Annotated in this window: 50 protein-coding genes and 6 pseudogenes (1 of these 56 running past the window's edge); 31 read left to right on the top strand and 25 right to left on the bottom strand. The window is 71.0% G+C overall.

Annotated elements, in window-relative coordinates:
* Window positions 1–361, bottom strand: the 5' end (the start) of a protein-coding gene (locus ABZ478_RS20815) for a zinc-dependent alcohol dehydrogenase family protein (RefSeq protein ID WP_359551486.1). The gene continues 656 nt to the left of window position 1, outside the view; only the first 361 of its 1017 coding nucleotides appear in the window; it begins with the start codon at window positions 359–361; the stop codon falls past the left edge of the window.
* Between the two features lie 215 nt (window positions 362–576).
* On the opposite strand from ABZ478_RS20815, the gene ABZ478_RS20820 reads away from it, so the two are divergent.
* Together ABZ478_RS20820 and ABZ478_RS20825 are read left to right on the top strand one after the other, a co-directional pair.
* Window positions 577–1461 carry a helix-turn-helix transcriptional regulator gene (locus ABZ478_RS20820; RefSeq protein ID WP_359551489.1) on the top strand — a complete coding sequence of 295 codons (885 nt, stop codon included), beginning with the start codon at window positions 577–579 and terminating at the stop codon, window positions 1459–1461.
* 185 nt (window positions 1462–1646) lie between these two features.
* On the top strand, window positions 1647–2600 hold the full coding sequence (locus ABZ478_RS20825; RefSeq protein WP_359551492.1) for a Ku protein: 954 nt from the start codon (window positions 1647–1649) through the stop codon (window positions 2598–2600).
* A gap of 41 nt (window positions 2601–2641) precedes the next feature.
* Here the strand turns inward: ABZ478_RS20825 and ABZ478_RS20830 are convergent, their stop codons facing one another.
* Window positions 2642–3193, bottom strand: a complete 552-nt coding sequence (locus tag ABZ478_RS20830; RefSeq protein ID WP_359551494.1) for a TetR/AcrR family transcriptional regulator — start codon at window positions 3191–3193, stop codon at window positions 2642–2644.
* A complete protein-coding gene (locus ABZ478_RS20835) occupies window positions 3186–3602 on the bottom strand; it encodes a DUF4260 family protein (protein ID WP_359551496.1) in 417 nt (138 codons plus the stop codon). The genes ABZ478_RS20830 and ABZ478_RS20835 overlap by 8 nt, the downstream gene beginning before the upstream one ends.
* A gap of 167 nt (window positions 3603–3769) precedes the next feature.
* Between ABZ478_RS20835 and ABZ478_RS20840 the strand changes: the two genes are divergently transcribed.
* From ABZ478_RS20840 to ABZ478_RS20870, 7 genes and pseudogenes are all read left to right on the top strand, one after another.
* A complete protein-coding gene (locus ABZ478_RS20840) occupies window positions 3770–4939 on the top strand; it encodes a sensor histidine kinase (protein WP_359551498.1) in 1170 nt (389 codons plus the stop codon).
* Complete coding sequence (locus ABZ478_RS20845) at window positions 4936–5595, top strand: response regulator transcription factor (RefSeq protein WP_359551501.1); 660 nt, start codon at window positions 4936–4938, stop codon at window positions 5593–5595. The genes ABZ478_RS20840 and ABZ478_RS20845 overlap by 4 nt, the downstream gene beginning before the upstream one ends.
* 167 nt (window positions 5596–5762) lie before the next feature.
* Window positions 5763–6404 (top strand): GPP34 family phosphoprotein, encoded by a 642-nt coding sequence (locus tag ABZ478_RS20850; RefSeq protein ID WP_359551502.1) that lies wholly within the window; start codon window positions 5763–5765, stop codon window positions 6402–6404.
* A gap of 19 nt (window positions 6405–6423) precedes the next feature.
* Entirely contained in the window at window positions 6424–8019 is a 1596-nt protein-coding gene (locus tag ABZ478_RS20855) for a carboxylesterase family protein (RefSeq protein WP_359551505.1), read from the top strand.
* A gap of 263 nt (window positions 8020–8282) precedes the next feature.
* The gene (locus tag ABZ478_RS20860) at window positions 8283–8864 is read left to right on the top strand and encodes a DUF488 domain-containing protein (RefSeq protein ID WP_359551507.1); all 582 of its coding nucleotides are present in this window, start codon (window positions 8283–8285) and stop codon (window positions 8862–8864) included.
* 72 nt (window positions 8865–8936) lie between these two features.
* Window positions 8937–9224: pseudogene (locus ABZ478_RS20865) on the top strand (CBS domain-containing protein); the annotation flags it as partial.
* A gap of 256 nt (window positions 9225–9480) precedes the next feature.
* Window positions 9481–10488 (top strand): YihY/virulence factor BrkB family protein, encoded by a 1008-nt coding sequence (locus ABZ478_RS20870; RefSeq protein WP_359551510.1) that lies wholly within the window; start codon window positions 9481–9483, stop codon window positions 10486–10488.
* A 100-nt stretch (window positions 10489–10588) separates the two neighbouring features.
* On the opposite strand, the gene ABZ478_RS20875 is transcribed toward ABZ478_RS20870, so the two are convergent.
* Window positions 10589–13774, bottom strand: a complete 3186-nt coding sequence (locus ABZ478_RS20875) for a TIM-barrel domain-containing protein (protein WP_359551513.1) — start codon at window positions 13772–13774, stop codon at window positions 10589–10591.
* A gap of 495 nt (window positions 13775–14269) precedes the next feature.
* On the opposite strand from ABZ478_RS20875, the gene ABZ478_RS20880 reads away from it, so the two are divergent.
* The 5 genes from ABZ478_RS20880 (at window position 14270) to ABZ478_RS20900 (ending at window position 20251) form a co-directional block, all read left to right on the top strand.
* Window positions 14270–14560 (top strand): hypothetical protein, encoded by a 291-nt coding sequence (locus ABZ478_RS20880; protein ID WP_359551515.1) that lies wholly within the window; start codon window positions 14270–14272, stop codon window positions 14558–14560.
* Between the two features lie 175 nt (window positions 14561–14735).
* On the top strand, window positions 14736–15476 hold the full coding sequence (locus tag ABZ478_RS20885; protein WP_359551517.1) for a VOC family protein: 741 nt from the start codon (window positions 14736–14738) through the stop codon (window positions 15474–15476).
* A gap of 252 nt (window positions 15477–15728) precedes the next feature.
* The gene (locus tag ABZ478_RS20890) at window positions 15729–16556 is read left to right on the top strand and encodes an FAD binding domain-containing protein (protein ID WP_359551520.1); all 828 of its coding nucleotides are present in this window, start codon (window positions 15729–15731) and stop codon (window positions 16554–16556) included.
* Entirely contained in the window at window positions 16553–19270 is a 2718-nt protein-coding gene (locus ABZ478_RS20895; RefSeq protein ID WP_359551522.1) for a molybdopterin cofactor-binding domain-containing protein, read from the top strand. Before ABZ478_RS20890 ends, ABZ478_RS20895 begins: the two co-directional genes overlap by 4 nt.
* 6 nt (window positions 19271–19276) lie before the next feature.
* Window positions 19277–20251: an antibiotic biosynthesis monooxygenase gene (locus ABZ478_RS20900; RefSeq protein WP_359551523.1), complete on the top strand. Its 975-nt coding sequence runs from the start codon at window positions 19277–19279 to the stop codon at window positions 20249–20251.
* Window positions 20252–20317: 66 nt separating this feature from the next.
* On the opposite strand, the gene ABZ478_RS20905 is transcribed toward ABZ478_RS20900, so the two are convergent.
* The 5 genes and pseudogenes from ABZ478_RS20905 to ABZ478_RS20925 all read right to left on the bottom strand — a co-directional run.
* The gene (locus ABZ478_RS20905; RefSeq protein ID WP_359551526.1) at window positions 20318–20776 is read right to left on the bottom strand and encodes a hypothetical protein; all 459 of its coding nucleotides are present in this window, start codon (window positions 20774–20776) and stop codon (window positions 20318–20320) included.
* Window positions 20777–21100: 324 nt separating this feature from the next.
* Window positions 21101–21502 carry a VOC family protein gene (locus ABZ478_RS20910; protein ID WP_359551528.1) on the bottom strand — a complete coding sequence of 134 codons (402 nt, stop codon included), beginning with the start codon at window positions 21500–21502 and terminating at the stop codon, window positions 21101–21103.
* 44 nt (window positions 21503–21546) lie between these two features.
* Window positions 21547–22152, bottom strand: coding sequence for a TIGR00730 family Rossman fold protein (locus tag ABZ478_RS20915; protein ID WP_359551531.1), 606 nt, complete (start codon window positions 22150–22152; stop codon window positions 21547–21549).
* Between the two features lie 178 nt (window positions 22153–22330).
* Window positions 22331–23363, bottom strand: a pseudogene (locus ABZ478_RS20920) (AMP-binding protein); the annotation flags it as partial.
* An 88-nt stretch (window positions 23364–23451) separates the two neighbouring features.
* Window positions 23452–23628 (bottom strand): annotated as a pseudogene (locus ABZ478_RS20925) (transposase); the annotation flags it as partial.
* 9 nt (window positions 23629–23637) lie between these two features.
* Between ABZ478_RS20925 and ABZ478_RS20930 the strand changes: the two are divergent.
* Window positions 23638–24210: a hypothetical protein gene (locus ABZ478_RS20930; RefSeq protein ID WP_359551534.1), complete on the top strand. Its 573-nt coding sequence runs from the start codon at window positions 23638–23640 to the stop codon at window positions 24208–24210.
* A 32-nt stretch (window positions 24211–24242) separates the two neighbouring features.
* Window positions 24243–24959, top strand: a complete 717-nt coding sequence (locus ABZ478_RS20935; RefSeq protein WP_359551536.1) for a hypothetical protein — start codon at window positions 24243–24245, stop codon at window positions 24957–24959.
* Window positions 24960–25076: 117 nt separating this feature from the next.
* Here ABZ478_RS20935 and ABZ478_RS20940 read toward each other — a convergent pair whose 3' ends face one another.
* Window positions 25077–25481, bottom strand: coding sequence for a type II toxin-antitoxin system PemK/MazF family toxin (locus tag ABZ478_RS20940; protein ID WP_359551539.1), 405 nt, complete (start codon window positions 25479–25481; stop codon window positions 25077–25079).
* A gap of 166 nt (window positions 25482–25647) precedes the next feature.
* Between ABZ478_RS20940 and ABZ478_RS20945 the strand changes: the two are divergent.
* Window positions 25648–26301, top strand: a pseudogene (locus ABZ478_RS20945) (IS701 family transposase); the annotation flags it as partial.
* Between the two features lie 5 nt (window positions 26302–26306).
* Here ABZ478_RS20945 and ABZ478_RS20950 read toward each other — a convergent pair.
* Window positions 26307–26459, bottom strand: a pseudogene (locus ABZ478_RS20950) (IS701 family transposase); the annotation flags it as partial.
* A gap of 401 nt (window positions 26460–26860) precedes the next feature.
* A complete protein-coding gene (locus ABZ478_RS20955) occupies window positions 26861–29707 on the bottom strand; it encodes a SpoIIE family protein phosphatase (RefSeq protein WP_359551542.1) in 2847 nt (948 codons plus the stop codon).
* Between the two features lie 458 nt (window positions 29708–30165).
* On the opposite strand from ABZ478_RS20955, the gene ABZ478_RS20960 reads away from it, so the two are divergent.
* The 6 genes from ABZ478_RS20960 (at window position 30166) to ABZ478_RS20985 (ending at window position 35481) form a co-directional block, all read left to right on the top strand.
* Window positions 30166–30369 carry a hypothetical protein gene (locus tag ABZ478_RS20960; protein ID WP_359551680.1) on the top strand — a complete coding sequence of 68 codons (204 nt, stop codon included), beginning with the start codon at window positions 30166–30168 and terminating at the stop codon, window positions 30367–30369.
* Between the two features lie 121 nt (window positions 30370–30490).
* The gene (locus ABZ478_RS20965; RefSeq protein WP_359551545.1) at window positions 30491–30631 is read left to right on the top strand and encodes a hypothetical protein; all 141 of its coding nucleotides are present in this window, start codon (window positions 30491–30493) and stop codon (window positions 30629–30631) included.
* Between the two features lie 155 nt (window positions 30632–30786).
* Complete coding sequence (dctA, locus tag ABZ478_RS20970; protein WP_359551546.1) at window positions 30787–32187, top strand: C4-dicarboxylate transporter DctA; 1401 nt, start codon at window positions 30787–30789, stop codon at window positions 32185–32187.
* On the top strand, window positions 32187–33359 hold the full coding sequence (locus ABZ478_RS20975; protein WP_359551548.1) for a glycerate kinase: 1173 nt from the start codon (window positions 32187–32189) through the stop codon (window positions 33357–33359). Before dctA ends, ABZ478_RS20975 begins: the two co-directional genes overlap by 1 nt.
* A gap of 24 nt (window positions 33360–33383) precedes the next feature.
* Complete coding sequence (locus tag ABZ478_RS20980) at window positions 33384–34283, top strand: LysR family transcriptional regulator (protein ID WP_359551551.1); 900 nt, start codon at window positions 33384–33386, stop codon at window positions 34281–34283.
* A 112-nt stretch (window positions 34284–34395) separates the two neighbouring features.
* Window positions 34396–35481, top strand: coding sequence for a tartrate dehydrogenase (locus tag ABZ478_RS20985; RefSeq protein ID WP_359551554.1), 1086 nt, complete (start codon window positions 34396–34398; stop codon window positions 35479–35481).
* Here ABZ478_RS20985 and ABZ478_RS20990 read toward each other — a convergent pair.
* The 3 genes from ABZ478_RS20990 to ABZ478_RS21000 form a co-directional block, all read right to left on the bottom strand.
* A complete protein-coding gene (locus ABZ478_RS20990) occupies window positions 35459–35863 on the bottom strand; it encodes a metalloregulator ArsR/SmtB family transcription factor (protein ID WP_359551557.1) in 405 nt (134 codons plus the stop codon). The genes ABZ478_RS20985 and ABZ478_RS20990 overlap by 23 nt on opposite strands.
* A gap of 194 nt (window positions 35864–36057) precedes the next feature.
* A complete protein-coding gene (locus ABZ478_RS20995; RefSeq protein ID WP_359551560.1) occupies window positions 36058–36432 on the bottom strand; it encodes a hypothetical protein in 375 nt (124 codons plus the stop codon).
* Between the two features lie 204 nt (window positions 36433–36636).
* Complete coding sequence (locus ABZ478_RS21000) at window positions 36637–37113, bottom strand: hypothetical protein (protein ID WP_359551562.1); 477 nt, start codon at window positions 37111–37113, stop codon at window positions 36637–36639.
* A gap of 470 nt (window positions 37114–37583) precedes the next feature.
* Between ABZ478_RS21000 and ABZ478_RS21005 the strand changes: the two genes are divergently transcribed.
* A complete protein-coding gene (locus tag ABZ478_RS21005; RefSeq protein ID WP_359551564.1) occupies window positions 37584–38363 on the top strand; it encodes an oxidoreductase in 780 nt (259 codons plus the stop codon).
* Between the two features lie 135 nt (window positions 38364–38498).
* On the opposite strand, the gene ABZ478_RS21010 is transcribed toward ABZ478_RS21005, so the two are convergent.
* Together ABZ478_RS21010 and ABZ478_RS21015 are read right to left on the bottom strand one after the other, a co-directional pair.
* Window positions 38499–38990, bottom strand: a complete 492-nt coding sequence (locus ABZ478_RS21010) for a hemerythrin domain-containing protein (protein WP_358933850.1) — start codon at window positions 38988–38990, stop codon at window positions 38499–38501.
* 113 nt (window positions 38991–39103) lie between these two features.
* Window positions 39104–39742 (bottom strand): hypothetical protein, encoded by a 639-nt coding sequence (locus ABZ478_RS21015; protein ID WP_359551568.1) that lies wholly within the window; start codon window positions 39740–39742, stop codon window positions 39104–39106.
* A gap of 141 nt (window positions 39743–39883) precedes the next feature.
* On the opposite strand from ABZ478_RS21015, the gene ABZ478_RS21020 reads away from it, so the two are divergent.
* A complete protein-coding gene (locus tag ABZ478_RS21020; protein ID WP_359551571.1) occupies window positions 39884–41467 on the top strand; it encodes an FMN-binding glutamate synthase family protein in 1584 nt (527 codons plus the stop codon).
* Between the two features lie 16 nt (window positions 41468–41483).
* A complete protein-coding gene (locus ABZ478_RS21025) occupies window positions 41484–43247 on the top strand; it encodes a thiamine pyrophosphate-dependent enzyme (RefSeq protein WP_359551573.1) in 1764 nt (587 codons plus the stop codon).
* A gap of 178 nt (window positions 43248–43425) precedes the next feature.
* Here ABZ478_RS21025 and ABZ478_RS21030 read toward each other — a convergent pair whose 3' ends face one another.
* The 4 genes from ABZ478_RS21030 to ABZ478_RS21045 form a co-directional block, all read right to left on the bottom strand.
* Window positions 43426–43767 (bottom strand): DUF3224 domain-containing protein, encoded by a 342-nt coding sequence (locus ABZ478_RS21030; RefSeq protein WP_359551683.1) that lies wholly within the window; start codon window positions 43765–43767, stop codon window positions 43426–43428.
* A gap of 48 nt (window positions 43768–43815) precedes the next feature.
* The gene (locus ABZ478_RS21035) at window positions 43816–44766 is read right to left on the bottom strand and encodes an NAD(P)-binding domain-containing protein (protein WP_359551576.1); all 951 of its coding nucleotides are present in this window, start codon (window positions 44764–44766) and stop codon (window positions 43816–43818) included.
* 66 nt (window positions 44767–44832) lie between these two features.
* Complete coding sequence (locus ABZ478_RS21040; protein ID WP_359551577.1) at window positions 44833–46089, bottom strand: amidohydrolase; 1257 nt, start codon at window positions 46087–46089, stop codon at window positions 44833–44835.
* Window positions 46090–46634: 545 nt separating this feature from the next.
* Entirely contained in the window at window positions 46635–46760 is a 126-nt protein-coding gene (locus ABZ478_RS21045; protein ID WP_359551578.1) for a hypothetical protein, read from the bottom strand.
* Between the two features lie 574 nt (window positions 46761–47334).
* On the opposite strand from ABZ478_RS21045, the pseudogene ABZ478_RS21050 reads away from it, so the two are divergent.
* Window positions 47335–48205 (top strand): annotated as a pseudogene (locus ABZ478_RS21050) (class II glutamine amidotransferase).
* A gap of 238 nt (window positions 48206–48443) precedes the next feature.
* Here the strand turns inward: ABZ478_RS21050 and ABZ478_RS21055 are convergent.
* The 3 genes from ABZ478_RS21055 to ABZ478_RS21065 all read right to left on the bottom strand — a co-directional run bounded on the left by ABZ478_RS21055 (window position 48444) and on the right by ABZ478_RS21065 (window position 50983).
* A complete protein-coding gene (locus ABZ478_RS21055; RefSeq protein ID WP_359551579.1) occupies window positions 48444–49013 on the bottom strand; it encodes a heme-binding protein in 570 nt (189 codons plus the stop codon).
* A gap of 189 nt (window positions 49014–49202) precedes the next feature.
* Window positions 49203–49823 (bottom strand): response regulator transcription factor, encoded by a 621-nt coding sequence (locus ABZ478_RS21060; RefSeq protein ID WP_359551580.1) that lies wholly within the window; start codon window positions 49821–49823, stop codon window positions 49203–49205.
* Entirely contained in the window at window positions 49820–50983 is a 1164-nt protein-coding gene (locus ABZ478_RS21065; protein WP_359551583.1) for a sensor histidine kinase, read from the bottom strand. The genes ABZ478_RS21060 and ABZ478_RS21065 overlap by 4 nt, the downstream gene beginning before the upstream one ends.
* 426 nt (window positions 50984–51409) lie before the next feature.
* On the opposite strand from ABZ478_RS21065, the gene ABZ478_RS21070 reads away from it, so the two are divergent.
* Together ABZ478_RS21070 and ABZ478_RS21075 are read left to right on the top strand one after the other, a co-directional pair.
* Window positions 51410–52207 (top strand): VOC family protein, encoded by a 798-nt coding sequence (locus tag ABZ478_RS21070; RefSeq protein WP_359551586.1) that lies wholly within the window; start codon window positions 51410–51412, stop codon window positions 52205–52207.
* 116 nt (window positions 52208–52323) lie between these two features.
* Window positions 52324–52776 carry a DUF1801 domain-containing protein gene (locus ABZ478_RS21075; RefSeq protein WP_359551588.1) on the top strand — a complete coding sequence of 151 codons (453 nt, stop codon included), beginning with the start codon at window positions 52324–52326 and terminating at the stop codon, window positions 52774–52776.
* Between the two features lie 162 nt (window positions 52777–52938).
* Here the strand turns inward: ABZ478_RS21075 and ABZ478_RS21080 are convergent, their stop codons facing one another.
* Entirely contained in the window at window positions 52939–53517 is a 579-nt protein-coding gene (locus tag ABZ478_RS21080; protein WP_359551590.1) for an N-acetyltransferase, read from the bottom strand.
* 112 nt (window positions 53518–53629) lie between these two features.
* Between ABZ478_RS21080 and ABZ478_RS21085 the strand changes: the two genes are divergently transcribed.
* Window positions 53630–54751: a PP2C family protein-serine/threonine phosphatase gene (locus tag ABZ478_RS21085; RefSeq protein ID WP_359551592.1), complete on the top strand. Its 1122-nt coding sequence runs from the start codon at window positions 53630–53632 to the stop codon at window positions 54749–54751.
* A 185-nt stretch (window positions 54752–54936) separates the two neighbouring features.
* A complete protein-coding gene (locus ABZ478_RS21090) occupies window positions 54937–56100 on the top strand; it encodes an acyltransferase family protein (protein ID WP_359551594.1) in 1164 nt (387 codons plus the stop codon).
* Window positions 56101–56343: the final 243 nt, after the last annotated feature.

Below are 56343 nucleotides of genomic sequence, written 5' to 3' on the forward strand. Positions count from 1 at the left end.
TGGGGATGCGAACGTGGTCGGCCTGGCAGGTCGACATGAACTCCCGGTGCAGGCAGTTCGACTGGAAACCGTTCCGGCAGTTCGCGCAGGTGTTGTCCGAGGTGGCAAACGAGCCGATCACGAACTGACCCGGCCTGACCGAGGTGACCTCGGAGCCGACCTCCTCGACGAAGCCGACGTACTCGTGGCCCATCGGATGCGGCTCATCGGTCGGCTCCACGCCACGGTAGGGCCACAGGTCCGAGCCGCACACGCAGGTCACGGCGGTGCGGATGATCGCGTCGGTCGGATTGAGGATCTTGGGGTCGTCCAGGGTCTCGAAACGGATGTCGCCGGGGGCGTAGATCATTGCGCCGCGCATGAGAAGGGTTCCTTTGCGTTCCGGGGCGACATACCGAGGGGAAGCGGCCGTCGCCGAGTGCAGAGCCGGTGGCACCCGTCCTGACCGGCTCGCGGTCGGGCGACAAGCACCACGTCTTCCAGGTAACCCGCTCCTGCCGCGGGGAGCGAGGCACGGTCGAGGGGTGTACCGCCAGTACATCCCTTCCGCCGCGGGCGGGACGTACCGTCGAGAGCGTGGACAACCGAGCAGAGGTCCGCGAGTTCCTGACCTCGCGGCGAGCCAAGATCACCCCCGAGCGGGCGGGCCTGCCCTCCGGCAGCCGGCGCCGGGTGCCCGGCCTGCGCAGGAGCGAGGTCGCCGCACTGGCCGACATGAGCGTGGAGTACTACTCCAAACTCGAACGCGGCAACCTCGCCGGCGCCTCCCCGGCCGTCCTCGAAGCCCTCGCCCGCGCCCTGGACCTCGATGACGCGGAACGCGCCCACCTGCTCAACCTCGCCCACGCGGCAGACGGCTCCGACGCCCTCACCCGCCCCCGGCGGCGTACCCACCAGTGGAAGGCACACCGCAGCCTGCAATGGGTCCTGGACGCCATCACCGCCGGCCCGGCCTTCGTCCGCAACGGACGCATGGACCTCCTTGCCACGAACCGGCTCGCCCGCGCGTTCTACGACGACGTCTACGCCACGCCCCACAACCAGGCCAACCTGGCCCGCTTCAACTTCCTCGACCCCGCCTCCCGCCGCTTCTACCCCGACTGGGACCAGGCCGCCGACGTCGCGGTGTCGATCCTGCGCACCGAAGCCGGCCGCAACCCCCACGACAAGGGCCTGCACGACCTCGTCGGCGAGCTCTCCACCCGAAGCGACGACTTCCGCACCCGCTGGGGTGCCCACAACGTCCGCCACCATGGCACCGGCACCAAACGCTTCCGGCACCACGCCGTCGGCGACCTCACACTCGCCTACGAAGGGCTGGAGATGGCAGCCGAACCCGGTCTCACGCTCACCGTCTACACCGCCGAACCCGCCTCTCCCTCCGAAGAGGGACTGCGCCTCCTCGCGTCCTGGGCCGCCACCCGGGATGCCGACGCCACGGAACCCTCCACGACGAACTGAGCGAGTCGCGGCAGGCCGCATACGGCTGCCGACCGGTGGCTGACGAGGCGCGCTGCCAGGAGACTGTCCATGGGAGGTCCGCCTCACGCCCGACGCGCTCGCGAGAGTGCACAGGCTGACCGGCCCGTCTCAGGTTCGTGGCCGGTCGGCCACTGGTTGGCTCGGGGCTACTGCGGAGGTGTGGCATGCCCCGAACCATCTGGTCCGGTGCCATCTCGTTCGGTCTGGTCACCGTGCCGATCAACGTGGTCAGCGCGACGGAGGACCACTCGATCCGGTTCCACCAGTTCCACACGACGGACATGGGGCGGGTCCGCTACCGCAAGATCTGCGAGCTCGAGGACCGGGAGGTCTCCCAGGACGAGATCGGCAAGGGCTACGAGCTGACCAAGACGCAGGTCATCCCCATCACCGAAGAGGATCTGCGCAATCTGCCCCTGCCGACGGCGAAGGCGATCGAGATCGACGCCTTCGTGCCGCTCGCCTCCATCGACCCGATCCGGATCGGCGAGGGCTACTACCTTCAACCGGCCGGCAAGGTCGCGGCCAAGCCGTACAAGCTGCTCGTCCAGGCGCTCGGCCGTTCGTCGAAGGTGGCGGTCGCGAAGTACGCGTGGTCCGGGCGTGAGCGGCTCGGCCTGCTCCGGGTGAAGGGCGACGTCCTGGTACTCCACGCCATGCGCTGGCCCGACGAGATCCGCTCCCCGAAGGAGCTGCTGCCGCCACCGGTGGAGGTGTCGGACGAGGAGATCGAGGGTGCGCTCGCGCTGATGGAGACCATGACCCGTGAGGACCTCGAGGGGGAGGAGTTCCAGGATCGCTACACCGAGGCCATGGCGCAGATCATCGAGGCGAAACGGGAGGAGAAGCCGCTGCCCGAGGCGCCGGAGCCGGAAGCCCCGGCCCAGGTGCTCGATCTGATGGCGGCGCTGAGCGAGTCGGTGCAGAAGGCGAAGGCCTCCCGCGGCGAGGACGCCGGCCCCGCCGAGGTGCACAGGCTGCCGAAGCCGAAGAAGGCACCGGCCGCCAAGAAGCAGTCGGCCGGGAAACAGTCGGCCGAGAAGCAGCCGGCCAAGAAGGCCGCGGCCAAGAAGGCGGCCACGAAGAAGACGGCCTCCCGACGGCCGCGAAGCGCGTAGACGGGTGTTCTCGGCCGGGGGATGTTCCCGGCCCCGCGATCTCAGGGGCGCAGTGCTTTCAGACCCCGCTTCCACGCCGTGTCCAGGTCGGCTTCGGGAGGAAAGCGGCCGTGGATCTCCAGGGTCACCATGCCGTGGGCGAACGCCCAGATGGCTCGGGCCAGGCCGAGGTCGTCGCCGCACGCGCGGAGCAGGGGCAGGGCGGCTCGGCCCTCCAGGCCTGCGGGAAGTTCGGTGCGGGGCAGGGGGTGTTCGGTGGCGAGGCAGTACAGGTGTGGGTGGGCGAGGGCGTAGTCGCGATAGGCGTCGGCGAGCGCCGCCAGGGAGCCGGGAGCACGGGCCTCGGCGGCCTCCAGTGCCTCGGCCGTCTCGGTGAGGAGCTGCGCGATCAGCTCCACCTCGACGGCGTGCTTGTCGGGGAAGTGTTTGTAGAGGGACGGCGCCTTGATGCCGAGGCGGTCGGCGAGGGCGCGCATGGTGAGCAGGGCGGGGCCGGACTCCTCCAGGAGCTCCCGGGCGACCGCCGCGATCTGCCGGGCCCTCGGGGTGAGCCGTCGGATCGTCGGCCCGTCTGCCGTCGTTCGGTCAGCCACGCTGGAAGCCCTCCTCGGTGCGGAGCCCGTAGCCGAAGGCGCGATCGAAGGAGATGTGCGCGATCCAGCCGCAGAGGGCGGCGAAGGCGGGCGGCCAGTCGATCGGCAGGGCCGTGTAGGCGGCCATCAGCGCGAGTGGGATCAGGACGCGGTGCATGGCGTTGTAGTACGGCACCGCGCGCGGGGCCAGCTGCCCCCTGGCCATGCGGGGGGCGTCACCCAGGGCGACCAGGAACGTCAGGTCCGGCACCACCAGGAAGAGCAGGGCGAGGCCGCCGGCGAGCGGGCCGTGGTTCATGCCCTCCACGACAGCGAAGGCCGACCAGAACAGGGCACTTGCCAGCCAGGCGGAGCGGCGCGGAAGGGTGAGTGTGGAGCGCGGCGCGGAAGGGGTGGCCGTCGCGGTCATGGCTGCTGCCTCCTGCGTCGTACGGTGCCGGTGGTCCTTACGGCTAACGCCGTTAGCCGCGATGTGACCGTATGGCTAACGGCGTTAGCCCGCAAGGGGTGCCGCGACGCGGAAGCGGGAATCGCCGGATTCGCGGGCCGGCCCGCGCGGCTGGCTATCGTCGGGATGTGGACAGCGGGACCGGGCGGCCGGACGAAGCGTCGATGCGGGAGTGGCGGGGTGAGTTGACGCCCCGTGCGGCCCGGGCGCTGTGGTGGGGGCCGGCCGCTCTGGTGCTGGCCGTCGTCGGTACATCGGTGCTCGTGGCCGGTGCGGACCACGCCCGCCGCCTGCCTGCCGCGGCGGCCCTCGTCCTCGTGCAGGCCTGCGCCCTGAGATGGCAGGTCCGCGCCCCGGCCCGCGTGCTGGCCGTGAACGCGGCGTCCGGGCTCGCGGTGTGGGCACTGCTGCCGGCGGTGTCCCTGACGGGGGCGCTGCTGGCGGCGCAGGTGACCTTGTGCCTGCTGTCGGCCACCCGGCCGCGGCGGGTGTCGGTGGGGGCGCTGGCGGCGATGTGCGTGCCCGCGCCGCTGGCTTTCGGGGCGGGTGGAGCCACCGGCCTGGCGGTCTATCTGCTGACGGTGGTCCTGGCGTGGATGACGGGGCAGTGGCGCAGGGCGCAGCGGGCTCGGACGCGGGCGGAGACGCGCCGGGCCGTGGTGGAGGAGCGCGCCCGGATCGCACGGGAGGTGCACGATGTGGTGGCACACACCCTGTCGGTGATGGTCGTTCAGGCGGGCGCCGCCGACGACGTGTTCGCCGAACGGCCCGACCAGGCCCGTCAGGCGCTCCAAGCCATCGAGACGAGCGCCCGCTCGGCCCTCGGCGAACTGCGCCTGCTGCTGCGTGCGTTCCGGCCCGAAGCGGGGGAGGACGAGCCCGGAGCGCAGCGGGAACAGCGGCCCTCGCTCGCGCGCCTGGACGAGCTGGCCGGCACCGTGCGTGCCACGGGGATGACCGTGCACGTGCACCGCGAGGGCGCCGTTGACGGGCTGCCGGCCGCGGTGGACCTGGCGGCGTACCGGATCGTCCAGGAGGCCTTGACCAACACGCTGCGCCACGCGGCCGGCGCCGACGAGGTGAGGGTGCGCGTGACGGCCGCGGGAGCGTGTGTGGAGGTCACGGTGGTGGACAACGGCCGTGCGCGGTGGACAGGTTCCGCGTCGGCCGGGGCCGGACGCGGTCTGGTGGGGATGGAGGAGCGGGCGCGGCTCGTGGGCGGTACGTTGCGTACCGGTCCGTCGCCCGGGGGCGGGTTCGAGGTGGCGGCGCGGCTGCCGGTGGGGGAGGTGTCATGACGGTGCGCGTGGTGGTGGCCGACGACCAGGTTCTGGTCCGAACCGGATTCCGCATGATCATCGACGCCCGGGACGACCTCGAGGTGGCCGGTGAGGCGTCCGACGGGCAGGAGGCGGTGCGGCTGACACGGGAACTGTCACCGGACGTCGTGCTCATGGACGTGCGTATGCCCGTCGTGGACGGCATCGAGGCGACCCGGCAGATCGCGGAGTGCGGCAGCCGGGCGCGGGTGCTGGTGCTGACGACCTGGGACGTGGACGCGAACGTGGTCGCCGCTCTGCGGGCGGGGGCGAGCGGCTTCCTGCTGAAGGACATGCGTCCCGCCGAGCTCGTCGACGCGATCCGCCTGACCGCGCGCGGCGACGCGCTGCTGGCGCCGGCCGTACTGAGCCGTGTCCTGGACCGCTACCTGCGCACCACACCCGACCCGGCGCCGCCGCCCTCCCTGCGCGATCTGTCCGGCCGCGAGCGGGAGGTGCTCACCCTGATCGGGCAGGCGCTGTCGAACGCGGAGATCGCCGCTCGGCTGGGCCTGTCGGAGGCGACCGTCAAGAACCATGTCACCGCGGTGCTGCGCAAACTGGGCCTGCGCGACCGCGTCCAGGCCGTCGTCGCCGCCTACGACCACGGTTTGGTGCGACCGCGCCGCCCCTGACCGCCGCTGTCCGTCCCTCTCACGACGCTCGTCTCCTCATGGCGATTCTCCTCCTCCGAGGGTCTCCTCCTCAGGGAGGAGACCGGGCCGCGATCCTCCCGCGGTCCCAGCGCCGGACCGCTCCCATGGCCGATCCGCGGGGGCGCGGCCGGCCGTAGCGTCGAGGTGTGATCGACGACCTGCCCTCCCTGATGTATCTGCTCGCCCACGACGATGCGGCCCAGGCCCCCTACGACCGGCCCCGGACACAGTTGCTGGTCCGTGCCGCCGCCCTGATCGACCTGGCCTCGCGCGGCCGGCTGGGGGAGGAGGGCGGCAGGGTCACCGTGTCCGGGACCGAGCCGACCGGCGACCCCGTCCTGGACGGCGTGCTGCGCGAGGCCGCCGCCGGTGCCCACGGCTGGAGGCACCTCATGCGCAGCGACCGCAAGCGGACCCTGACGGAGGTGGAGAACCGGCTCGCCGGCGCGGGACTCCTCACCGTGAAGGAGCCGCGCACCCCGTTCGGCACCCGACGGCTGACCGTGACGGATCGCGCGGCGCCCGCCGCGCTGCGCGCCCGTGTGTCCGCGACTCTGCACGGGACCGGACCCGTAGGGGAGATCCCCGTCGCCGACGCCGCGCTGCTGGCGCTCGCCGCGGCGGGCGGCGTCCGCGCGGTCGTCTCCCGGCAGGACCACAAGACCTGCCGGGCCCGTATCGACGCCTGCACGGGGCGGCTTGCGGCTCTCGCCCCCGGCCTCGAGAAAGCGGTACGCGCACTGCCGACCACCATGATCGCCGCACAGGGCGGCATGGGCGGGAGCTGACCTGCCCGGAGGGGAGACGATGAGCATGCACCGCGTCCTGACGAGACTGGGCTGCGCCCTGACCGCCGTCCTCGCGACGGCCTGGTCCCCCGCGGCACCACCGACGCAGTCCGCCCGGCCCGCCGCCACCACGACGGAGCGGCCCCAGCCCTCCGCCACGACGGTCCGCACCCACGACGGCCTGGTGCGGGGCGCCGCCCACGACGGTTACCGCACCTTCGAAGGCATCCCCTACGCGGCACCCCCGGTCGGCAGGCTGCGCTGGGCACTGCCGCATCGCGCGGCTCACTGGCCCGGGACAAGGGACGCGACCCGGCCCGCGAGCGCCTGCCCGCAGCAGGCCGGCGAGGTGCCCGGCGGCAGCACCGACGAGGACTGCCTCCACCTGAACGTCACCACGCCCGACGGCGCCGGACCGGCGCGCCCCCGGCCGGTGATCGTGTGGCTGCACGGCGGCGGCTTCACCACCGGAGCGGGCAGCTCCTACGACGCCCACCGCATGGCCACCCGCGGCGACGTCGTGGTCGTCACCGTCGACTACCGCCTCGGGGCGCTCGGTTTCCTCGCGCACGACGGGCTGCCGGGCTCCGGCACCTTCGGCCTGGCCGACCAGCAGGCGGCGCTGCGCTGGGTCCGCGCCGAGATCGGCGCCTTCGGCGGCGACGCGGACAACGTGACACTGGCCGGTGAATCGGCGGGCGGGTACAGCGTCTGCGCCCAGCTCGCATCGCCCGCCGCCGCGGGCCTCTTCGACCGGGCGATCATCGGCAGCGGCCCGTGCACCGGCCGCCCGGACCGGCCCTTCGCGCCCTCCTCCGTCCCCCTGTCCACAGCGCGCGCCACGGGCGCGGACTTCGCGGCCGCGGCCGGCTGCGGCTCCGCCCGCGACGTGATGGCCTGCCTACGGCGCCTCGACGTCTCCCGACTCCTCGCAGCCCAGGACACCGATCAACAACCGGCTCACACAACCCCGTTGCTGCCCAGCGACCCGGCGGCGGCGATCGCCGCCGGCCGCTTCCGCCACGTCCCCGTCCTGATCGGCGACAACCACGACGAGGGCAACGGCTGGGCCGCCGGAATCATCCAGGCCGGCAATCCCGTCACTCCCGGCACCTGGCCGGACGTCCTGGCCGCCTTCTTCCCCGGACCGGGGCAGGCGAAGGCGATCGCCCACGAGTACCCGGTGCACCGCACCGACGGCGGCCCGGTGTTCGGGGCGGTCATCGGCGACGCGGACTTCGCCTGCCCGACCGCGCGCGCCGGGAGCCTCCTGGCCGCCCATGTTCCCGTCTGGAGCTACGAGTTCGCCGACGAGCACGCTCCGCCGCTCACCCCGGGCACGCCGCCGTTCCCGCTCGGCGCACCGCACGCGAGCGAACTGCCCTACCTGTTCGACCTGGGCGGCCGCCCCCGCGACCTGACCCCGGCACAGCACCGGCTGGCCGACACCATGATCGACTACTGGACCCGCTTCGCCCGCACCGCCGACCCGAACGGCCCGTCCTCACCGCCCTGGCCCCGGCAGGCGGTGCTGTCCCTGGCACCGGACCACATCGTCCCGACCCGCACGGTGCGCTCCCGCCACCACTGCGCGTTCTGGAACGACCTCGGGTGACCATGGAGAAGACCGCCGTCGGACGACGACGCCCCGGCGTCCGGAACGGACAGCCGGGGCTCGCGGCGCCCCATCGCGCTCGGCCGGTCCACGTGGCGCCGGTCAGGCGATGTGGACACGGACCGTCCCACGGGTACGGCCACCGGCCCGGTCCCGGGTACTCGGCGAACCGAGTCGCGCGGGCTCGCGCGACCGCAGCCGAAGCGGGCCGAAGCGGGCCGAAGCGGGCCGAAGCGGGCCGAAGCGGGTGAACGGCATGAGCGATGAGTGACGAACAGGCGCACCCCGGCGGCGGGCCTCCTGGGCCCGGGCCCGAGCTGATCACGTTCGGCCACGGCACGGCCGACCGGACCGCGCTGACCGATCTCCTCCAGCGAGCCGGTGTCACTGCCGTGGTGGACGTCAGAACCGCCCCCGGCAGCCGCCGCGATCCGGACATGTCACGGCAGCGCATGGCCGAGTGGCTGCCCGAGGCGCACATCGCCTACCGGTGGGAGCAGCGGCTGGGCGGATGGCGCAGGCCCGCACCCGACTCGCCCGACACCATCTGGCGCAATGACTCGTTCCGTGGCTACGCCGCCCACACCCGCAGCCCCGGCTTCGTCACCGCGATGGACGATCTGCTGCGGCAGGCGGGCGAGTCACGGACCGCGGTGATGTGCAGCGAGGCGGTCTGGTGGCGCTGCCACCGGCGACTGATCGCCGACTTCGCCGTGCTGGCCCGCGGCGCGCACGTCCTCCACCTGATGCACGACGCACGCCTCACCACGCACACCCCCACCCAGGGGGTGCGCCTCCGGGACGACGGTCTCCTCGTCTACGACGACGGCCCGCCGGCGGCCTGAGCGACACCCCCTGACGCGGACGGACCCGCCGGTGCCATCGCCCGGGCGCGGCGGACGCCGACGCCGCCCGAGCTGCGCGGTCTCGTCAGCGACCGCGACCTCGTGGTCCGCGCCCTCGCGGAGGGCGGCGACCAGGAAGAAAGGACAGTCGCGTCCGCCTGCAGTGACGATGTGATCACGGTGGCCCCTGAAGAGGACCTCGATCACGCGGTGGAGCTCATGCGCGAGCACTCCGTCCGCCGCCTCCCGGTCATGGAACAGGGCCACCCCGTCGGCATCGTCTCGCTCGGCGACCTGGCGATCGAAAGCGATGCCGAGTCGGCACTCGGCGACATCAGCGCGGCCAAGCCGAATCAGTAGGCCGCACCGGCGGAAGTCGGCGGGCCGCACCGGCACTGCGGCGGCCCGGCGTGCCCGTGCACGCGCGCTCCCGCGCGCTGCGCGGGCACGCGGTCGCCGGGCGGCGGAACACGGCCGGGCGCCGGACCGCCGCCCCGCGAGCTCCGTGCCCCGCACGAGAGCCGGGCGCGGACGGTGTGGGATCCCGTGGGCGGGGGCACAGGGATGCTGCGGCGTCCCGCGAGGTACGGGACCCGCCCGAGGTGTGGGAGGGCACATGGACGTGCTGGCCCGGCTGGACCGATATCAGCGACGGCATCGGCGGGCGGGCATGCCGCTCGCGGTCGTGTACAAGTTCTTCGACGACCAGGCCACGTACCTCGCCGCGCTGCTGACGTACTACGGCTTCGTCTCCCTGTTCCCGCTGCTGCTGCTCCTCGTCGCGATCCTCAGCGGTGCCCTGCACGGCAATCCGGGGCTGCAGCACTCCGTACTCCACTCCGCGCTCGGTGAGTTTCCCGTGATCGGCGACCAGCTCGGGCAGAACGTGCACTCGTTCCACGGCAGCGGCGCCGCGGTCGCGGTGGGCGTGATCGGCAGCGTCTACGGCGCTTTGGGGGTGGCGCAGGCGGTCCAGCACGCCCTGAACAAGATCTTCGCCGTGCCGAGACACGCACGCCCCGACCCCCTGCGCTCACGGGTGAAGGGCCTGGGCTTTCTGCTGCTGCTCGCGGCCGGCCTCGGCCTGACGACGGCGCTGTCCGCCGCGGAATCCGCCGCGGGCATCTTCGGAGCGAGCCTGGCAGTCGGTGTCCGGGTCGTCGTCGGCGTCGCGGGTATCGCGGTCAACGCGGCGCTTCTGCTGCTGAGCTACCGCATCATGACCCGGTGCCGGCCCCCGCTGCGCCTGATGTACGGCCCCGCACTGGGAGCCGCGTGCGCCTGGCAGGTGCTTCAGTGGGGCGGTTCCTACTACGTCGGCCACGTGCTTCGGGGCGCCACGGCGACCTACGGGATGTTCGGCATCGTGCTCGGTCTGCTCGCCTGGGTCTATCTCGCCGCCGTGGTCTACCTGGCCACGGCCGAGATCATCGCCGTGCGCTTCATGCGGCTGTGGCCGCGCAGCCTGGCCACGCCCTTCACCGACCACGTCCACCTCGCCAAGGGCGACCTGCGCGCCTATCGCTCCTACGCGACCGCCGAGTCCTTCAAGGGCTTCGAGAAGGTCTCCGTCACCTTCGGCAAGCCCCCGCCGCCTGCCGTCGGCGACAAGGGGCACCCTTGACCCCCACACGCGGTACGGCCGCCCCGGAGCGCGAGTCGCGGCGCTCCGCGGGCGGCCGCGGGCCCGGCCGGCCGCGCCGTCCTACCGGCAGGTGGCCGTCCTACTGGTAGGTGACAGTGACGGGGCGGTGCACGCCGCGCCGCGGGAGCGTGATGGTCAGCTTCCCGGTCCCCGCGTCCCAGCGGTACGCGTCGGGGGAGAGCTTCGCCCCGTCGGCGGCCACCTCGGCGGGTGCCTCGGCCCCCAGGAGCGTCAGTGTCCACCGGCGCTTGCCGACGTGGCCCGGATACGACCCCTTCACCGGGCTGATCGACACGGTGTGGCGCGATCCGGTCTGCCGGTAGCGGATCGTCGTCGTCGCGCTCTTCGGCGCGGTGGCGCCGTCGTCCTCGTAGAGGCTGTACGAGCCCGAGGCGCCGGTGGCGATGGTCAGCGTGACGTCGGTCAGGGCGCTGTGCTCGTTGTGCGTGACGTCGTGCGTGCGCGTGGGCAGGATGCCGCCAGCCTTGACGAACACCGGCATCGAATCCAGATCGGTGGTGACGTCGTGGGTGGTCCCGCCGGAGTACGTCTTTCCGGTGAAGTAGTCGGTCCACCGGCCGGGCGGGAACCACACCGGCGTGGTGGCGGAGTCACCCGGCGTGGTCACCGGGGCGACCAGCATGTCGGAGCCGTAGAAGTACTCGCTGTCCGCGACGGCGTACGCCTGCGGCTCGTCCGGGTACTCGACATAGGTGGGGCGGACGATCGGCACGCCGGTGCGGTGCGCCTCCTCGGCGAGTGAGTAGGTGTAAGGCACCAGATTTTCGCGGAGGTTGAGGAACTTGTCGGCTGACCTGCGTGCTGCCGTCCCGTACTGCCAGGGCAGCCTGTCGCTGTGATTGCTGTGCAGGCGGTCGATCGGCTGGAACGTGCCGAACTGGACCCAGCGTGCGTACAGGTCGTCGGGCAGCTTGTTCGTGGTGCGGAGCCTGCCGCCGTCCGTGTACGTCTCCGAACCCGTCAGTCCCGTCGTGTCGTTGTGGCCGCCGATGTCGTGTGTGATGGCGGCCATCCCGGTCGCGGCGGACTCGCCCGGCGTGTAGCCGACCTCCTGCCTCAGCACGCCCCACGTGGAGGACGTGTCGCCGGTGAAGTGGACGGTCGTGCGCTTGTCCGCCCACGGCCCGGTCGGCAGCGCCTGCTGGCCGCTGTACCCGCCGGCCTGCAGTGAGCCGTAGGCCCGGGACAGGACGAAGCCCCGGTCGCCGGGGTCGGCGGCGGCGTACTGCTGGTTGATCCACGCGTCCGGGGTCACGCCCGGCAGCGAGGACTGCGACGCGTCGCAGCACCAGTCCAGCCACCAGAAGTCGTTGCCCTGCCGATCCATCGTGCGATGCAGGTCCATGTACGCCTTGAGTTGGTCGGGGTCGCCGAAGTCGAAGGTGTAGCAGTTGCCTTGCACGCCGGCGTCCGAGGCACAGCCGCCCTTCGTCAGCCTGCCCTTGGCCGTGGCCTGCGCCTGGGCGAACTGGGGGTCGGAGGCGAGGATGCTGGGATGCACGTTGAGCGTGTTGTGCAGTCCCTGGGCGGCCGACCAGTCGAAGAAGCCCTGGGGATCGGGGAACTTGGCGGGATCCATTTCCCAGCCGCTCCAGGCGTTCACGGCCTTGAAGTCCGTGTCGGTGACCAGGACGTCCAGCGGAACGCCCTCGGACCGGAACGCCGGCAGGATCCTGTCCTTGTAGTCGGCCGCGGTGCGGTCGATGTACTCGGAGTACCAGACGCCGTAGGCCCACTGAGGCAGCAGAGCGGGCGGCCCGGTCACGGCGGCCAGGTCCGCCAGCGCCTGCTTGTAGTCGTGCCCGAAGCCGAAGACATAGCCGTCCTGGTAGGGACCGCCGCCGTGGCCGGGCCGCTGTGTGACCTTGCGCGTCGCGGTGTCGTAGAGGGCCGACGGCGTGTCGTCCAGGAGATACCACCCGTCCTTGTTGAGCAGGCCGGGCGTGGTCACGACGGGAGAACCGCCGTTCACTCCGTCCAGGCCCCGCCGGTACCCGCCGAGCGCGACATGAGGCGGGGGCGCGGCCGTTTCCGGGCGGGCCACGGAGACGGTGTCCGCGTTGACGTGACAACTCGCCGGGTCCGGGCAGCCGAGGGTGACGTCATTCGCGCCCGCCTTGAGGGTCACGGGTACCGAGGCCGTCCGCCAGTCGTCCCAGTCCTTCGTCGCCGGGAACGTCAGGGTGCCGGTGGCGCCGCCCGCGCCGACGGTGGCGGTGCGGTCCTCGTGCCGGCCGTCGCCGCCCGTGCCGTTGGCGTACCGCACCCGCAGGGTGTAGACGCCGTCGGCGGGCACGCCGACCACATGGGCCGACAAGCTCGCCCCCTGGTCGAGTTCGGCGACGAAGCCGGTGCCCGCGTATCCCGCGTGGTCCGTGGCACTGACCGCCGAGCCGCCGATCCGCGCCGCCTCCGCCTCACAGCTCACGCCGAAACGGCAGTCCGGGATCGCGGTTGCCGAGCGCGGCGGGTAGGGGTCGCCCGGCCGTCCGAGTGCCACGCTGTCCAGGTTGATGTCACCGGAGTCCGAGGCGGCCCGGGTCAGAGCGAGGGTGTGGTGGCCCGCGCCGAGTTGAAGGCTCTTGGTGACCAGGCCCCACGTGTCCCAGTCGGCCGTGGTCGGCAGAGTCACCGTCTGCCGCGCGCCGCCGTCCACGGACAGGGTGAGCGTGCGGGGCTCGGTCCGGCCGTCACCACCACGGGAGTTGGCGTACCTCAGGCCCAACTCATAGGACCCGGCAGTGGTGACATCGATGTCAGCGGACACCGAGCTGCCGGTGCCCTCGAAACCCGCCGCGAATCCGGTCCCGGTGTGGCCGCTGTGGTCGGAGGCCACGGAGACGCCGCTGAGCTGAAGGCTCTCGGCTTCGCACAACGCGCCTGGTGTACAGGTCAGGCGGTGCCACGGGGTGGCGGTCACCGGTGTGCCGCCCGCCGTCAGCCGCACGGAGAGGTTCTGCGCGTCGAACGGTCCGGAACCGACCCGGTAGCGCAGGGTCATGGCGCTCGTCCTGATGGTGAGCCAGCCGTCGGACGTGGTGCTGGTGTAGGCCGCCGGTGTGAACGCGCTGCGGCCGATCGCGTTGAACGTCGCCTCGTCGGTGAACTTCCGGTCTCCCGCGTACTCGGTGCGGATCAGGGTCGGTGAGAGAATCTCGAAGCGGGCGTCCCCCGACGAGACGGTCGGGATGTGAGCACGTGGCGTGGCTCCTGCCGCCGCCGCGCTGGTGTGGGTCAGCGCCATCGTGGCGGTCGTGGCGAGGGCGACGACGCCCCCCGCCAGCCGCTGCGTCGATCTCGGCCGGCGCCTTGTCCATGGGGCTGGCATACGCAACTCCGTTCTCGTGTCGGCCGGGCGGCTCATCCGTCCCGCGCACGTCGTGGCTCCGACGGCACTTAAGCGGGGTGCGTCTGTTCCCGGAGGGCGAGGTGCGGAAGTACCGGAACAGGCGGCCTCTTCAGAACGAGCCGCCTGCTCTTTCAACGATGGAAATCACGCACCCAGCATGAGAGCACGCCGCCTGATGAGGTGTCCATAAGGGGGCGGGAGGCAGAAATGGCAACCGAGTTCGTCCTTCTGCCACCGATCCGGGCATCGCACATCCCGTGGACGGCGTCGGCACGTCGGGCCCTGCTCGGTGACGTCGAACGAGACACCGAGCAGCAGGCCCCGGGGCAAGAAAGCGGCAGGGGCGATCCCGGAGCGCTGAAAGGCGTCCGGCGGGGTACACGGGCCGGCATGGCATCCACGACTGATCTCATGTCCCTGCGGGCCGTGCGACAACTGCGCCGGATCCGCGCCTTCTACGCGGTGGGCGCCCTGCTGTGGGCCGCGTCGACCGCCTGGACGGGCTGGCAGTCGCCCGGGAGCCGGCAGATGTGGGTCTCCGCCCTCCTCCTCGTCATCTTCGCCGGCCTCTTGGCGGCGGCCAGCCTGTGGCTGCAGCGCCTCCAGACCACGAGCCCGGCCGGCCCCACGCGGCACGCCACTTCACGGAGGACGAGTGGACCGCGCCACGCGCACGCCTGACTCGCCCTGAGCCGGATGGCTCGACACACCGGAACGGCCGGCGTCGCCCCCTGGTGCACCAACGGCACCCTTTCACCCGGCAAGCTGTGCCCGCTCCGGTCGGGTGCGGCTGCCCTTCCCGCATCCGCGGACGTCGTCGCGGAGCGGGTGCGGGTGGGTGCATAGGATCGCCGGCATGGCACTGCGACCCGTTCAGGTGAACATGAAGGCCCGCGACGGCTTGGCGGTCGGCCGGTTCTGGGCGGAGGCGCTCGGCTGGAGTGCCTACAGCCCCGGTGTGACGACGTACGTCGGACCCGGCGGCGGCCTCGTCTGGCCGGATCCCGTCGCCGTCTGCATCGATCTCGTTCCCGTCCCGGAACCCAAGACGATGACCAAGAACCGTATGCACCTCGATCTCGCCACCACCTCCACCGCACATCGGGCGGAGCTGGTCGCGCGTCTTGAGGCTCTCGGTGCGACGCCCGCCCACGTGGGCCAGAGCGATGTGCCGTGGACGGTCCTCGCCGACCCCGAGGGCAACGAGTTCTGCGTATTGGAGCCCCGCGAGATCTACCGGGACACCGGGCCGATCGCCGCGGTGGTGGTCGACTGCGCGGATCCACGGGCCATGGCCCGCTTCTGGGGCGAGGCGATGGACTGGACCTTGCACGAGGTGACCGACGACAACGCGGTGTTGCGATCCGCCAGGGGCAGCGGCCCGTATCTCGAGTTCATCCGCACGCCCGGCGCGAAGACCGTGCCGGACCGCGTCCATCTCGACCTGCTGCCGTACCCCGGCGACGACAGAGCGGCGGAGGTCGCCCGGCTGCGTGCCCTCGGTGCCACCGACCTCGACGTCGGCCAGGGCGACGTACCGTGGACGTGCCTGGCCGACCCGGAAGGCCACGAGTTCTGCGTCCTGGCCCTGTCCTGACCGCCCTGACGGGGAGACGCGCCGACACCCCGGGGCGGCTCCCGCGCCCCCAGGCCCGCATCGGGCCGCTGCGATAAAATGTGGCGAAAGTGTATGCGTTCACGGTCTGCGTCAGCCGGCTTCTCGCCGCTCAGCCACCCGACCGGTACGGCACGGCGGCTCACGCCTGCCCGGTCGGCGTGAGACCGACGCCGGCAGGCGTCACGGGACAGTCGTCCTCCCGTGGGCACGTTCTCCTGTAGGTCGGTTCTCATGGACCTCAACACCATCACCGAAGTAGTCCGGCGACCGTCCGAGCGGCCGGGCCTGGACTGGCATGAGGGCGACGCCTGGCTCGCGGGCGGAACATGGCTCTATTCCGTGGACCAGCCGGACCTGCGACGGCTGGTCGACCTGACGGCGTTGCCCTGGGAACCTCTTGTCCGCACGGACGAGGGTCTGGAGATCGGCGCCACATGCACCGTCCGCGACCTGTACGCCTTTCCGTTGCCGGCGGTCTGGACCGCCGGAATCCTCTTCCGGAAGAGCTGTGAGGCGTTCCTGTCCTCGTTCAAGGTCTGGAACACGGCGACCGTCGGCGGAAACATCTGCATGTCCCTGCCCGCCGGACCGATGATCACGCTGACGGTCGCGCTGGAGGCGCGGTACGAGCTGTGGGCGCCCGACGGTTCCGTGCGTTTCGTCGACGCCCTCGATTTCGTCACGGGCGACCACCGCAACATTCTCGCCCCCGGGGAGATCCTCAGGCGAGTCACCGTCCCGGAGCACGCGTTGCGCAGACGCACCGCGCATCGTCGCTTCACGCTGACGCGGCTCGGCCGTTCGACGGTGTTCCTCGTCGGCACCCAACGGCTGGGAGGGAGCGACCTGTTGCTCACCATCACCGCCGGCACCACCCGGCCGGTCCGCATCGCCTTCGATTCCCTGCCCGATGCCCGAACCGTGCGGCAGAGCGTCGACGCCGTGCCCGCCGATCTCTGGTACGCCGATCCCAACGGGACTCCCGACCACCGTCGGCATCTGGCACGGCACTTCGCCGAGGAGATCTGCCGCGAACTCACGGCTGGGGACCTCGCATGAGCTACCTCGTGAACGGCAGGGAGTTCGACCGGGAACCGGCCCCCGGTCAGTGCCTGCGCACCTTCCTGCGTGAACTCGGCCATTTCGGCGTCAAGAAGGGCTGCGACGCCGGCGACTGCGGCGCCTGCACGGTGTGGCTGGACGGCGCGCCGGTGCACAGTTGCATCACCCCCGCCTTCCGCGCGGACGGGCGCGAAGTGACCACGATCGAAGGCCTCGGACGGCCGGGCGCCCCGCACCCCATGCAGCGGCAGTTCGAGGACGCACCGGGATTCCAGTGCGGATTCTGCACCGCCGGGATGATCATGACGTCGGCGACCTTCACCGAGGAGCAGAAGGCCGACCTGCCAAGGGCGTTGAAGGGCAACCTCTGCCGCTGCACCGGATACCGCGCGATCGAGGACGCCGTGAAGGGCGTCGCCGCGGTGGAGACGGCGGCCCCCGGCAAGGCGGTCGGGACGAGCGTCGGCGCGCCCGCGGGCCACGACGTGGTGACCGGGCACGCCGAGTTCACCATGGACACGCGGATCGACGGCATGCTGCACCTCAAAGTGCTGCACTCACCCCACGCGCACGCCCGGATCCGTTCGATCGACAAGAGCGCGGCCCTCGCGGTCCCCGGCGTGCACCGGGTCTACACCTGGCAGGACGTGCCCCACAGACGCTTCACCACGGCCATCCACACCGACCACCTGGTCGACCCGGACGACACCTACATCCTCGACGACACGATGCGCTTCGCCGGCCAGCGCGTCGCCGCGGTCCTGGCCGAGACGGTCGGCGCGGCCGAGGAGGGCTGCCGGCGGCTCGCGGTCGAGTACGAGGTGCTGCCGGCGGTGTTCGACCCCGAGGCGGCGATGGCCGACGGCGCACCCCAACTGCACGGCTCCGACGATCCGTTCGTTCGCGACCCGGTCCACAACATCCTGCTCGAACTCCACGCGCACATCGGCGACGTCGACGCGGGATTCGCCGCGGCCGACGTGATCCACGAAGGCACGTACTTCTCGCCGCGGGTGCAGCACGCGCATCTGGAGACCCACGGGTCGATCGCCTGGATGGAGGACGGCCGTCTGAACGTCCGCACCAGTTCGCAGTCACCGTCGATCGCGAAGGTCAAACTGGAGTACCTGTTCGCGCTGCGCCCGGACCAGGTCAGGGTGTTCTGCCAGCGCGTCGGCGGCGGGTTCGGCGGCAAGCAGGAGGTGATCGCGGAGGACCTGGTCGCGCTCGCCACCCTGGACACCGGGCGGCCCACCTGCCTGGAGTACACCCGTGAGGAGGAGTTCACCACGGCCTCGCCGCGGCATCCGATGACCCTCACGGTCAAGCTCGGCGCCAAGGCCGACGGCACGCTCACCGCCTTCCAGGTGCGCAACGTGTCGAACACGGGTGCCTACGGCAACCACGGAGGCGAAACGGCGTACGCGGGCGGAGCCGCCGTCATGATCTACCGCTGCCCCAACAAGAGGTACGACGCGTACTCCGTCTACACCAACACCGTGCCGAGCGGGGCGCTGCGCGGCTACGGGATGACGCAGCCGGCGTTCGCCGTGGAGTCGGCGATGGACGAACTGGCCCGCGCCGTCCACCTCGATCCGCTGGAACTGCGCCGGCGCAACATCGTGCGGCCGGGCGAGCCCCTGGTCGCCATGGACGACGGGCCCGACGACGTGATCTTCACCGAGGACGGACTCGCCAAGTGCGTCGACCTGGTGGGCGAAGCCCTCGCCCGTAGCGCCGACCGGCCGCCTCCCGGCCCCGAGTGGTTCGTCGGAACCGGCGTGGCGAGTTCGCTGCACGAGACCGCGCCCCCGACGGACCACCTCTCCGAGGCCTGGGTCACGCTGGGCGACGATCTCATCTACGAACTGGCCGTCGGAACCGTCGAGTTCGGGGAGGGCACCACCACCGCCCACGTCCAGATCGCGGCCAACCAGCTGGGCACGACGCCGTCGCGCGTCCGGCTGGTGCAGTCCGACACCGACCGCACCGGATTCGACACCGGTGCCTTCGCGAGCGCGGGCCTCTTCGTGGCGGGCAACGCGGTCCTCCGGACGGCCAACGCCGTGCGCGACCGCATCCTGGAATTCGCCGCGGCACACACGGGTGTCCATGTCGTGATGTGCACGATGGACGACGACGGTGTCCTCTGCGGCGACCGGCGGATGTCGCTGGCCGAACTCGTCGCGCTGGCCCGGGCGCGTGGCATCCGGTTCACCGCGGCACGCAAGGCATACGGCTCGCCCCGGAGCGTCACCTCCAACACGCAGGCATTCCAGGTCGCGGTGCACCGCGTGACGGGTGAGATACGCATCCTGTACAGCGTGCACGCGGCGGACGCCGGGGTGATCATCAACCCGGCGCAGGTCCGGGGACAGATCGAGGGCGGTGTCGCACAAGGCATCGGCTTCGCGCTGACCGAGAACCATCACGTCGACGACAACGTCGTCATGGTCAACCCCAACCTCCGGAACTACCGCATCCCCACCTACGCCGACATCCCCCGCACCGAAATCCTCCTGGTGGGCACGGCCGACTCGGTGGGCCCCATGCGGGCGAAGGGCATGGCGGAGTGCTGCGTCAACCCGGTGGCCCCCGCGCTCGCGAACGCGGTGCACGACGCCACGGGCGTCCGCTACCGCGCGTTGCCGCTGACTCCGGAACGCGTTTACGGCCGGCTCCCCGCGGAGCAGTCGGTGTCGGCAGGTTGAGCCGCCATGGGCACCGAAAGGAACGTGGCCGCCGCGGCGACGGCGATCATCGGCCAGAAGATCCTGCCAGGGGTGGAAGACGAGTACGAGTCCTGGCAGGAGAACCTCAACGCCGCGGCCGCCTACTACCCCGGCTTCCTCGGCGCCGAGATCTCCCCGCCGACAGCGCTGCAACCGGACCGGGTCGTCGTGTACCGCTTCGACTCGGTGGCCCACTTGCAGGCCTGGATCAACAGCGCGACCAGGCAGACGTATCTCGACGTCGGCGCCAAGTACTTCGACGGCCCGGCGACCCAGCAGGTGGTCAGCAGCGGCACCCAGTCACTGGATCCGCTGGTCACCGTGGTGGTCACCCACCGCGTCCACCCGAACCAGGTCGAGGACTTCCTCGAATGGCAGCACCACATGGTCCAGGAGGAAGCCAAGTTCGAGGGGTTTCGCGGGACCGAACTCTTCCGGCCCATCGAGGGCCTCCAGGAGGAGTGGACCACGCTGTACCGCTACGACACCGCCGAACACCTCGACGCCTGGCTGACGTCGCCGCAGCGGCGGGAGATCCTGGCCGAGGGCGAGAAGTTCAAGGACTTCAGACTCCGCACGATCGACAACTCGTTCGGCAGCTGGTTCGCCTTCGAGGGCAACGGCAAGGAGGCACCACCGCCGCCCTCCGAGACCAGGACCTCCCTCGCCGTCTGGGTCGGCCTGTACCCGACCGTCGTGCTCCTGACGCTCGCGCTGTTCCCGCTCCACCTGCCGCTCTGGATCGGCCTGCTCGTGGGCAACCTGCTGTCGAGCTTCGCCATGAGCTTCCTGACCATGCCCTACTACGTGAACCCCCTGCTCGGCCGCTGGCTGCGGCCCTCACCGGACGAACCCGCGGCGAAGGCCAACCTGCGAGGCCTCGGCATCGTCGCGGTCGCGATGGCCTTCTGGGCCGCCGTCTTCTACCTGGTCACGGTCCGCTTCTGGACGCTGCCGTGACCCGGCGGCCACCCGGCCGCCCAGGGTCGGCCAGGGCTGCGTCCCGAGGCGGAAGGGCTTCGGCGCTCACTTCCTCTCCGTCACGCGCGCGGGCGGCGTCCGCCCGGTGACCGCCTTGTGTGATGGCGTCCGGGCGACGCCCGCCGTTGACCCGGTTCCCAGCCAGGTGAGGAACGCGAGAACGAACAGGCCCTCGACGATCAGGGACAGCGGGCCGTACGGCGGCTCCCAGCCGGGCTCGTAATAGCCGTAGGGCAGGCCGACGGTGCGCGACAGACAAAATCCGATGATCATGCCGAGGCTGACGGCCGCTCCTGTCAGCCATGCGGCCATGGGGCGCTTCCCGACCACGAGCGCGGCCGCCACGACGAGCATGACGGCACTGCCGACGGCGAACAGCAGCCCGATGTAGAACTTCTCCTCAAGGTGATCCGGGACGAGAAGAACGTGCAGCACGGCGTTGCCGACCGCACAGCACGCTCCCAGTCCTCTCAGAGCGAAGTCGGTGGTGGAGACGGAGTTCATGGCGACTCCAGACGGACACCGGCGGCCATGAGTCGAAGCACGGCTTCGGCCTCCGCGGACAGCTGGCCGAGGATGCTTGACTGATCGCGCGGACCGGTCCCGAAGCATTCGTACACGCGGGATGGGAAAAGCCGCTCAGCACACGCACAGGGGTGGGTACGGTGCACTCCGGCCGTAAGCCCTCCGGTCGGGCTCGGATCGGAGTCACTCCCGGGGAGGGATTGCCTCCGGTGAAGTAGGTACGGGACCGGCGCTCGAGGGGATTGCCTCCGCCCTTACTCGATCCGCGCGCCGGCGCCCGCCGTGGTGCGGGCGGACGTCCGGCTACGCCACGGGATCGCCGGCAGGGGGTGCGGCCCACTCGACGAGCTGGATGACGATGCCGTTGGGGTCGGTCACTTGGAACAGCCGCTCACCCCAGGGCTCTTCGCGCAGCGGCATGGTGATGGGTACGCCGGCGTTTCGCAGGCGCCGTTCCTGGGCCTCGATGCCGGTGACGGTGAGGGCGAGGATCAGGCCAGTGGCGTGGCGGTCGCGCTGTTCGGCCGGCAGCACTTCGATGCCCTGGCGGAGCAACACGATGTCGGCGGCCGCGTCGTCGCGGGTCAAGGACGCGAAACCGTCGGCGGCCATCGCCTGCTGGTAACCGAGATGGGTGCACAGGAAGTCACGGGAGGCGTCCACGTCGGCCACGGTGAGGGACACGGTGAAGGCGGTGACGTTCAAGGGGGCTCCTTCGAAGCTCTCTGTCGTGGTGTCGCCCGGGCCGGTCAGTCGCCTGCCTCACGGACCGAATGGCGTTCCTGCTTTCCGCGCGCGGGCCGCGGGACGCTGCGCAGCCGCTCCTCCAGCACATCCAGTAGACCGGACAGGTCGGGAGCGATGGCGAGGTCGTCGAGGGTGGACGCGGGGAGGAAACCGGAGTCGGCGATGCCGCGCAGGGCGCCGAGGAGCGGCGTCCAGAAACCTCCCGCGTCGAGGAAACCGACCGGCTTGGTGTGGAAGCCGAGCTGGCGCCACGACCACACCTCGAATATCTCCTCCAGGGTGCCGAGCCCGCCGGGCAGGGCGACGAAGGCGTCGGCATGCTCGGCCATGATCGCCTTGCGCTCGTGCATCGAGTCGCACAGGAGGAGCTCCGTCACCTTCTCGTGCGCCCACTCCCGCTCGGCCATGCTGCGCGGCATGACGCCGATGACCTCGCCACCCGCCTGCAGCACGCTGTCCGCCACCACGCCCATCAGCCCGCGCCGGCCACCGCCGTAGACGAGACCGATCCCGCGCCGGGCCAGCTCCGTGCCGACGCCGGCGGCCAGTTCGGCGTGTGCCGGGTCGTGTCCGTCGGAGGAGGCGAGGAAGACGGCGAGGCGGCGCATGAAGTACTCCGGGACGGTTGCGGCGGAGCCTCCGGTCTACCACAGGCACACCGGCGCTGACCAAGGGTTTTCCTGCGCGGGGATGCCGTCCCCGTTCCCAGGAGCGGGCACTGACCGTTCCACCCGGCGGGCCCCCGCCTTTCGAGCGTGGGCGGGCGCGCCTGCGCCGGTCCGGAGGTCAGGGGGTGGGCCCGGCGGCGCCGGGTGCGGACGGGGTCGTACCGCCGGGAGAGGGCGCGAACCGGGTGAAGTACTCCAGTGCCGCGATGTCGTCGACGGCCTCGCGGCCGGCGACCTGGTCGATACCGGCGCCCTGGAGCAATCGTTTGACGGGGACTTCCAGCTTCTTGCCGGTGGGGTGTGCGGCAGGGCGGGCACCTCGACGATCGTGTCGGGGACGTGCCGTGGTTAAGCGTGGGTGCGGATCGCCGCCGCCAGGGCACCGCGCAGGTCGTCGGTGAGTTCGTGACCGGGTTCCAGGACGACGAACAGGGGCATCCAGTACCGCCCGTCGGGGAGTTCGGCGCCGATGACCAGGCTCTCGCGGATGCCGGGCAGTTCGTCCACGACGGCGTAGGTGTCGGCGCTGCCCAGCCGTCTCCGTGCCGGTTGAGGGTGGAGTCGGAGCGGCCGGAGACGATGACGCTGCCGTGCGCGGTGCGGGTCATCCAGTCGCCGTGCCACACGGGGGTGGTGGGGGCGCTGCCGGCGAAGCCGCTGACGATGTCGGTGCCGCCGCTGGTGGAGTCGGCCTGGACACGGGGGCCGACATGGTCGTGGACCCAGTGGTAGGACTGTGTCGGCAGCGGCGCACCGGTGGATCCGAGCACGCGCAGCGCGCCGAGGTCGAGGTCGCGTCCGGGTTCGAGACCGGCCTTGGCGGAAGCCTGGAGGTAGCCGGGGCTGACGCCGAGGACCGAGGCGCGGTGCTCGGCGGCCAGGTCCCACAGGCGCCCCGGCCCGGGGTGGGCGGGGCCTCCGTCGTAGAGCACGATCGTCGCGCCGACCAGCAGGCCGGAGACGACCATATTCCACATCATCCAGTTGGTCGTCGTGTACCAGAGGAAGCGGTCGCCGGGTCCCAGGTCGAGGTGCAGGCCGAGCAGTTTGTGATGGTCGAGCAGGACTCCGCCGTGACCGTGCACGATGCCCTTGGGCGTACCGGTGGTGCCGGACGAGAACAGCACCCACAGCGGGGCGTCGAACGGCACCTGTTCGAAGACGGGCTCCGCGGGGGCGGCGAGGGTGTCCTCCCAGCGCACCGCATCGTCGGCCGCGGGGGCGGTCGGCCAACAGTCCGGCCTTGCGGAGTTCCGCGATGAGGATCTCGTGCAGGCGGGGCCGGACGCCGGCCTCGGTCCAGTCCCTCAGACGCCGCCAGCACGCCACTCCACTGCAGCCGATCGTCTCGGTCGGCACGTCCGCCCAGGTCACACCCGTGCCCAGGACGTAGACGATCCCGCGCAGAGCCGCACGACACTGGTCATGCTGACCATCGGCGGAAACGACGGCGGTAACCTCACCAACGCCGTCAAGAACTGCTACGTGATCGGCGTATGCGACAGGAACGGCTACACGGGAAAGATCGACCAAGCGGTCACCGATACCGGAACCGTGATCGACGAGATCGCCAATGCGGCACCGAACGCGCAGATCGTTCTCATGGGCTACCCCCACATCGTCGGCGAAAGTCAGTGCTGGGCGGGCGACTTCGATACGCTGAACTACCTGGCTGACTACATGCGCGACAAGCAGAAGGCCAAGGTCGACGAGCTGAAGAGGAGCGGCACCAAGGTGGCGTTCGTCAATCCCATCCCCGCGTTCAAGGGCCATGGGCTGTGTGACAGCGACGAATGGATCAACGGAATAGTGGCAGGTCCCAATGGGGACGGTGACTTCCACGACGGAGACCCCGCCAACCAGGCTCCCTGCATTCCCAAGCCGGGGCAGAACACCTGCCTCAGCCTCGAATCGTTCCACCCGAAGAACGCCGGAACGACAGGCTACGCACAGGTCATGGGCCAGGCTCTGGCCGACATCGGATACAAGGGCAGCTAGTGCAGTCCCTTCACGGGCGCGGTCGGGTGGTCATGGCACGGCTGGAGCGTGCCATGACCACCGGCTGTCTGACCGTCCTGGTCGTGCTGATCTTCGTGCTCAGCACCGTACTCGGCGCGTTGTGGTACTGGTCATGGCACACCGACAAGGTCAATGCCGAGCACCGGCAGCAGGCTCTGTTGACGCTCGACGACCAGCTCCGCCGAACGAAGAACGAGACCATACATGCCCTCGGTAATGAAACCTCAGCTGATCCGGACGCTCTCACAGCTGTAATCCACCAGCACACCGGCGCTCCCGCGATCTCCTACGATGCGTCCCGTCACACGTTCAGGGCCCGCGTGCTCAAACGGGTCGAGTACGAGTCCAGGACACTCTTCGGCATCAGCCAGGGCGTGATCAACAGATGCCTCGCATACACCTACGCCCCGGCGAAAGGCTACGGTTGGACATCGACGATGTCCGTCTTGAAGTACGACACCTGTGGCCCGTCTGCCTCGATCGGCAGCGGCGCCCGGATAGCCGGCCAGCGTGTCGCTGCTTTGGAAGCGTCGGAGCTGAACCGTGCCGGAGTGCGTAGGGCCCTCGCGCCCTACCGGCGGTTCCTCACGGTCAGCGCCGTCACGAGCACCGGCAGCACGGTGAGGGTGTCGGTCGTGGTGTCGGAAGAGACCACCCGGCAGTGCTACCGGATCACGCGTGACGGTTCGCAGGTCTTCTCCATACCCGCACAGACCTGCCAGGGCTAATGCTCCAGCCGTAGATCGTGATCTTGATGGTGAGGGGCGCCGAGGTGGCAGGTGGCCGGTGTGGATCATCTCGCCCGAGATCGCCCACGCTGTCGCGGGCGTCGGCTTCTCCTTCGTCTACCCGAGTTCACCGAGACGGAGGGCGTCCCTTATCTCGCTGAGCTTCGCGGTCGTTGCCGGAGTCCGCTCCTGCGCTTGTTCAGCGAGTCGGAGGGCTTCGTCAATCTCGCTGAGCTTCGTGGAAGACAGGACGGTCTCCCGCTTTATCAGGTCGTCCCGGGACACAGTGGTCAGCCACGTGCACGGGGTGAAGCCTGGACGCGGGAACGCGAGCCGCAGCACGCCTTCGAACGGCAGTCCTTCAGCGGCGCCCACGGTCACTTCGATGCCCAGACCGCTGATGTCGACGCTCGCGGGAGCGACGACCTGCATCACCCGGATCCCGGACGTGTCCTCTCCCGACAGAAGTACGACCAGCCTCCGCTCGTCGAACTGAACCCACCAGACTTCGCCACGTTCCACAAGTCCTCCAGATGCAGGACGGCAGGCAGACGCTGTGCGACCCTGATGCCCTGTGGAGACGGGTGCGGCCACCGTTGATCATCGGCGCGTGAAGACAGACGATCACGCGGTGGCCGCAGGTCACAGCGTAGACCCTGCCCGCTGGCAGGAAGCGTTCGAGGGCCTGATGAGCCGGATAGGGGGACGGTTCACGCGGGTGGAATCCCGGCGCCGGGCCCGGAAGTCGCTACTCGGCCTGCTGTCGGACCTGCCGCGCAAGAATTACCGGACCATCGCCGAGCGGGCCGGGGGCAGGACCCCGGACGGCATGCAGCACCTGCTCGGGCGGGCCAAGTGGGACGCCGGCCAGGTCCGCGACGACGTGCGCGCCCACGTGGTCGAGCATTTGCACGACGACGAGGCAGTCCTGGTTGTCGACGAGACCGGCGACGTGAAGAAGGGCACCGACACTGTCGGTGCCCAGCGGCAGTACACCGGCACCGCGGGCGGGATCGAGAACGCCCAGGTCGCCGTCCATCTGGTCTACGCCGGGCGGCGCGGGCACGCCGCGCTGGACCGGGAACTGTACGTTGCGCGTTCCTGGACCTCCGACCCCGACCGCTGCCGGGCAGCCGGCCTCGGTGACAACACGGAGTTCGCGACCAAGCCGGAACTGGCCGCTCGCATGGTCACCCGATTCCTCGACGCCGGCCACCGGGCCGCCTGGGTCGCGGGAGACGAAGTCTACGGCGGCAACCCGAGGCTGCGCGCCACGCTGGAGGAACGTGGCACCGGTTACGTCCTCGCGGTGGCCTGCTCGCACGAAGTCACCACAGGCGCCAGGAAGTTGCGGCGGATCAGCAACTGCCGGCTCCCGGGCCGGGGGTCGGTGAGGTCGATGACGGCCCAGTCGCAGAAGCGGTGGCCCTTGGCTCCGGCCCCTGCGGACAGCTTCTGCCAGGCCCTCTTAAGCAGCTTCCTGGCCAGCATGTCGGCGCGGAGGCTCGGCGAACTGGGCATCCACGGCCTCGCCGCGGACCACATCGATTCCGGTCTGGTGTACGCCAGCCGGGTCTACCGGGCTCCTGTGCCCACCCGGAACTGGCCCGTCGTCGCGATCCAGATCGATCCGTGTCTGCCAACGCCGCCTGCTCAACTGCCTCGAGACATCCAGGTAACCGAAACGGGGGCGCCGGAGCGTCGCGTCCCGGAGTCTCCGGATCAGCCTGAACCCGTGGGGAGCGGCTGTTCGGTCCAGATGGACTTGCCGGTCCGGGTGTGGCGGGTGCCCCAGCGCTGGCAGAGCGCGGAGATGAGCTGCAGGCCGCGCCCGCCCTCGTCGGTGGCGGAGGCGTGGCGGATGTGCGGTGTCGTCAGGCTGGCGTCGGAGACCTCGCAGGTCAGTGTGCGGCTGCGGAGCATGCGCAGCCGGATGGGGCCGCAGGCGTGCCGGACGACGTTCCGACCAGCTCGCTGACCAGGAGTTCGGTGGTCATGACGAGGTCCTCATCGGCCAGGCCCCAGTCCGTGAGCTGTGCGCGGACCAGTTCACGGGCCTGGCCGGCGGCCATCGGGTCCTCCGGCAACGGCCACTCGGTGACGTTCTCCGGGGTCAGCGGGTGGGTGCGGGCCAGTAGCAGGGCGGCGTCATCGCTCAGCGCGCTCTGGGCGGGGAGAAGGGCAGAGGTCAGCGTGGCGCAGAGGGCATCCAGATCGGGCGTGTTCGCGAGCGAGACCGACCTGGTGTGCATGGACTGCGAGAGGAGCTCCGCGAGGTGGCGCATGCCGATGGCGACGTCCCTCTCCTTGCTCTCGACCAGGCCGTCGCTGTAGAGGGCGAGCAGGCTGTCGGCGGGCAGCAGGGTCTCAAGGGCCTCGAACGGGGGAGCGGCCACCCCCAGCGGCGGGTCCGGGGCCACGGGGAGGAAGGTCACGGTGCCATCGGGGTGGGCCACCGCCGGCGGCGGATGACCGGCGCTGGCGTACGACAGACGCCGGGTCACCGGGTCGTAGATGCCGTACAGGCAGGTCGCGAAGGCATCGGTACCCAGGTCGCCGACGATGTCGTTGAGGTGACCGAGGATCTCGTCGGGCGGCAGCTCCAGCTCCGAGAGGGTCCGCACGGCCGTGCGGAGGCCGCCCATCGTGGCGGCCTCGGCCATACCGTGGCCCATGACGTCGCCGATCACCAGCGCCACCCGGGCCGCGGAAAGGGGGATCACGTCATACCAGTCGCCGCCGACGTCGGCTCCCTGTTTGGCCGGCTGATAGCGCGCCGCCGTCGTCACCTCGGGCAGCTCGGGCAGTGCCTGCGGCAGCAGGCTGCGCTGCAGGGTGCGGGCCCGGGTCGTCGCCTCGTCGTAGAGCCCGGCACGTTCCAGTGCCTGCGCGATCAGCCCGCTGAGCGCCGTCAGCAGCGTCTTCTCGTCGTCGTCCAGCGCCCGCGGCCGGCCGAAGGAGATCACCGCCGCGCCGATATCGCGCCCCGACACGGCCAGCGGCAGGAAGGCCCACGTCTCTTTGCCTCCTTCCCGGACCAGCATCCTGGTCGCCGGGTAGTCCTTCAGCATCTCCTCGGCGGAGGAGATGCACAGGGGAGCGCGGGTGTGCAGGGCGTACCCCACCGGGTTCGTCGTGTCCCCCGCTGCCCACCTGCCGTCCAGCAGGCGGGTGAAGCGCTCGGAATATCCGCGGGAGCCGACCACGGTGAGCCGGTCGCCGACCACGCCGAGCATGATGAGCCCGCTGGCCCCGAGAGGGGTCATCACACCGTCGGCCACTGCCGCCATCACGTCCTGGGCCGTGGCGGCCTCGGCCAGCTCCCGCGTGACCCGCTGCACCAGGGCCGCCCGTTTTGCGGCCGCCCGCTCCGCGTCGGCCCGCTCGACTTCGCGCTGATGCCGCTCGGTGGTGTCGGTGATGTAGAGCGTGACACCTTCCGGCACCGGCACCAGCCGTAGGTGGTACCAGGACGTCCCGTCCGGCCCCGGCACGTCGAACCCGGTCGGTTCGCCCTCGGCCACCCTGGCCCGGCACCGTTCTTCCAGTCCCGGCACGGCGTGCAGCGCGGGGATGTCCCAGAGCAACGCTCCGGCCACCTCTCCGGCGGCGCCGAAGAGCCGCTCGGCGGCCTGATTGAGAAAGCCGACGCGCCAGTCGGTGTCCAGCGACACGAAGCCGTCGCTCATGTGCCGCAGCGCCCGTCCCACCGACGCGGCGGCGGTGTGCGTCTCGCTGCTGTCCCGGAGGGTGCCGATCACCTTCACCGGGGCCCCCGCCTCGTCGGTGACCGTCCGGGCACGAGCCTCGATCCAGAGGTAGGTGCCGTCCTGGCGCCGGATCCGGTACTCGTCCTGGAAGCCGCCGCGGAGCTGGATGCCCATGTCGAAGCCGGTCACCGCCCCCGGCAGGTCGTCCGGGTGGATCAGCGCCGCCCACGCCTCGATGCCGCCGACCGCCACCTCGGGATCGATGCCGGGCAGCACCTCCTCGATCGGTCGGTCGGAGGCCAGCCCGCCGGTACGCAGGTCCCACGTGTACGTGACGTAGGGCGCCCCTTCCGCGTCCCATGGAGACTCTTCCGTCGACTCGGGCCCGTTCTCCAGGGCCCGCAGCAGGCCGGGGGACGGATTGAGGATGCCGGACGCCCTGAGCCTCGCGGACATCCAGGCCGCCACCTCGTCGAGGAACGCGCATTCCGCCGCGCCGGGCTCGTCGCCCACGGCGAAGAGAACCGAGAGCGCGCCGCGTCGCCGATTGCCGCCCGGAATGGGAACGGCCAGATGGGCGATGCCGGCGGGGACCCGGGAAGGCCACAGGACGGCGGGGTCCCGGCCCGGCACCGGGTCGGGCGGGGCCAGGTCTGCCTGCCGGATCGTGGTGTTCTCACGGGCGGCCCTGCTGGGCGGCGCCGCGCCCCGTGCCGGGATGATCAGCCAGGGCCGGGTCATCGACTCCGGCAGGCCACTGTCGGCGACGAGGTAGAGGATGCCGCTCATGCCGCCGCCCGGGAGATGCACCATGCCGCCCAGACCGTGCACCTCGGCCACCGCCTGCTGGAGTGCGGTCCGCAGCACCTCGGCATCGCGTCGGTCCTCGTCCACGGCGTCGAGCAGCCGCATCCGGGTGCGATGCCTCTCCAGGGAGCGCACGGTCCGCGTGCGCTGTCCCTGCGCCTGCTGCGGCGGACGGTGCGCGCGGGTCATGGACGAGTCGATGCCGTTCGCATCGCTGCTTCTGGTGTTCACCACGGCCGACTGTCGCCTCCGCTCACCGCTCGGCTACTCGCTGGGCTGTATGCGATTGGTCGTGGACCGCCAGCGATCTACTTCCGTCGAAACAATCCTAATGTGGACGAATTGCGGCGATTCAAGCCTGCCCGCGAGTTTTTCGCAATGGGGTAACCGCAGGTGGCGTCGGGTCGCTGTGCGTCACTGATCGAACCTCCCCGGCCGGTGACGCGCCCCGGCATCGGGAGAACCCGGGGAAGAAGCGTGCGCGCCGGTGGTCACGAGTGTGCGGCAGGTGAACGAACCCGCGATCGACGAAGCGCGTGGGTGCCGCGCGGACGGCAGGCCGGTCGTCCCTCCCGCCGGTCGGCCGCGCGGCACCAGTTCGCAGACGTGATAAACCAGTTGGGCCGGGCCCACGGCTGTGAGCGCGAATCCGCCGCCCACCCACCGAGATGAAGAGAGCAGACCCCGCTTTGTTCCAGGACACCCCCATCTACAGCCGCCTCGTCGCCGAGCGCGGCGACGTCCCCGCCGAGGTCCGCGGGGAGGCCGACCGCATACACCACGACCTGGCACGGGCGATACCGCAGGCCGCGGCGCATGCCTTCGGCTCGCACGTTCCTCCCGCAGCCGCGTGGGCCCCGGGCCGCGGCCACTCGACCGGCCCGGCGTCGTGACCGGGGCGGGCCACCCCTCGGCGTCGGCCCTGGTGCCGCCCCCGCGCTGAACTGGAGTGCCCGAGCCAGGGGTTGGCGTGACGACGGTCGAACGAGGTCCGCGCCGGCACCTCTGGAATGGGTGACGCACGTACTCGACGCGGAACTGGCCGACGGCGGCGGCACCTGGAACCTCACCTTCCATGACGCGGACGGGGCGGTCAGGGGCCGGACGTGCGCACTGAGCACCAGCACGGTGAACAAGTCGTTCGTGTGCCACTGACGACCGCGCCGCTCCCGGTGAAGCAAGACGGATAGGCAACGCCTATACGGGGTATCGATTTTTGGTCGTGGACCCCCTCAGCTAGGGCCCGCTTCACTGTGGCGAAAGCTGGCGCGTACCGATCGGGCTCGGTTGCGCGCGATCAGGAGGCCGCAATGACGCATACCCCGGGCAGCGGACGAGCCGAACAGGCCACACGCATCACGGCGACGCCGTGGTACCGGCAGTTGTACGTTCAGGTGCTAATGGCGATCGTGATCGGCATCGTACTCGGCTGGCGGTGGCCGGATCTCGCCACCGACATGGAGCCGATCGGGACGACGTTCATCACCGCGATGAAGATGCTGATCGGTCCGATCGTCTTCCTGACGATCATCGGCGGCATAGCCGGCGTCGCGGATCTGCGGAAGGTCGGCCGCACCGGCGTCAAGGCGCTGGCCTACTTCCAGGTCGGCACGCTCGTCGCGCTGCTCACCGGTCTCGTGGCCATCAACGTCGTGCGCCTCGGCGACGGCGTGCACGCCGACCCGTCGACCCTCAGGACGTCGGGCGACGCGGGCCAGTACATCTCCCAGGGCGAGCACCAGCACTGGTGGGAGTTCCTCACCGGCATCGTGCCGGACAGCTTCTTCGGCCCGTTCGTCGAGGGGAACATCCTCCAGGTCATCTTCCTCGCCGTTGTCTTCGGCATCGCGGTCAAGATGGTCGGGAAGACCGGCGAGCCGATCACCGCCGCCGTGGGAAAGCTGACCGAGGTCGTCTTCAAGGTCCTGTCCTTCGTCATGAAGGCCGCGCCGCTGGGTGCCTTCGGCGCGATGGCGTACGCCATCGGGAAGTTCGGCCTGTCCACGCTGACCAGCCTCGGCTCGCTGATCGTCCTCTTCTACGTCACCTCGGCGCTGTTCGTCGTGGCCGTGCTCGGCGGCGTACTCGCCCTCTACGTGCGGCTGAACATCTTCCAGCTCTTCCGCTACTTCAAGGAGGAGTTCTGGCTGATCCTCGGCACCTCCACGGCCGAGCCGGCGCTGCCCGGGCTGATGCGCAAGCTGCGGTTCATGGGCGCGGAGCGGTCCACGGTCGGACTGGTCGTACCGACGGGCTACAGCTTCAACCTGGACGGGGCGGCGATCTACCTCTCCCTGGCCACCCTCTACATCGCCCAGGCCACCGACACCTCGCTCTCCATCGGTGAGCAACTCGGGCTGCTGGCCGTCATGCTGCTCACCTCCAAGGGCGCGGCAGGCGTCGCGGGCGGGGGGTTCATCGCGCTCACCGCGACGCTCTCGACGGTGGGCTCGGTTCCGGCGGCGGGCATCATGCTCATCTTCGGCATCGACAAGTTCATGTCGGAGTGCCGGGCACTGGTGAACTTCTTCGGCAACGCCGTGGCCACCCTCGTCGTGGCCAGGTGGGAGAACGGACTGGACCTGGAACGGGCCCGCGCGGTACTCGCGGGCAAGGAGGGAGAGCCGCCGATGACGGCCGAGGACACGCCGGAGACGGCCCGTCCGGCCGTCGCACCGTCGGCCGCGCGGACCGCCGAGGTGACTCCCTGATGGTGTCCGTACTGATCGCTCCGGACAAGTTCAAGGGCTCCCTCAGCGCTGACGACGTCGCCCTCGCCGTCGAACGAGGGTTGCTCCAGGCCGCCCCGCACGCCCGGGTCAGCCGGCTCGCTCTGGCGGACGGGGGAGAGGGGAGCGTGGCCGCCGCCTGTGCGGGCCGGTTCCGCCGCGAGGAGATCGTGGTGACCGGCCCCACCGGCCGGCCCGTCACGGCCGACGTCGCGGTGCACGGCCGTACCGTCCTCATCGAAGCGGCCGCGGTCTGCGGACTCGGCGTCCTGCCAAGCGGCCGCAAGGCCCCGCTCACGGCCACCAGCCGGGGCATCGGCCAGGCGATCCGGCACGCACTGGCGACAGACGCGGACACGATCGTCCTCGCGCTCGGCGGCGTGGCCACCACCGACGGCGGAGCGGGCCTGCTGCAGTCCCTCGGCGCGGTGCTGGCCCGCGAGGACGGCCGGCCGATCGGACCGGGCGGGGGAGCGCTCGGCGATCTGCACACCGTCGGCCTCGCCGACGCCCGGGCCGCGCTGGCGGGTGTCGACCTGATCCTCGCCACCGATGTGGACAACCCGTTGCTCGGCCCCACGGGCACGGCCGCCGTCTACGGACCCCAGAAGGGAGCAAGCGCGGACGACGTGCGCCGACTGGACGACGGACTCGGCTCTTTCGTACGGCGGCTGACGGCGGCGGGCGTCACGGAGGCCGCGTCCCTCGCCGGGACGCCGGGGGCCGGGTCGGCCGGCGGACTCGGATACGCCGGGATGCTGCTGGGCGGGCGTGTCCGCCCGGGAGCGGACTACTTCCTGACCCTGCTCGGCGCCGACGAACTGCTGGCCACGAGCGACCTCGTCGTCACTGGTGAGGGCAGCCTGGACGCGCAGTCCCTGGCGGGCAAGCTGCCGGTCGCACTCGCCCGGCGGGCCCGCCGGCACGGCACGGAGGTGCACGCCGTGGCCGGCCGCTGCACGCTGCCGGCCGACCGTGCCGCCCGCCACTTCCGTTCCGTGCAGGCCCTGACCGATCTCACCGACCAGGACTGCGCGACCGACAGCGCCCTGTCCGCACGCCTGCTCACGCAGTGCGGGCGGACGCTCGCTGGCCGGTGGATCACCGGGTGCGCGGACGGGAAGGCACCGGCGGATAGGTTGGCCCTGCCCTAGGAGAGACCGATCGGCGGAGGCACGGTGGACGCCCGGCAACTGGAGTACTTCCTCGCCATCGTCGAGCACGGCGGCTTCAGCAGGGCCGCCGCCGCCCTCCACGTCGCCCAGCCGTCGCTGTCCCAGGCGATGGCGAACCTGGAGGCCGACCTCGGAGTGGTCCTCTTCCACCGGGTGGGGCGCGGCGTCGTACTCAGCGAGGCCGGCCGGGAACTGCTGGAGCCGAGCCGGCGCGTGCTCCGCGACCTGGCCGCCGTACGGGACACCGCCGCCGCGCTCACCGGACTGCACGGCGGCACGGTCGAGGTCGCCACCATGCCCTCGCCCGGCATCGAACCGCTCACGACGCTCATCCACCGGTTCGCCGAGCTGCATCCGTCGGTGACCGTGAGCACGCACGCCGCCTTCACCCCGGACGAAGTGCTGTCCCTGGTCCGCAGCGGTGCCTGCGAACTGGGCCTGCTGGGCAGCGCCGCATCCGTCAACCCCGCCGGGCTGGACGTCCTCCACGTCGAGGACCAGCCGTTCGTGGTCGTCGCCGCGCCCGGCGGGGCGATCGAGGACGACGTCGCGGTCCGGCCCGAGGATCTGGCCGGACAGAAGCTGATCGCCTCGCGCACCGGCAGTTTGATGCGGAGCATCGTCGACGACATCACCGCGGGCGGCAGCGGTACCCAGATCGTGACGGTCGTCGACCACCGCACCTCGATCCTGCCGCTGGTCCTCACCGGCGTCGGGGTCGCCGTCCTGCCCTCCGCATGGACCCGGCTGGCCCGCCGCTGCGGTGCCGTCGTCGCCCCCATCGAGCCCACCGCCCACCTCCACGTGGCCATGGTCAGCCTGCCCGCGCACCTGACGCCGGCCGCCCGCGCCTTCCTCGCCATGACCGAGTCGCTCGCCCGGCGAAGGGCTCGTGACGCCTGACGCGCGACCGATCGGCTGCGCCTATACGTCGCATCGAGAGCACGTCTTGGACGCCGTACGACCGCGCTGTGTTGACTCGAAGGCGAATCCACCGAGTGAGCCGGAGGTACCCATGACCACCGCACCCCGCACGTTCCGCATCGCCGCCATCCCCGCCGACGGCGTGGGCAAGGAAGTCGTCGCCGCAGGGCGCGCCGTCCTGGACGCCCTGGCCGAGGAATCCGCCGGAGCCTTCGCGTTCGAGTGGGAGGAGTTCGACTGGGGCTGCGAGTACTACGAGCGCACCGGCAGGATGATGGACGAGGACGGACTCGACCGGCTCAAGGACTTCGACGCCATCTACTTCGGCGCCGTCGGCTGGCCCACCGTCCCCGACCACACCAGCCTCTGGGGACTGCGGCTGAAGATCTGCCAGAACTTCGACCAGTGGGCCAACGTCCGCCCCGTGCACTTCCTCCCGGGGGTCGTGAGCCCCCTGCGCAAGGCCGATGACACCGAGCTGGACTGGGTCGTCGTCCGGGAGAACAGCGAGGGCGAGTACGCGGGCCTCGGCGGCCGCAACCTCGGCGGTCGAGGGCCGGGCGGTGAAGTCGCCGTCCAGACAGCCCTGTTCACGGAGGTGGGCTGCGAACGCATCATGCGTTTCGCCTTCGACCTGGCTCGCACCAGGGCACACAAGAAGGTCTCCTCCGTCACCAAGAGCAACGCCCAGCAGTACGGCATGGTGCTCTGGGACGACGTCTTCAAGCGGGTCGCCGCCGACTACCCGGACGTGCGGACCGAAAGCGTCCTGGTCGACGCCATGTCCGCGAAGTTCGTCCTAAAGCCCGAGGACCTCTCGGTCGTCGTCGCCTCCAACCTCAACGCCGACATCCTCTCCGACCTCGGCAGCGCGCTCGCCGGCAGCCTTGGCCTGGCCGCCAGCGCCAACCTCAATCCCGAGCGCCGCTTCCCCAGCATGTTCGAGCCGGTCCACGGTTCCGCCCCGGACATCGCGGGTCAGGGCTTGGCCAACCCGATCGGCGCGGTCGGCAGCGCGGCCCTGATGCTGGAGCACTTCGGCCTGTCCGACCAGGCGGCCCGCCTCCACAAGGCGATCGAGGCGACCACGGCCGCGGGCGTCCTCACCCGCGACGTCGGCGGTAACGCCTCCACCGAGGACGTCACCAAGGCACTCATCGACGCGCTGAACCCCTGACGGTGCCCGCGCTGACCGAGTCGTCGGTCGCCGCCGTCGCCCCTGGCGGGGAGGTGTCGGTCTGCCGCAGTTCGGCCAGGAGCTCGTTCCGCCCGGCCAGCAACTCGGTGAGGATGCGGCGCGCCGCACGCAGGAGTTCGGCCACATCGCCACCGGCGAGTGCGTAGGTGACGGTGGAGCCCTCGCGCGTGGACACCACGATGCCGGAGCGGCGCAGGATGGCCAGCTGCTGGGAGAGGCTGGAGGGCTCGATCTCGATGTCCGCGAGCAAGTCCCTCACGGGGACCGGGCCGTGCTGCAGCAGTTCCAGGACCCTGATGCGCGTGGGGTGTCCGAGCATGCGGAAGAACTCTGCTTTGGCTTGGTAAAGAGGAACCTGCATAGCGTTCTTCCCGCCTGTCTAGGGGCCTCTCATGGCGCGGCGGTGCCACCGGCGACGCGGCCGCGCCATGAGTCCTGCCTCTTCATCCTTCTCGGTCCGGGCGGCTGTCGTTCATGAATTGTCGTCCTCTCCATGTGATGGCTTGAAGAATTCTTCAATTCATGGGAATACGTCAGCCCGGTTTCGAGCAGGCCCTACACCTCGAGTTGCCCTTCGATCCGCTTGAGCTGATGGCGTGCCATGGCCAGGTTCGAGCGGGCCCTGTCGATCACGAGGTAGAGGAACAGGCCGTTCCCGTCCCGGCCGGTCACCAGCCGGATGAGGTGGTACTGCCCGCCCAGCGTGATCAGGATGTCCTCGATCTGGCTCTGGAGTCCCAGGAGTTCCATGGTGCGCACCTTGGCGCGGATCACGTCCGTGTTCCCGGCGGCGGCGACCGTCAGATCCAGGTCCTTGCCCCCGCCCAGCGTGCCAAGGGCCATGCCGCTGGTGTAGTCGACGACAGCCGCCCCCAGTGCCCCCTCGATCCCGGTCACCATTTCCTTCAACGCCACTTCCACAGTCGCCATCGGCGCCCTCCCCTTGGATATCGGCTGCGGCCGGCTCCGTTTCCGGGCCCGCCCGTGAACGCACCGTATGCGCACCGGCCCGCCGTGGGAAAAGCCTGCTCAAGAACGATCACGATTGATCGGCAAGCCCGCTAGTGTGCCAATTAGGTGATTGTTCTTGCCGGGTTGCCTGGACCGGAGCGGCGGCACACCGGTGGTGAGCCATCAAGGAGTGGCCGCCGGGGGCGTGTGCGAGCCGAGGGTGATCACTCCTTCGTGCACGCGCGCTGTCCTGTCGCCCTCCTTGAGGGATTCGCACCGCTCGAGCAGGGCGTAGCCCTCGCAGAGCACGGTCTCGTGTCCGCCGTAGGACTCCAGGTTCACGACCGCCGCTTCGAGGTGCCGGATCTCGCGGGCCAGCATCGGCACACCGCCGCCCCCCTGGCCATCCGTGGCGGCCGCTCGCTGGCGGAGGAGGGGCGCCAACTCGGCGCCGCTGGCGTTGCGGACGGTCTCGGCGTCGCAGTCGCCGCGCAGGACGAGGCAGGCGTGGGCGTGTTCGATGACGCGGACGAGGGCCCGGTATTCCGGCAGGGACAGTTCGAAGGCCGGCAGCCGGTCGGTCGGGCGACCTTCTGGAAGGGTGGCGCCGGTGGGCGAGCCGGGAACCCTCGTACGTCTTCGCGCGCCGAATCCGCGCATCAATCCCCCCAATGGAACACAAGAGTTGACCCTGACTGAGGACCGGTCCGCACCCAGGAGGCGCACGCCTCCCCGGGCTGGGGCGGGGCGTCCAGGTGGACGACTGCCCGATCTTCAGCAGTCCAATGCTCAACTGTTGTACTGTGAAAACTTTTAGGCCAACCCAGATCAGGCAAAGACATGCCCAGGGCCTCTCCGGCACCGCGGTTCATTCCCCGGGGTCAAGGCGGTCCGCACGTCACGAGGCCGGGGGAGTCACCCTGCGTGGCGCCCTCACCAATATGGCCGAAACAGGTCCAGATGAGTGGGGACCCGGCGTGCACCCGCTCGAGCGGCCTGCCCCGGCGGAGTCCACAGACGATCGGCTGATGCGCGGTTCGTGGTGGTCGGCGGAAGCTGGAAGCAGTGAAACCGCCGGACGCGGTGGCGAACATCGGTGCACATCGGCAGCGTGAGAACCAGGAGCGCCAATGAACAGCCCACTACACGGCCGCACTGCCGTGGTGAGCGGTGCCAGCAAAGGTATTGGACTGGCCATCGTCGAGGCACTTGTGCGGGCCGGGGCGACGGTCATCGCCGGTTCGCGGACCTCCACGCCCGAGTTGGAGGCACTTGTCGGGGACGGCGCGGTCACCTGGGTATCTGTCGACCTCAGCGATCCTCAGGACGCGGAGCGGCTCGTCCGCGAGGCCGAGGGACGCGTCGACGTCCTGGTCAACAACGTGGGCGCCGCGCCCGCCCGGACCAGCGGCTTCCTCTCGGTGACCGACGCCGACTGGCAGCACGTCCTGAATCTGAACCTGCTCAGCGCCGTACGGGTCACCCGAGCGGTCCTGCCGCACATGCTCCAGGCCGGCCAAGGCTCGATCATCACGGTCGCCTCCGTCAACGCCACCCTGCCCGACCCCCTGGTGATCGACTACAGCGCCGGCAAGGCCGCTGTCGTCGCCTTCTCCAAGGCGCTGTCGAAGGAAGTCGGGCCCAAGGGCATCCGCGTCAACACTGTCAGCCCCGGACCGGTGCAGACCGACCTGTGGCTGGCCCAGGACGGGGTCGCGGCCACAGTCTCCGCAGCCGCCGGCATCACCCCGGACGACGTGGTCGCCCGAGCGGCCGGCTCGACCGCCACCGGCCGCTTCTCCACACCGGCGGAAGTCGCCGACCTCGTTCTCTTTCTCGCCGGTGACCAGGCGCGCAACATCACCGGGAGCGACATGGTCATCGACGGGGGATTCATTCCCACCTGGTGAGAACATGGGCAGCGGTCACTCGCGACCTACGGACCGCGACCTATGGACCGTCCTCCCACAGAAGGCGGTCTCTTCGACAGCGGCCCGCGCTTCGGGGGGCCTGCCACCGGCCCAGGACCCCCGCGCGGGACACGGTCAGGAGTTGACGACGCGCCGCACGTTGTCGACCGAGCCGCAGTCCGCCTTCAGCTGACGCTCGCGCTCCTCCAGGAAGGCCACCCCCAGCTCCTCCCGCCGCTCCATCGCCACGTTCTCGCGGGCGCCGTTGAGGATGGTGCGCTCCTCCTCGTCGGCGTGGTGAGTGATGGCCTCCACCAGCCCCTCCAGCTTGGAGTCCCACTCCTCGGAGCCGACCTCCTCCACCTCCAGGAGGTCCAGGAGGGCCTTGTTGCCTTCGTCGTGCTCGTGCTCGCCGTGCTCGAGTTCCTCGTCGTCGATGTTCTTGTACCTCTTCAGGGCCGGATAGACCTTGGCCTCCTCGGCCAGCGCGTGGGCGATCAGCAGCTCCGCGAACTCATGGAGTGCGGCGGCGCGGTCGGCTTCGACGCTTCGCATCAGGCGGAACAGGTCCTCCATGCGCCGGTGGTCCTGAAGGATGAGCTCGACGACGTCCCGTGTCTCGGCCATGGCAGGGCATCACTTTCGTACGAACGACTGGGGCCACTGACGCATACCCTCACCCTCCGCATTGATGACCCCGACTCCGCGACCGCCCGCGACTGGCGAGAGGACCGGGCCGGTCAGCGCTCACTCGTCCGGCCCCGCGGCTGTCGGAGGCCGTCTCGCGCACGCTCCCCGCGCCGCAGTGCGCGACGCTGCTTTCCCGGCAGGGTGCCGGCCAGCTCGCCCACAGGGGAGACGTCGTGGCCATCGCTGTCCCTGGTGCCTCGGCACCACCACACCGGGGGACCGGCCGCGTCCCCTTCACCCTGAGACCAGTCGTCAGCGGCCCCCGAGGCACGAGCATGCGTTCCGATCTTGTGTTCCGGGCAGATCGGCCAGACCTGCCAGAGCAACTCCATGATGGTCGACTGCGCCGCCTCCGCGACCACGGCCAGGATCGTCGCCGCATCCTCCGGCTCCGGCGGGTCGCCCTCCTCCACGTCGCGCGCGTTCACCGCGTTGCCGTGCCAACGGCCGTCGGGCATCGCCACGTAGACCTGACCCCTGTCGGTTCCGCCGGGCGACATGGGCCGCCAAGGCGGTTCGACCATCAGTATCAGCGCTTCCTGTCCCGGCAGGGTCGCCGTCAGGTCGCGATTGACCACAGCGAGTGCGGCCTCCAGCTTCGGCCACCGGCCGGGCTCGGCCCGCCCCGGCTCCGGGGGATGCTGCCGGTCGTGACCAGGACCGTCGGCCGAGTAGGAGAAGTGGTTCACCGGGACATCGTCCCAGCCGGGCCCAGCCATGCCCAGCATCCTGCTTCCGCTGGTCACCCGCGGCACGACCGCTCGCCGCGCTTGGCGGGTTCTTGACGCGGCCGCAGGACTGGAGAGCGATCACCCGGCAATGAGCAAGTGGTGATACGCATCGCAATCGTCGTCCTGACTCTCGTCGCGGGTGTGCTCGCGTCCCTGGCAGCGGCCTGGATCTCCCCCTGGTGGCTGTTCGCCGCCGTGCCCCTGATCCTGCTGGGCGGGCTGGCCACGTCGGATGTGCTGCAACGCCGGCATTCGGTGTTGCGCAACTATCCCGTCCTCGGTCATGCCCGCTTTCTCCTGGAGCGCATTCGCCCGGAGCTGCAGCAGTACTTCATCGAGCGGAACTTCGACGGGCGGCCGTTCGACCGGGACGTGCGCAGCCTCGTCTACGAGCGTGCCAAGGGCACCGACGCGGAGGAGCCGTACGGCACCGAACGTGACGTGTACCAGCCCGGTTACGAGTTCCTGGTTCCGTCGATGGCGCCCTGCCCGGTGCCGAAGTCCCCGCCCCGCGTACGGATCGGCGGGCCGGACTGCGCCCGGCCGTACGACATGGCCCTGCTGAACGTGTCGGCGATGAGCTTCGGCTCGCTGTCGGCCAACGCCGTCCTTGCTCTCAACGGCGGTGCCGCGGCGGGCGGGTTCGCCCAGGACACCGGCGAGGGCGGACTGTCCGAGTACCACCTGCGACCAGGCGGCGACCTCGTGTGGGAGATCGGCACCGGGTACTTCGGCTGCCGAACCCGCGACGGCGACTTCGACGCGGCCGAGTTCGCCGACAAGGCCGCGCACGACCACGTCAGATGTGTGTCCCTGAAACTGTCGCAGGGTGCCAAGCCCGGCATCGGCGGTGTGCTGCCCGGAGCCAAGGTGAACCCCGAGATCGCCCGGGTACGGGACGTTCCCGAGGGACGAACGGTCATCTCCCCGCCGTACCACCGGGTGTTCTCCACCCCGCGTGAACTCGTGCGCTTCATCGCCCGCATGCGTGAGCTGTCCGGTGGCAAGCCCGCCGGCTTCAAACTGTGCGTGGGCTCGCGCCGGCAGTTCCTGGCCGTCTGCAAGGCCATGCTGGAGGAGGGCACGGCACCCGACTTCATCGTCGTGGACGGCGCCGAGGGCGGGACCGGCGCGGCGCCGCTGGAGTTCGCCGACCATGTGGGCACCCCGCTGACCGAGGGCCTGCTCACGGTCCACAACGCCCTCGTGGGGGCGGGGCTGCGCGACCGGGTCAGGATCGGCGCGAGCGGCAAGATCGCCACGGGTACCGACCTCGTCAAGCGCATGGTGCAGGGCGCCGACTACGGCAACGCCGCGCGGGCCATGATGTTCGCCGTCGGCTGCATCCAGGCGCAGAGGTGCCACACCAACACCTGCCCCACCGGCGTCACGACCCAGGACCCGCGCCGGGCCCGTGCCCTCGACGTCCGTGACAAGGCGCCGCGCGTCCAGCGCTTCCAGGAGGCGACCGTGGCCGGCGCACTGCAGATCATGGCGTCCATGGGCGTCACCGACCCCGCGGAGCTGCGCCCGCACATGCTCCGCCGACGCGTCGACCCCCTTACCGAACGCTCCTACGAGGAGCTGTACGAGTGGCTCGGGCCAGGGCAGCTGCTCGCCGAGCCGCCGGCTTCCTGGGCGGCGGACTGGAACGCCGCCGACCCCGATCGTTTCACCGTGTGACCAGGAGGAGACTCACGTGCCCCGTACCGTTGCCCAAGTGATCGTGGACGCGCTGAGCGAACTCGGCGTGCGCCAGGTGTTCGGCGTCGTGGGAGACGCCCTCAACCCGCTGACGGACGCCATCCGCACCACCGACGGCCTGGAGTGGGTGGGGTGCCGGCACGAGGAGGCGGCCGCCTTCGCCGCCGGCGCCCAGTCGCAGCTCACCCAGACCCTCGGCGTGTGCATGGGCACCGTCGGCCCCGGCTCCGTCCACCTCCTCAACGGGCTGTACGACGCGGCCAAGAGCCACGCCCCGGTCCTGGCCATCGCCGGCCAGGTGCCGCTCGCCGAACTCGGCAGCGACTACTTCCAGGAGGTCGACAACGACGCCCTCTTCAGCGACGTGGCCGTCTTCCGGGCGACCGTCACCTCGCCCGACCAGCTCCCGCAGATGCTGGAGACCGCGGTGCGCCACGCACTGGGCCGCAAAGGCGTCGCCGTCCTCACCGTGCCGGGCGACCTGGGCGAGCGGGAGCTGACCGCCGACCGGCCGGCGCGGTTCTCCCTGAACGCCCCGGTGAGCCGGCCGGAGGAGTCCGCCGTCCACCGCGCCGCGGAACTCCTCGACCGCTCCGAGCGCGTCACCCTGCTCGTCGGCGAGGGGGCCCGGGCCGCCCGGCAGGACGTTCTCACCCTCGCCGACCGCCTGGCCGCACCCATGGTGCTCACCCTGAAGGCCAAGGCCGGTTTCGAGGGAGACGGCAATCCCTTCCAGGTGGGCCAGACGGGCCTGATCGGCAACCCCGCGGCGGCGAAGGCCCTTCAGGAGGCGGACACCCTCCTGCTGCTCGGCACGGACTTCCCCTACCGGGACTGGTATCCCGAGGGCCGGAACGTGATCCAGGTGGACACCGAGGCGACCCACATCGGACGCCGCGTACCGGTCGTCGTCGGGCTGGTGGGGGACACCGGCGCCACCGTACGCGACCTCCTGGACCGTCTCACCGCCGCGCCCGCCGGGTCCGACGGCGCACGCGACCGCTCGCACCTGGAGAAGGCGCGTGAACGCTTCGACCAGTGGCGCACCGGTCAGGCCCGGCTGGCCGACCCCTCGCACGACAAGGGTGTCGTGGGCCGTATCCGCTCCGCGCTGGACAACCGGGCTCACGACATCCGGCCGGAGGCCCTGGCCGCGGCCGTCGACCGGGTGGCGGCGGACGACGCCGTCTTCACCTCGGACACGGGCATGGCCACGGTGTGGCTTTCGCGCTTCGTCGAGATGCGGGGCGAGCGACGCCTCATCGGCTCGTACAACCTGGGCTCGATGGCCAACGCCATGCCCCAGGCGCTGGGTGCCCAATGCCTGGACCGTGAGCGACAGGTCGTCGCCTTCTGCGGCGACGGCGGACTGAGCATGCTCCTCGGCGATCTCATGACCCTGAAGACGTACCGGCTCCCCGTGAAACTCGTCGTCTTCGACAACCGCCGGCTGGGCATGGTGAAACTCGAACAGGAGCAGGCCGGTCTGCCCGAGTTCGGCACGGTGCTCGACAACCCCGACTTCGCCGCCGTCGCCGAGGCCATGGGCATCACCGGCATCCGCGTGACGGATCCCGCCGACGTGGAGAGCGCCGTGCGACGCGCCTTCCGCAGCCCGGGCCCGGTGCTGCTCGACGTCCTCACCAATCCGGACGAGATCGCCGTTCCGGCCAAGCCGACCGTCGAGCAGGGCTGGGGGTTCGCGCTGGCCAAGGTGAAGGAAATCGTGCGCAGCGATGGAGAGCCGGGCGGAAGCTGACCGGCACGTCGTGAGGACGCCGGTCGTCGGCCGGGGTGGGCGCGTGCCGCTGTCGGCCGCCACGAGTGCCTCCCCGGCCGGCGAGCCGTCCTGCGGGAGACTGCCCGAAGCCCGGCTCTCAGCCGTGTGCCGCCGGCACCGGGCGGGCTGTCGCCTCTCCGGGCCGACAGCTCGCCCGTCATCGACCCGCTTCCAGCGCGTAGTCGAACCAGATGCGGTGCGTTCCGTCAGCGTCGACGGCCAGTCCTCCGGCGCCGGAGATCCCGGCCAGCTCTCCCGTGCCGCTCGTGGGCACGATGGTGAAGAACTCCGCGGTGCGATCGCTGCCGGACGTCGTCGCCGAGTGCACGAAGTTGAAGGCGCCGGCCCGGCCGCACAGCGAGCCTTCGAACGATTCCATGGCCACATAGGTGCCCACGCCGGTCGTCTGGTCGAAGGCGGCGGTGAACTTCCGGCATGATGACCTCCGTCGAGCAACGCGGCCGGAATCGCGATCCGGTCCCTGCTCGGAAAATCTCACGACGGGCTCGCGGGCGCTCGGCCGGCGTGCGTTCGGGTGGGGGACCACTCACTTCGCCCCGATGGCGATGGCTCGCTGGGCGGCTTCGCGCAGGACGCCGACACTGTCGTCCAGCGCTCGGGACTCTTCGGGTGTCATGGCGGGTTCGTGCATCTGCTGGACGCCGCCCGCGCCGAGAACGCTGGACAGGGAGAGCGTGACGTCTCGTGCGGGGGAGTAGGCCGCGACGGGCAGCACCGCGCGTTCGTCCCGCAGGACCGCGTCGACGAGCCGGGCGGAGACGGCGCCGATTCCGTACTGGCTCGCGCCGGTGCCCTCGATGATCGTGATGTTGGCGTAGCGGATGCCGTCCTCGATCTCCGTGCGTATGCGATCGACAGGCTGGCTGCCCTGGCCCAGCAGGTCGGTGACGGGGATGCCGCCGACACTCGCGGAGGACCACAACAGCACCTCGGAGGTGCCGTGCTCGCCCACCACCAGAGCCTGCACGTCACGTGGCCGGACCCGGAGGCGGTCCGCGAGATGGACGCGGAAGCGCAGACTGTCGATGAGAGTGCCGGTGGAGAACACCCGGTTGTGTCCGGCCAGACGCCGGGTGAGGTCCGCCAGCGGATCGGGCGGGTCGGTGACGACCATGAGCACCGCCTGCGGCACGACCTCGACCACCCGCGGAACGATATCGGCGAAGACCTTGGCGTTCGTCTCCAGAAGCCTCAGACGCCCCGTCGCGTCGGACCGGTCCGTGGCACCGCCGGCCTTCTCGTTGATCCCCGCGGTGATCACGACGACTGCCGCACCGGCGAGATCCTGATAATGGCCGGGGCGTAGATCTACCGTCGGCGACAAAGGGGCGGCGTATCGCAGATCGGCGGCCACGCCGTCCGCGCGGGCGGTGTTCCGGTCGATCAGCAGGATCTCTCTGCAGACGCCTCCGCGTTCGACGAGGGACAGCGCCGTGGCCGACCCGACGGCGCCCACCCCTACAATGCCGATCTTCATGTCCGTACCTCCTGCCGTGGAAGGGACCCGCTCCACCGGCGGGCGTCCCGAGGGTGCACAGCCCGGTCATGCTGACGGCGAGGGCGGGCTGAGCCACGCGAGGGCCGCGGCGGTCAGCGAGGTGACGCCGCTGGTGAGGGTGGGCCGCATGACGGGTGCGAAGAACGGAGAGTGGTTCTGCGGGATGTCGCGGTTCCTGGTGCCCGCGGCGTCGGCCTTCGCGTAGACGTCGGGATCGACGCCGCCGAGCAGCCAGTAGCACACCGGGACGCTCGCGCTGGTGCCGAAGACGCCGACGTCCTCACTGCCGGAGGAGGCGCCGGGGTCGGTCAACCTGTCGTGGCCGATCACGTCACCGATGGCGGCCATGGTGCGGGCGCAGGCGTCCTCGTCGTTGACCATGAGCGGAAAGGTGTGCATGGTGCTGATCTCGGGGTCCCGTGGCGCCCCGGCCGCCTCCGCCTCACCGCGCACGATCCGTTCCACCGCGCCCAGGACGGCCGCCCGCACCTGCGAGGTGTAGGTGCGGATGTTGAGCTGCAGTTCGGCCTCGTCCGGAATGACATTGTCCTTGGTGCCGGCCTGGAGGGCGCCGACGGTCACCACGGCCCGGTCCCTGGACGCGATCTCGCGCGAGACCACGGTCTGCAGCCGCATCACGGTGGACGCCGCCATCACCACCGGGTCGATCGCCGCCTCCGGCATGGACGCGTGTGCCCCGCGCCCGAACATGCGGACTCTGAGGGCGTCGGTGGCGGCGAAGGCGAGGCCAGGATGGCAGGCGACGGTACCGGCCGGGATCGCCATCACATGCTGGCCGAGGACGACGCCGGGTGTGCCGAAGCGGGCGTACAGGTCGTCGTCGACCATGGCCTGGGCACCCTGGCCCAGCTCCTCAGCGGGTTGGAACACGGCCAGGACCGTCCCCGACCACTCGTCGCGTGCCCCGGCGAGGAGCGCCATGGTGCCCAACAGACAAGAGGCGTGCACGTCATGCCCGCAGGCGTGCATGACGCCCTGGTTCGTCGAGGTGTAGGGCAGTCCGGTCCGCTCGGTCACGGGCAGCGCGTCGAAGTCGGCGCGCAGCAGCACGGCCGGGCCCTGACCGTTCACCAGCCTGGCCACCACACCGGTCCGCCCCACGCCCTCGGTGACCTCGTAACCCAGTTCCCGGGCACGGCGTGCGACTTCCGCGCCCGTGCGGTGTTCTTCGAAGGAAAGTTCGGGGTGAGCGTGCAGGTCCTTGTACAGCGCCTCGATATTTTGGATCAGGGTGGTGTCCAGTCCTGCCAGAACCCGTTGAGCCGTGGAGGGTGCAGTCATCGCGAGATCCCGTGTCCTTCCTGCCTCGCCGGATGAGGCGTCGTGACCAGCACGGAGAGCCCCACCGGGGCGGCCGCAGACCGCGCGGGGCGATGCCGGACTGAGCCGGTGCGACGATCCGAGCGGCGGCCCACGCACCTCGATGGCGGTGCCCGGCGACGCCCCGGCGCCGGCAGACCAGCATCTCTCCGCCTATCCATCCTCGAACCTGCGGCGTCCACCTGCTCTGCGCGCACGCGCGCGGCCGCACGCGCGCGGCGGCCCGCCAGCAGCAAGGACCCCCGGCTCGCCGGTTTCGAACGATTGCGGAGTGGGCCGGGGCACGGCGCCGGACCCCCGGGAGGCTCCCCGGCCCCGGCGAACAGCGACACCGCCGCTGCGAGCTGGACTACCAGGCGTGGGCCGCGAGCACACGCCGCAACTGCTCCGGAGGCCCGCTTCCCACCCGCCCGGCCGGACGCGACACGGCCGCCGCGTGGGCCGGCAACCTGGCGGGGAAGACCGTCATCGATATCTCCAACCCGGTGGATTTCACCACCTTCGACTCACTCGTCGTACCTTCTGGCACCTCCGCCGCCGAACAGATCGCCGCCGCCGCGCCGGACAGTCGGGTCGTCGGCGTCCAGGGACACCGTGTGCCCGAATCGGAGCTGGTACTCCCTGATCGGCACTCACCTGTACTACGTGGTCGATCTGGTCGAGACGGTCACCGGCGCCACGGGCGTGAGCGTCGAGGCTGCCCGTCTTCGCCTGGCCGAACCCGGGTTCCCGTCTCGCTCTGGCCTGGAACGAGCAGTTGACTCGAGGGCATCCTGGCCGCACCGGCCGACCTCGCAACTCCCGTACGCGGCGCGGTGGCCCTCCCGGCGCCGGACGCCTCCCACGCCCCGATGCCCCGCCCCACTCGCCCCGGACGGCCACCTCGGACTTCTCCCGCGCCATCATGGCCGAGCCGTCCGAGCGCCTACCCTCACCCTCAACTTTAGGGTTAGTCCGGCATCACCTGGGTCGGCCGAGGGCCTCGTCGGCACAGGCCGCATCGCTCGGCCGATCACCCTCGACGAGACACACGAGTCCCGGCCGACGTGAGACTTCCGCCCCAGGCCCGCTCGCCGACGCTCCCGCCCTGTTCCATGCTGAGGGGGCCTGCGCCTGAGCGAGACGAGGTTCACCGGGCGCATGGCGAATCGTCGAGGGGAAACCCGGTCGGCATCCTGTGAGAAGTGGGCCATTACGGAGGAAACCGTGTGCCGCCTTTTCGGCCTCAGCAGCGCTCCACTCCGTACACATGCCACTTTCTGGCTGCTGGACGCCCCCGACAGCCTCAGCCGGCAGAGCCGCCGTGATCCCGACGGCACCGGATTCGGCCGCTTCACCGCCGACGGCACGCCGTGCGTCGACAAGGCCCCCATCGCCGCCTACCGCGACCGCGCCTTCGCCGAGGAGGCCCGTGAGGACGAGTCCGCCACCTTCATCGCCCACGTGCGCTACGCCTCCACCGGCAGCCTCGACATCCGCAACACCCATCCCCTTCGAGCAGGACGGGCGGCTCTTCGCGCACAACGGCGTGATCGAGGGCCTCGAAGCGCTCGACGACCACCTGGACGAGGACCGGTCGCTGGTCGGCGGCGACACGGACTCCGAGCGCTTCTTCGCCCTGATCACCCGAGAGACCCGGCGGAACGGCGGTGACGTCACCGAGGGCATCCGGCAGGCCGCCCGGTGGATCGCCGCGAACCTGCCCGTCTTCGCCATGAACCTGGTCCTCATCACACCCCGGGAGCTGTGGGCGCTGCGTTACCCGGACACCCACGAGCTGTATGTCCTCGAGCGTCAGGCGGGCGGCCAGCACGGCAGCCGGCATCTCGATCACAGCGGCAGCCACGGCCGTATGCGCGTCCACTCGGCGTCCCTAGCCGAGCACCCCGCCGTCGTCGTCGCCAGCGAGCGAATGGACGACCATCCCGACTGGCGCCTCCTGGAGCCCGGCGAACTTCTCCATGTCGGCTCCGACCTGCACGTCAACCGCCAGATCCTCCTGCCGGATCCCCCGGCGCACCAGCTCACCCTCGACGACCTGCATCCCGGTGCGGCCGCGTCACAGAAGGCCGCCTAGTCCGCTCAGGTCGGAACCGGGTCCGGCGCCCGCGAGCGCGACGGCTCGGGGAGCCCGGGTGGCGTGGGCTCCCCGAGCCCCGCCGAAGTGATGTCGGCAGGGCGGCGACTCTCGGCCTCGGCCGCGATCGGGACGGTCCCGGCCCGGCGACAGGGCACCGGGCGGCCGGTCCACTGGCCGCCGCCTTCTGACGGGGCCCATGGGCCGAATGCCCGATCAGGAGCCGGTCAGCGGCCGGTCAGCGCCCCTGGCTGATCGCGGCGACGCCGGCGCGCGCGAACTTCTCGTCCAGGTCGCCGGAGGGAGCGCCCGCGACACCGATGCCCGCGATCGGGGAGCCGGCGGCCGCCACGGGAGTCCCGCCGGCCAGGAAGAGGGTGCCGGATATGTCCTTGAGGTTCGGGGCCTGCTCGAGGCGCTTGGCCAGTTCGGAGGTCGGCGCGTTCCACGAGACGGCGGTGTACGCCTTCTTGATCGCGGAGTCGTAGGACTGCGGGCCGGCGCCGTCGCCCCGCAGGGTGACGACGGTGTTGCCGTTGCGGTCCACGACGGCGACGGTGACGCGCTGGTTCTCCTTCTCGGCGGCGTCCAGCGCGGCCCGTGCGGCGTCGATGGCGGCGTCGATCGTCAGGTGAGTGCTGGTGGTCGTGGACTTGGCCTTCGGCGCGGCCGCCGCCGTAGCGGCGGCTGTCGCGGGCTGGGCCGAGGCCGAGAAGGCGCCGAGCGTGCCCGCGCCGGCGACCGCGAGGGCCGCGGTGGCGGTGAGGACCTTGCCGCGGGTGGAGAGCTTCCTAGCCTTGTGCGTCATGGTGTGCGAACTTCCTGTCGTGTGAGTCCGGCGCCGTTGTGCGCCGTGACTCAACCCTCCGGCCGCGGACCGGTCGTACCCGTCGGCGCCCCGGCTCGTTCCGGCGCGCGAGGCGGCCGACAGGGCCGTCAACCGATCGGATGACGGCGGATGCTCCGTCTCGGCCGTCCGCCGTGCTGGTGAGGGCCGTTACGGCAGGAGGCGCTGTTCCTTGGCGACGGCCACCGCTCCGGCGCGGGTGTCCACGCCGAGCTTGGCGTAGATGCGGCCCAGATGGGTCTTCACCGTCGCCTCGCTGATGAACAGGGCGCGGGCGATCTCGCGATTGCCGAGGCCTCGCGCGAGCTGGGCCAGGATGTCGCGTTCGCGTTCGGTCAGGGCGGGCCGTGCGGCACCGCGCATGCGGTCCATGACACGGTCGGCGACCGGCGCCGACAGGGCCGTGCGGCCCTGCGCCGCCGAGCGGATGGCGGCGAAGAGTTCCTCGGGGCGTTCGGCCTTCAGCAGGTAGCCGGTGGCCCCCGCCTCGATCGCCCGGGTGATGTCGGCGTCCGTGTCGTACGTCGTCAGCACGAGGACGTGGACGCCCTGCGCGGCGATCCGCCGGGTGGCCGTGGCGCCGTCGATGCCGGGACCGAGCTGGAGGTCCATGAGTACGACGTCCGGCTTCAGCTTCGCTGCCATCGCGACCGCCTCCTCGCCGCTGCCGGCCTCGCCGACGACCTCGATCCCGCCGACGCTGCCCAGCAGGGCGAGCAGCCCGGCGCGTACCACGGCGTGGTCGTCGCAGATCAGGATCCGCACGGTCACTTGTCGCTCTCCTCGTGCCGCAGGGGGATCGCGGCGGACAGGACCGTGCCCTCTCCGGGGACGGACTCGATGGTGAGGGTGCCGCCGACCCGGCGCGCCCGCGCCCGCATGGCGGGCAGGCCGTGCCCGCGCACACCCGGGCTCCGCGCGCCACTCGGCTCGAAACCACGGCCGTCGTCGGCGATGTCGAGGGCGACCTGGTCGCCGAGGTACGTGAGGGTCAGTGTGGTGGACGCCGCGGCCGCGTGTTCGCGCACGTTCGCCAGCGCGCCCTGTGCGATCCGCAGCAGCGCCGACTCCACCTGGTCCGGCAACGGCACCGGTGTGCCGTCGACCCGGAAGCCGGCGCCCTCGCGGGCGGCGAGACGCCGCAGCGCCTCCTCCAGCCCGCTGCCCCCGGCGAGTTCGGACGGCGCGAGGTCGTGCACGAAGCGGCGCGCCTCGGCGAGATTGTGCTCGGCGACGGACTCGGCGGTGCGCACGTGCCGGCGCGCGGTGCCGGGGTCGCTGTCCCAGACGCGGTCCGCGGCCTGCAGCAGCATCTGCTGGCTGGACAGACCCTGCGCCAGAGTGTCGTGGATCTCCATGGAGAGCCGTTGCCGCTCCGCGAGGGTTCCCTCGCGGCGCTCGGTGGCGGCGAGCTCGCGGCGTGCCCTGATCAGGTCGTCGATCAGAGCACGCTGCCGGTCCGCCTGCCGCCGGGCGTGCACGAAGACCGCCGTCGCGATGGCGGCGACCGCGGGCGGCGCGACCAGCAGATTCGGATCCCAGCCGCTGTGCGAGAGCTTGATCTGCGCCGTCACCACGAACGCCGTCAGCAGCGTGACGAGGGCGAGCGCGGGGCGCGGCGGCAGTGTGCGCAGTCCGGTGTAGAACAGCGGCACGGCGCACCAGGCGAAGCTCGGCGCCAGGAGGACCAGGACCGTCCACACGGCGACGACCGTGCCCAGCCAGGCGGTGCGGCGTGAGGTGGCCCGGGTTCCGACGACCGGCCCGAGGGCGTACAGCGCCGCCAGCGCGCCGGACAGCGCGACGATCCAGGGGCCGCGGTCCTGCCATGGGTGCCGGAGCAGGAAGCGGGCCAGTGAGGCGCCGAGGAGGAGGAAGAACGCGATGTGCATGACGCGCGCCAGCCATCGGGCGTCCGGGTCGTGCTCCATCGTTCACCTCTCGCAGCCCGTCCGACCTCGTGTCACGGGTCAATGGTGACCCAGGCGGCCTCGTGCGGCATCAACCGATCGGCCGACCCGGCACCGGCGGACGCTGTGCTCCAACCGATCCGCCCGCGCTGAGTACGCGCCGGTCGCGTGAGCCGGTGTCGGCGGGGGCGACGTCGAGGGTCCTCGCCGTGCGTGTCGGGAGCGGCGCTGCTTCCAGGTACCTGCCACTCGGCGACGGGCGACGGGCGACGGGCGACGGGCGACGGGCGACGGGCGACGGGCGACGGGCGACGGGAGGCGGATCGCGGGAGGCGGGCCACGGGTCACGGGAGGCGGGCTATTGGCGACAGTCGACGGCGTGTCGGGCGGCGGATCACTGTCCCCGACGGAAGGCTGGCGGACACACCGTACGAGAAGGGGCGAAAGATGGCAGAAGTCACCACTCCCTATCCGACCGGCACGCCTTGCTGGGTCGACCTGATGGCGAAGGACCAGCAGGCCGCGCTGGACTTCTACCATGACCTGCTCGGCTGGCAGGGCCGGCGAGGTCCGGCCGAGTTCGGCGGGTACGCGGTCTGCGAGCTGAACGGCAGGGCGGTGGCCGGGATCGGCCCGGCGATGTCCCCCGAGGGGGCCCCGGAACCGCCCACCGTCTGGACCAGCTACCTGGCCAGCACGGACGCCCCAGCCACCCAGGACGCGATCGTGGCCGCGGGCGGCACCCTGCTCGTCCCGGTGATGGACGTCGGCACGCTCGGCCGGATGCTGGTCGCCGCCGACCCGCAGGGCGCGGTGTTCGGGGTCTGGCAGCCCGGCGAGTTCCACGGCGCCCAGGTGGTCAATGAAGCGGGCGCTCTGACCTGGAACGAGCTGCACACCAGCGATGTGCCCGCCGCCACCGCCTTCTACGGCGAGGCATTCGGCATCGAGATCGAGCCGCTGGACGGCGCCGACTCCTACTGGGAGCTACGGGTCGGCGGGCGCGCGGTCGGGGGTGTCACACTGCTCGCCAACGACCCGCCCGGCACCCCGGCACACTGGCTGACCTACTTCGCGGTCGACGACGTCGACTCCACGGTGGACGCCCTGGTCAAGCGCAACGGCACGGTGCTCGCCCCGCCGTTCGACATGATGGCCGGGCGCATGACGGTGGTCGCGGACCCGCAGGGCGCCCCGTTCGCCATGATCAGGCCCACTCCACTGCAGAACACGTCGGCGCACTGAAACCAGAAGCCGGACCCCCGGAAATCGTGCTGTGCTGCCCCCGGTTCGGTGTCGGTGGGCTGGTATATGGTCCCTCTCCAGATCCGTAAGTCGAGATCCTGCGGGGGGACACAGTCATGAGCGGCACCGAGGGCAGCGCGCACAAGGGGTTCACGGCCGAGGAGCGGGCCGCGATGAAGGACCACGCCCAAGAGCTGCAGAAGGCGGCACGCCGGAGTTCGCGAGCGGACAAGGCGGCGGAGGCGGAGCGGGACGTGCTCGCGAAGATCGCCGAGATGCAGGACCCGGACCGGACCATGGCCGAGCGTGTGCACGCCGTCGTCACGGCCAGCGCCCCGCTCCTTGCTCCGAAGCTCTGGTACGGGATGCCGGCATACGCGCTGGACGGCAAGGTGGTCTGCTTCTTCCAGAGCGCGGAGAAGTTCAAGGCACGCTATGCGACGCTCGGGTTCAGCGACCAGGCGAAGCTGGACGACGGCCCCATGTGGGCGGCCGGGTTCGCGCTGACCGAGGTGACGCCCGAGGTGGAGACTCGGATCGCCGCGCTCGTGAAGCAGGCGGTGCGCTAGTCACCCCCTGAGGCGGCATTCGCGCGGCGTCTTCCAGCTCTTCGTCCTTCGCCCTCTCCGGACGCCTCGGCCGACGGGCCCCGGGTCCTGCGCGGACCGGTGCCGAACTCGGTGTCAGGCGTGGGGACTGCGTCACGGTGCGCACCGGCCGCCGCCGACCGCCTACCCACGCCGCAGCCGGAGGTCCAGCATGTGGAAAAACTTGTCGTAGCGGCGTTCGCCCACGGCGACGAAGGCGGGCAGACGTCCGTACTCGGTGAAGCCCAGCGACTGGTAGAGGCGCAGGGCACCGGTGTTGTCACCGCGGACGTCCAGAGTGAGGACCTCGATGCCCGCCGCCCGGGCGTCATCGATCAGACCGGCGGTCAGCGCCCGACCGACGCCACGACCGTGGGCAGCGGCAGCCACCGCGAGCTTCTCCAGATCGGCGTGCGGCCGATGGGTCGGCCGGGCGTAGCGGATCCAGTAACCCAACCCGACAAGCCGAGGGCCGAGGTAAGCGGCACGCAGGGCCGCGTCCCCGGCTCGCACCGCCGAGGCGACGTGGCCGAGGAGTTCCGCCACCTCGTCCCGCGAGGGTGGTTCGACCCAGCCCAGTGCGGCACCTGCGCTGACCAGGTCCGCCAGGATCTGGTGGGCCGCTCCCGCGAACCGGCCCGTCAGCTCCTGATCGGACGTCAGCTCCGCAGCGGTCAGGATGGTGGGCTCAGCGGTCGCGCCGCTGGTCGTGGCCGGATTCATGACCGGCAGCCTAAGGCCCGGTCGCGGCCCATGGGAGAACCAGGCCTCCCGTCTCCCGCGCCCCCCGGAGCGCCGCATTCCGGTATGCGGAGGCAAGTGGAAGGCTTGAGGCATGGCCTCTCGACCGTGGCGGGACTTCCGGTGTCCCCGGTGGCAGGATTACGCCCCCGCGCTGCTGATGATCCCGCTGGGGCTGATCGTCACCATCTGCGTGGTGGACGTGCTGGCCCCGCCGCACATCCATCTCGGCCCGCTGCTGGTGGCGGCACCGGCGATCACGGTGGCCTTCGCCGGCGCCCGCGTGACGGCGCTGATGGGAGCGCTCGCGGTGGCGGCCCAGGTGCTGATCGGTGTGCTGAGAGGGGTCCTGCCCACCGCCAACATCCAGGCGCAGATCACCGCCCTGATCGTCGTCTCCGTCGTCTGTGTCAGCATCTGCGTGGTGCGGGACCGGCGTGAGCGCCAGTTGCACCAGGTGCGGTCCGTCGCCGAGGCGGCGCAGAGCGTCCTTCTGCGGCCACTGCCCGCCCGCACCGGGCCGCTTCGGATCGCCGGCCTGTACATCCCCGCCGAGGAAGAAGCCGATCTGGGTGGAGACCTGTACGCGGCCGCACGGACCGACCACCACAGCACCCGGCTCCTCATCGGAGACGTGCGCGGCAACGGGCTGGCCGCGATCAACAACGCCGCCCTGCTGCTCGGCGCCTTCCGCGCGGCCGCCCACCGGCAGGCCACCCTGCCCCGCCTCGCCGTCCACCTGGACGCCGCGTTCCGCTGGGACACCAGCCAGTGGCGACCACGGGAAGAGCAGGACACCGACGAGGACTTCGCCACCGCGATCCTGCTCGACATCCCCGACGGCGAGCCGGTCGTCCACCTCATCAGCTGCGGCCACCCACCCCCGCTGCTCGTACGAGGGACTCGCCTCACCTCACTCGTGCCCGATGCGAGCCACCTCCCGCTCGGACTCGGCGGACCCTTCGGCATCGCCGCCTACGACGTCCAGACGTTCCCGTTCGAGGTGGGCGACCTGCTGCTCCTCTACACGGACGGAGTCATCGAAGCACGCGACGCCGAAGGGCTCTTCTATCCGTTCACCGAACGGGCGCCCGAGTGGACCAAGGACGACCCCGACGCACTCCTGCGCGGCCTCCGGGACGACCTGCTGGCCCACGTCCACGGGCATCTCGGCGACGACGCGGCCGTGGTGGCGATCCGCCGCCTGGCGGTCTGATTGGCGGCCAACGCATGATCAACCGACGCTCTGCGGACCTGCGCCCGTGCCCGGACCGCACCGGCGCCCCACGTCGTACATGCGCCGTTCACCGTCCGGGCCGCGTGGTGTAACCGAGCCCTTCACAGGGGTCGCAAAGGTTGCCTCTTCTGTTGCCACAGCCCTGTCTGGAGTACACGCCCGCGATGGACAGCCCGCCGCCGAGACCCGTTGTGACCCGCGGCCCCGCCGACCCCTCCGGCCGCGCCGGCGCCACCGGGGGGAGTCCGGCCCGCAATCCCTGGTGGGACAACACGCGGTTCGTGTCCGCCTCCCTGATCGTGGTCCTGCACACCATGGGCAGCATCATGGACCGCTACGGCCCGCTGCACGCCTTCCACGTCGCGGCCTGGGCCTTCCGGGTCCCCGCCTTCGTGGTACTGGCCGGCGTCTTCAGCAGCGCCGGGCCGCTCGGCCCCCGCCAGCTGCGTACCCTGCTGCGCAGCATCGTGCTCCCCGCGCTCCTGTTCAGCGTGCTGTTCTCGGTGGAGTCGTACGCCCTTGGCTCGCCCTTCGCCCTGCACATCACCCAGCTTCCCTGGACCCTCTGGTTCCTGATGTCGCTGTTCTTCTGGAGGCTGCTGCTGCCACTGGTGGCCCAACTGCGCCACCCTCTGCTGGTGACCTCGGCGGTGGCTCTCGGGGTCGGGTACGTGGAGGAGTTCGGCCTTCAGTTCTCGGCCAGCCGCACCCTGGTGTACCTGCCGCTGTTCTACTTCGGCTGGCGGCTGGGCCAGGGCATGTTCAGCCAGTGGTTCGAGAGCCGGTGGAGCCTCCCGGCAGCGGTCGCCGGAGTGCTCGCCGCGGGACTTGCGGCGTGGCAGTGGCACCGGGACATCCAGGGCACCTGGCTGTCGATGCGCCACGCCTACAAGGCCGACACCGCGCTGGGCCTGGAGGGCGCGTGGCTGGTGCGACTGGCGGTCCTGGCCTCGGCGGCGACGCTGGTGCTGTGCCTGCTGCGACTGGTGCCGAAGCGGCGGGTGCCGCTGGTCTCCGCGCTGGGCGCGGGCGGCTTCACCGTCTACCTGCTGCACCCGCTCGTCATCCTGCCGCTGAGGGAGAAGGGTCTGATCGAGCGGGCCGACACCATGCCGGAGGTGATCGCCCTGCTGCTGGGCGGCGTCCTGCTCACGGCGCTCCTCGCGTCAACGCCCGTGCGCCGCCTGGCTCAGCCGCTGACCCGGCCCCCGGTGGGCTGGCTGCTGGCCCCGGCTCCGGCCTCCGCTTCCACCCGGCCGCCCATGCCGCCGCACGCTCATCCACTGCCCAAGCAGGCACTCGGCGAAGACTTCGGTGTCACACCGTGAGGACCACGACCGACGGCTCGTGCGAGGGCGTTGCATACGGCCTGCCCGGGCCGGCCGCACGCTCCGCCGGCCCCGGGCGGGCGCCTTGACGAGTCGGTGAGGCCGGCCGTACCCCGGCTGACCCACGTAGGCGCGTTCGTTGCCAAGCGGTCTCCAGGAGGGGCTCTGTCAGCAACGCGTCGGGCCCTCTCGGCACGGCGGCATGATCTCACCGCGGCTGCCACCCGCAAGTTGCGCGCTCAA

It is taken from the genome of Streptomyces sp. NPDC005706 (assembly GCF_040631045.1).
In the GTDB taxonomy this organism is placed as follows: domain Bacteria; phylum Actinomycetota; class Actinomycetes; order Streptomycetales; family Streptomycetaceae; genus Streptomyces.

Bases quoted from the DNA above. Each gene is read 5' to 3' on its own strand.
- ABZ478_RS20825 (WP_359551492.1), top strand. From the start codon at position 1,647: ATGCCCCGAACCATCTGGTCCGGTGCCATCTCGTTCGGTCTGGTCACC.
- ABZ478_RS20835 (WP_359551496.1), bottom strand. From the start codon at position 3,602: ATGACCGCGACGGCCACCCCTTCCGCGCCGCGCTCCACACTCACCCTT.
- ABZ478_RS20845 (WP_359551501.1), top strand. From the start codon at position 4,936: ATGACGGTGCGCGTGGTGGTGGCCGACGACCAGGTTCTGGTCCGAACC.
- ABZ478_RS20855 (WP_359551505.1), top strand. From the start codon at position 6,424: ATGAGCATGCACCGCGTCCTGACGAGACTGGGCTGCGCCCTGACCGCC.
- ABZ478_RS20860 (WP_359551507.1), top strand. From the start codon at position 8,283: ATGAGTGACGAACAGGCGCACCCCGGCGGCGGGCCTCCTGGGCCCGGG.
- ABZ478_RS20870 (WP_359551510.1), top strand. From the start codon at position 9,481: ATGGACGTGCTGGCCCGGCTGGACCGATATCAGCGACGGCATCGGCGG.
- ABZ478_RS20875 (WP_359551513.1), bottom strand. From the start codon at position 13,774: ATGGCGCTGACCCACACCAGCGCGGCGGCGGCAGGAGCCACGCCACGT.
- ABZ478_RS20880 (WP_359551515.1), top strand. From the start codon at position 14,270: ATGGCATCCACGACTGATCTCATGTCCCTGCGGGCCGTGCGACAACTG.
- ABZ478_RS20885 (WP_359551517.1), top strand. From the start codon at position 14,736: ATGGCACTGCGACCCGTTCAGGTGAACATGAAGGCCCGCGACGGCTTG.
- ABZ478_RS20890 (WP_359551520.1), top strand. From the start codon at position 15,729: ATGGACCTCAACACCATCACCGAAGTAGTCCGGCGACCGTCCGAGCGG.
- ABZ478_RS20895 (WP_359551522.1), top strand. From the start codon at position 16,553: ATGAGCTACCTCGTGAACGGCAGGGAGTTCGACCGGGAACCGGCCCCC.
- ABZ478_RS20900 (WP_359551523.1), top strand. From the start codon at position 19,277: ATGGGCACCGAAAGGAACGTGGCCGCCGCGGCGACGGCGATCATCGGC.
- ABZ478_RS20905 (WP_359551526.1), bottom strand. From the start codon at position 20,776: ATGAACTCCGTCTCCACCACCGACTTCGCTCTGAGAGGACTGGGAGCG.
- ABZ478_RS20915 (WP_359551531.1), bottom strand. From the start codon at position 22,152: ATGCGCCGCCTCGCCGTCTTCCTCGCCTCCTCCGACGGACACGACCCG.
- ABZ478_RS20930 (WP_359551534.1), top strand. From the start codon at position 23,638: ATGCTGACCATCGGCGGAAACGACGGCGGTAACCTCACCAACGCCGTC.
- ABZ478_RS20935 (WP_359551536.1), top strand. From the start codon at position 24,243: ATGGCACGGCTGGAGCGTGCCATGACCACCGGCTGTCTGACCGTCCTG.
- dctA (WP_359551546.1), top strand. From the start codon at position 30,787: ATGACGCATACCCCGGGCAGCGGACGAGCCGAACAGGCCACACGCATC.
- ABZ478_RS20975 (WP_359551548.1), top strand. From the start codon at position 32,187: ATGGTGTCCGTACTGATCGCTCCGGACAAGTTCAAGGGCTCCCTCAGC.
- ABZ478_RS20985 (WP_359551554.1), top strand. From the start codon at position 34,396: ATGACCACCGCACCCCGCACGTTCCGCATCGCCGCCATCCCCGCCGAC.
- ABZ478_RS20990 (WP_359551557.1), bottom strand. From the start codon at position 35,863: ATGCAGGTTCCTCTTTACCAAGCCAAAGCAGAGTTCTTCCGCATGCTC.
- ABZ478_RS20995 (WP_359551560.1), bottom strand. From the start codon at position 36,432: ATGGCGACTGTGGAAGTGGCGTTGAAGGAAATGGTGACCGGGATCGAG.
- ABZ478_RS21000 (WP_359551562.1), bottom strand. From the start codon at position 37,113: ATGCGCGGATTCGGCGCGCGAAGACGTACGAGGGTTCCCGGCTCGCCC.
- ABZ478_RS21005 (WP_359551564.1), top strand. From the start codon at position 37,584: ATGAACAGCCCACTACACGGCCGCACTGCCGTGGTGAGCGGTGCCAGC.
- ABZ478_RS21010 (WP_358933850.1), bottom strand. From the start codon at position 38,990: ATGGCCGAGACACGGGACGTCGTCGAGCTCATCCTTCAGGACCACCGG.
- ABZ478_RS21035 (WP_359551576.1), bottom strand. From the start codon at position 44,766: ATGAAGATCGGCATTGTAGGGGTGGGCGCCGTCGGGTCGGCCACGGCG.
- ABZ478_RS21040 (WP_359551577.1), bottom strand. From the start codon at position 46,089: ATGACTGCACCCTCCACGGCTCAACGGGTTCTGGCAGGACTGGACACC.
- ABZ478_RS21055 (WP_359551579.1), bottom strand. From the start codon at position 49,013: ATGACGCACAAGGCTAGGAAGCTCTCCACCCGCGGCAAGGTCCTCACC.
- ABZ478_RS21065 (WP_359551583.1), bottom strand. From the start codon at position 50,983: ATGGAGCACGACCCGGACGCCCGATGGCTGGCGCGCGTCATGCACATC.
- ABZ478_RS21070 (WP_359551586.1), top strand. From the start codon at position 51,410: ATGGCAGAAGTCACCACTCCCTATCCGACCGGCACGCCTTGCTGGGTC.
- ABZ478_RS21075 (WP_359551588.1), top strand. From the start codon at position 52,324: ATGAGCGGCACCGAGGGCAGCGCGCACAAGGGGTTCACGGCCGAGGAG.
- ABZ478_RS21080 (WP_359551590.1), bottom strand. From the start codon at position 53,517: ATGAATCCGGCCACGACCAGCGGCGCGACCGCTGAGCCCACCATCCTG.
- ABZ478_RS21085 (WP_359551592.1), top strand. From the start codon at position 53,630: ATGGCCTCTCGACCGTGGCGGGACTTCCGGTGTCCCCGGTGGCAGGAT.
- ABZ478_RS21090 (WP_359551594.1), top strand. From the start codon at position 54,937: ATGGACAGCCCGCCGCCGAGACCCGTTGTGACCCGCGGCCCCGCCGAC.